The 41,475-nt window shown below is 38.0% G+C and carries 40 protein-coding genes, 4 tRNA genes and 1 pseudogene (1 of these 45 cut by a window edge); 7 read left to right on the forward strand and 38 right to left on the reverse strand.

Going from position 1 to position 41,475, the window contains the following annotated elements:
* The 3 genes in view from LCM23_RS10930 to LCM23_RS10940 are tightly spaced (each overlapping or abutting the next) and all read left to right on the forward strand, a layout consistent with a single transcriptional unit that may run on beyond the window.
* Positions 1–456, forward strand: the 3' portion of a protein-coding gene (locus LCM23_RS10930; protein ID WP_224936990.1) for an RNA polymerase sigma factor. 90 nt of this gene lie to the left of the window's left edge; only the last 456 of its 546 coding nucleotides appear in the window; its start codon lies off the left edge, out of view; its stop codon occupies positions 454–456.
* Positions 453–755: a hypothetical protein gene (locus LCM23_RS10935; protein WP_224936991.1), complete on the forward strand. Its 303-nt coding sequence runs from the start codon at positions 453–455 to the stop codon at positions 753–755. Before LCM23_RS10930 ends, LCM23_RS10935 begins: the two co-directional genes overlap by 4 nt.
* Positions 745–2,391, forward strand: coding sequence for a carboxypeptidase-like regulatory domain-containing protein (locus tag LCM23_RS10940; RefSeq protein WP_224936992.1), 1,647 nt, complete (start codon positions 745–747; stop codon positions 2,389–2,391). The genes LCM23_RS10935 and LCM23_RS10940 overlap by 11 nt, the downstream gene beginning before the upstream one ends.
* Before the next feature lie 135 nt (positions 2,392–2,526).
* Here LCM23_RS10940 and LCM23_RS10945 read toward each other — a convergent pair whose 3' ends face one another.
* From LCM23_RS10945 to LCM23_RS11050, 22 genes and pseudogenes are all read right to left on the reverse strand, one after another.
* Positions 2,527–2,688 (reverse strand): CxxH/CxxC protein, encoded by a 162-nt coding sequence (locus tag LCM23_RS10945; protein ID WP_224936993.1) that lies wholly within the window; start codon positions 2,686–2,688, stop codon positions 2,527–2,529.
* A gap of 103 nt (positions 2,689–2,791) precedes the next feature.
* Entirely contained in the window at positions 2,792–4,009 is a 1,218-nt protein-coding gene (locus LCM23_RS10950) for a S1C family serine protease (protein WP_224936994.1), read from the reverse strand.
* A gap of 330 nt (positions 4,010–4,339) precedes the next feature.
* On the reverse strand, positions 4,340–5,134 hold the full coding sequence (locus tag LCM23_RS10955) for an MBL fold metallo-hydrolase (RefSeq protein WP_095371360.1): 795 nt from the start codon (positions 5,132–5,134) through the stop codon (positions 4,340–4,342).
* Positions 5,135–5,143: 9 nt separating this feature from the next.
* A complete protein-coding gene (locus tag LCM23_RS10960) occupies positions 5,144–5,950 on the reverse strand; it encodes a two-component system regulatory protein YycI (protein ID WP_095371359.1) in 807 nt (268 codons plus the stop codon).
* An 18-nt stretch (positions 5,951–5,968) separates the two neighbouring features.
* Positions 5,969–7,300 (reverse strand): YycH family regulatory protein, encoded by a 1,332-nt coding sequence (locus tag LCM23_RS10965; protein ID WP_224936995.1) that lies wholly within the window; start codon positions 7,298–7,300, stop codon positions 5,969–5,971.
* Positions 7,297–9,123: a cell wall metabolism sensor histidine kinase WalK gene (gene walK / locus LCM23_RS10970; protein ID WP_095371357.1), complete on the reverse strand. Its 1,827-nt coding sequence runs from the start codon at positions 9,121–9,123 to the stop codon at positions 7,297–7,299. The genes LCM23_RS10965 and walK overlap by 4 nt, the downstream gene beginning before the upstream one ends.
* Before the next feature lie 7 nt (positions 9,124–9,130).
* Entirely contained in the window at positions 9,131–9,841 is a 711-nt protein-coding gene (yycF, locus tag LCM23_RS10975) for a response regulator YycF (RefSeq protein ID WP_095371356.1), read from the reverse strand.
* Between the two features lie 345 nt (positions 9,842–10,186).
* A complete protein-coding gene (locus tag LCM23_RS10980) occupies positions 10,187–11,656 on the reverse strand; it encodes a M23 family metallopeptidase (RefSeq protein WP_224936996.1) in 1,470 nt (489 codons plus the stop codon).
* A gap of 270 nt (positions 11,657–11,926) precedes the next feature.
* Positions 11,927–11,999, reverse strand: a tRNA-Phe gene (locus LCM23_RS10985).
* A 47-nt stretch (positions 12,000–12,046) separates the two neighbouring features.
* Positions 12,047–12,123: transfer RNA gene (locus LCM23_RS10990), tRNA-Asp, on the reverse strand.
* Positions 12,124–12,196: 73 nt separating this feature from the next.
* Positions 12,197–12,268: transfer RNA gene (locus LCM23_RS10995), tRNA-Glu, on the reverse strand.
* Positions 12,269–12,283: 15 nt separating this feature from the next.
* A tRNA-Lys gene (locus tag LCM23_RS11000) sits at positions 12,284–12,359 on the reverse strand.
* A 168-nt stretch (positions 12,360–12,527) separates the two neighbouring features.
* A complete protein-coding gene (locus LCM23_RS11005; protein WP_224936997.1) occupies positions 12,528–12,911 on the reverse strand; it encodes a DoxX family protein in 384 nt (127 codons plus the stop codon).
* A 366-nt stretch (positions 12,912–13,277) separates the two neighbouring features.
* Positions 13,278–13,421, reverse strand: a pseudogene (locus LCM23_RS11010) (peptidase G2 autoproteolytic cleavage domain-containing protein); the annotation flags it as partial.
* A 107-nt stretch (positions 13,422–13,528) separates the two neighbouring features.
* A complete protein-coding gene (locus tag LCM23_RS11015; protein ID WP_224936998.1) occupies positions 13,529–14,821 on the reverse strand; it encodes an adenylosuccinate synthase in 1,293 nt (430 codons plus the stop codon).
* Between the two features lie 339 nt (positions 14,822–15,160).
* Positions 15,161–15,322 (reverse strand): hypothetical protein, encoded by a 162-nt coding sequence (locus tag LCM23_RS11020; RefSeq protein ID WP_224936999.1) that lies wholly within the window; start codon positions 15,320–15,322, stop codon positions 15,161–15,163.
* Positions 15,323–15,427: 105 nt separating this feature from the next.
* Positions 15,428–16,792, reverse strand: a complete 1,365-nt coding sequence (gene dnaB / locus LCM23_RS11025) for a replicative DNA helicase (RefSeq protein WP_224937000.1) — start codon at positions 16,790–16,792, stop codon at positions 15,428–15,430.
* 131 nt (positions 16,793–16,923) lie between these two features.
* Entirely contained in the window at positions 16,924–17,373 is a 450-nt protein-coding gene (rplI, locus tag LCM23_RS11030; protein WP_095371350.1) for a 50S ribosomal protein L9, read from the reverse strand.
* A complete protein-coding gene (locus LCM23_RS11035; RefSeq protein ID WP_224937001.1) occupies positions 17,370–19,343 on the reverse strand; it encodes a DHH family phosphoesterase in 1,974 nt (657 codons plus the stop codon). Before LCM23_RS11035 ends, rplI begins: the two co-directional genes overlap by 4 nt.
* Before the next feature lie 24 nt (positions 19,344–19,367).
* Positions 19,368–20,312: a YybS family protein gene (locus LCM23_RS11040; protein WP_224937002.1), complete on the reverse strand. Its 945-nt coding sequence runs from the start codon at positions 20,310–20,312 to the stop codon at positions 19,368–19,370.
* A gap of 214 nt (positions 20,313–20,526) precedes the next feature.
* Complete coding sequence (locus LCM23_RS11045) at positions 20,527–21,798, reverse strand: MFS transporter (protein WP_224937003.1); 1,272 nt, start codon at positions 21,796–21,798, stop codon at positions 20,527–20,529.
* Positions 21,799–22,287 (reverse strand): ArsR/SmtB family transcription factor, encoded by a 489-nt coding sequence (locus LCM23_RS11050; protein WP_224937004.1) that lies wholly within the window; start codon positions 22,285–22,287, stop codon positions 21,799–21,801.
* Positions 22,288–22,583: 296 nt separating this feature from the next.
* Between LCM23_RS11050 and LCM23_RS11055 the strand changes: the two genes are divergently transcribed.
* Positions 22,584–23,129, forward strand: a complete 546-nt coding sequence (locus tag LCM23_RS11055; protein WP_224937005.1) for a hypothetical protein — start codon at positions 22,584–22,586, stop codon at positions 23,127–23,129.
* 57 nt (positions 23,130–23,186) lie between these two features.
* On the opposite strand, the gene rpsR is transcribed toward LCM23_RS11055, so the two are convergent.
* The 5 genes from rpsR to LCM23_RS11080 all read right to left on the reverse strand — a co-directional run bounded on the left by rpsR (position 23,187) and on the right by LCM23_RS11080 (position 26,168).
* Positions 23,187–23,426 (reverse strand): 30S ribosomal protein S18, encoded by a 240-nt coding sequence (gene rpsR, locus LCM23_RS11060; protein WP_095371345.1) that lies wholly within the window; start codon positions 23,424–23,426, stop codon positions 23,187–23,189.
* 45 nt (positions 23,427–23,471) lie between these two features.
* Positions 23,472–23,984 (reverse strand): single-stranded DNA-binding protein, encoded by a 513-nt coding sequence (gene ssb / locus LCM23_RS11065; protein ID WP_095371344.1) that lies wholly within the window; start codon positions 23,982–23,984, stop codon positions 23,472–23,474.
* Between the two features lie 37 nt (positions 23,985–24,021).
* Complete coding sequence (gene rpsF / locus LCM23_RS11070; RefSeq protein WP_095371343.1) at positions 24,022–24,309, reverse strand: 30S ribosomal protein S6; 288 nt, start codon at positions 24,307–24,309, stop codon at positions 24,022–24,024.
* A 260-nt stretch (positions 24,310–24,569) separates the two neighbouring features.
* The gene (gene ychF / locus LCM23_RS11075) at positions 24,570–25,670 is read right to left on the reverse strand and encodes a redox-regulated ATPase YchF (RefSeq protein WP_095371342.1); all 1,101 of its coding nucleotides are present in this window, start codon (positions 25,668–25,670) and stop codon (positions 24,570–24,572) included.
* 306 nt (positions 25,671–25,976) lie between these two features.
* Positions 25,977–26,168, reverse strand: coding sequence for a DUF951 domain-containing protein (locus LCM23_RS11080; RefSeq protein WP_180317033.1), 192 nt, complete (start codon positions 26,166–26,168; stop codon positions 25,977–25,979).
* Between the two features lie 207 nt (positions 26,169–26,375).
* On the opposite strand from LCM23_RS11080, the gene yyaC reads away from it, so the two are divergent.
* Positions 26,376–26,993, forward strand: coding sequence for a spore protease YyaC (gene yyaC, locus LCM23_RS11085; protein WP_224937006.1), 618 nt, complete (start codon positions 26,376–26,378; stop codon positions 26,991–26,993).
* 318 nt (positions 26,994–27,311) lie between these two features.
* On the opposite strand, the gene LCM23_RS11090 is transcribed toward yyaC, so the two are convergent.
* The 11 genes from LCM23_RS11090 to rpmH all read right to left on the reverse strand — a co-directional run bounded on the left by LCM23_RS11090 (position 27,312) and on the right by rpmH (position 37,655).
* Positions 27,312–28,013, reverse strand: a complete 702-nt coding sequence (locus tag LCM23_RS11090) for a DUF554 domain-containing protein (protein ID WP_095371339.1) — start codon at positions 28,011–28,013, stop codon at positions 27,312–27,314.
* A gap of 62 nt (positions 28,014–28,075) precedes the next feature.
* Entirely contained in the window at positions 28,076–28,930 is an 855-nt protein-coding gene (locus LCM23_RS11095; RefSeq protein WP_095371338.1) for a ParB/RepB/Spo0J family partition protein, read from the reverse strand.
* Entirely contained in the window at positions 28,923–29,684 is a 762-nt protein-coding gene (locus LCM23_RS11100) for a ParA family protein (RefSeq protein ID WP_095371337.1), read from the reverse strand. The genes LCM23_RS11095 and LCM23_RS11100 overlap by 8 nt, the downstream gene beginning before the upstream one ends.
* Before the next feature lie 243 nt (positions 29,685–29,927).
* Positions 29,928–30,821, reverse strand: coding sequence for a nucleoid occlusion protein (gene noc, locus LCM23_RS11105; RefSeq protein WP_224937007.1), 894 nt, complete (start codon positions 30,819–30,821; stop codon positions 29,928–29,930).
* Between the two features lie 111 nt (positions 30,822–30,932).
* Positions 30,933–31,652, reverse strand: a complete 720-nt coding sequence (gene rsmG / locus LCM23_RS11110) for a 16S rRNA (guanine(527)-N(7))-methyltransferase RsmG (RefSeq protein ID WP_224937008.1) — start codon at positions 31,650–31,652, stop codon at positions 30,933–30,935.
* Positions 31,653–31,667: 15 nt separating this feature from the next.
* Positions 31,668–33,557 (reverse strand): tRNA uridine-5-carboxymethylaminomethyl(34) synthesis enzyme MnmG, encoded by a 1,890-nt coding sequence (mnmG, locus tag LCM23_RS11115; RefSeq protein ID WP_224937009.1) that lies wholly within the window; start codon positions 33,555–33,557, stop codon positions 31,668–31,670.
* A gap of 51 nt (positions 33,558–33,608) precedes the next feature.
* Complete coding sequence (gene mnmE / locus LCM23_RS11120; RefSeq protein WP_224937010.1) at positions 33,609–34,994, reverse strand: tRNA uridine-5-carboxymethylaminomethyl(34) synthesis GTPase MnmE; 1,386 nt, start codon at positions 34,992–34,994, stop codon at positions 33,609–33,611.
* A 413-nt stretch (positions 34,995–35,407) separates the two neighbouring features.
* The gene (gene jag, locus LCM23_RS11125; RefSeq protein ID WP_224937011.1) at positions 35,408–36,031 is read right to left on the reverse strand and encodes an RNA-binding cell elongation regulator Jag/EloR; all 624 of its coding nucleotides are present in this window, start codon (positions 36,029–36,031) and stop codon (positions 35,408–35,410) included.
* Complete coding sequence (gene spoIIIJ, locus LCM23_RS11130) at positions 36,028–36,822, reverse strand: YidC family membrane integrase SpoIIIJ (protein ID WP_095371331.1); 795 nt, start codon at positions 36,820–36,822, stop codon at positions 36,028–36,030. The genes jag and spoIIIJ overlap by 4 nt, the downstream gene beginning before the upstream one ends.
* A 184-nt stretch (positions 36,823–37,006) precedes the next feature.
* A complete protein-coding gene (gene rnpA / locus LCM23_RS11135) occupies positions 37,007–37,372 on the reverse strand; it encodes a ribonuclease P protein component (protein WP_224937012.1) in 366 nt (121 codons plus the stop codon).
* Positions 37,373–37,520: 148 nt separating this feature from the next.
* The gene (gene rpmH, locus LCM23_RS11140; RefSeq protein WP_016201470.1) at positions 37,521–37,655 is read right to left on the reverse strand and encodes a 50S ribosomal protein L34; all 135 of its coding nucleotides are present in this window, start codon (positions 37,653–37,655) and stop codon (positions 37,521–37,523) included.
* A gap of 1,029 nt (positions 37,656–38,684) precedes the next feature.
* Here rpmH and dnaA point away from each other — a divergent pair.
* The gene (dnaA, locus tag LCM23_RS11145; RefSeq protein WP_095371329.1) at positions 38,685–40,031 is read left to right on the forward strand and encodes a chromosomal replication initiator protein DnaA; all 1,347 of its coding nucleotides are present in this window, start codon (positions 38,685–38,687) and stop codon (positions 40,029–40,031) included.
* A 156-nt stretch (positions 40,032–40,187) separates the two neighbouring features.
* Positions 40,188–41,324: a DNA polymerase III subunit beta gene (gene dnaN / locus LCM23_RS11150; RefSeq protein WP_095371328.1), complete on the forward strand. Its 1,137-nt coding sequence runs from the start codon at positions 40,188–40,190 to the stop codon at positions 41,322–41,324.
* Positions 41,325–41,475 lie beyond the last annotated feature (151 nt).

The raw sequence follows: 41,475 nt of genomic DNA on the forward strand, positions 1-41,475 counted from the left end.
TTCTTGCTTTTGAAGGATTATCAGTTGGCAGAAGAGGCGGTTCAGGATACGTTTGTGATCGCTTTTCAAAAGATAGATCAGCTTGAGGATGAGGAGAAATTGAAAAGTTGGTTAACGACCATTCTTCTTAATCGCTGCCGCTCCCAGATGAGGAAATCGCGTTGGAAAGTGCTGCTTGCCCCTCTTGATTTGATTGAGAGAACAAAAGCAGACAGTCAGACATTGAATCCTGAAAATGCTCTGCTATTTTCTGAATTGCATGAGAGCATCAGCACTAGCATTCAACAATTAGACTATAAATATCGTGAAGTCATTACATTATTTTACTTTAACGAAATGAAGATTAAAGACATCGCCTTATTTACGAAAACCAATGAGAACACAGTCAAATCCAAGTTAAAGCGAGCACGACTGCTTTTAAAAGAAATTCTTCCTGAAGGGAGTATCGGCATATGAAAAAACAACTCGATAAGGAGTTAGAACACCTTCGTTTCACCAAGCAAAGAAATGTAATGGACCGAATGGGCAAACCAACGTGGAAACAAAGATTGAACTCCCTTTGGCATAAGGAGATTGAGATTCCCCTCCTTCCGGTTGCAGCTTTTGGGATGATGATTGTATTGCTGTCTGGTTTAACTTTTGCCGGCAACGAGATTAGTTACACGACGAGGGAAAACAATGAGACGATTAAAATCGGTGGCAACGTGTATTGGAAAGAAGATTTTGAAAAGCTGGTTAAGAAATATGAAAATTAAACTACAAGTGAAGCAGCTCGTCTATCTGGTTGTTGCCTTTCTTCTACTTATTGCTACGATGATTTTTTTGATTATCCCACAATGGAATATTTATAATGCGAAAAAACAAGCTGACCAAGGATATTCTGAGGCTAAGGTTGCCTTACTGCAAATACTTGAAGATGATACAGTTTTTGAGACGCAAAAATGGAACATCATTCAAGAATATATGCTCATACAACCAGTTGAGCGGTTTAATGTCTTTGCTGGTGCTTCTTTTTCACAGGTGCAATTAGATCATTCAAAAATCATAAACTTTACTTGGAAAGAAAAATTACCTTATCTGAAGCAATATGTAAAAGAAGGACCTCTTGATGATTACTTCGTTCTAGCCGTCAAACAGCTTACGTCCTATTATGAAGGGATGAATCAGTCCGATCTTGCTAAACAGACTTTGGATCAAGCGTCAGAACGTGCCGCTAGCTCCTATAGTCTCTATTATAATGATCTACAACTAGAACGGGTCGACTTTGCGATTAACCACAAAGAATATACAGAAGCAAACCAACTGTTAGAGACATTTGATGAAAAACTGGAGAAAGGCGATTATTATTGGCACGCTAAAATCGGGCAAAGACAAGTAGAAATCGCGATGAAACAGGGGAAGTTGCAAGAAGCTCGTGAACAAGTGAATGTCATTTTAAATGAATATAAACAAGCTGAAGAGAATGATGACACAATAGAATCGGAGTATACTACTGACGTATACGAGTCATTGGTATCACTTAAGGATCGAATAGAAAGTAGCATCAATAACCCGACTACTAGTACCGTAAAAGGTAGAATTATGTATAGTGACGGCAAACCTGCGGCCAATGTTGGGGTTATTTTGCGAAATGAATCAGACATTCATTATGGCGCTCTTGGGGACGAACGTTATTTTACGACGACAGATAAAGATGGCTTTTATGAATGGAACTTTGTTGAATCAGGACGTTATCAAGTGATTCTTGGGTTTTCTTTCGATCAGATTGATGGATGGACGTATCCTTCTACGATGGATGATTGGCTAACAGCTGGCGATCAGCTTGAAGTCACGAAGGATATCACGCTTCGTCCGTTAATTGAGATTAATTCACCTGTTAATCAGAAAAAAATCACAACGGACACGGTGCATTTTTCTTGGGAACCGGTAAAGGGGGCTGCCTATTATCAACTACATCTCGCTGTCGATATAGATAATGGATCTGGTTCGATAAGTAGCCCCTTTCGCTCTCATATTGGAACTAACAAAATAGATGTACCGATTGAAGACTTATATGACCATAGCGTGGGACTCTCTATGTCAGGTGATGAGCCAAATTCAGTTGATCCTATTACATTACTCGCTTTCACCAACCCAAACAACCGCTTTTCTTGGTCTGTTGACGCTTTCGATGAAAATGATGAATTACTGACGAGAAGCAACGGCTACCGCTTAGGTAATGATACGATCGGTCATCTTCCCTTTTTTTACTTAAAAACGAGAACACTAACTGAAGCCGACCAACTTTTGTTAGATAAGAAATTTACTGAGGCATTAGAGGCATATAAGGTAAATCCCGAGGATAAACATAGCGAACGAATGATCAAACGATTAGAGGAATTAAATGAATGAATAACAAAAGCACCTGTTAGAAGGTGCTTTTATCTGCTTCTTAAAAGATATACACAGCTCATCCTCACACCATAAACAGAATATCCACAGAAGTTATCCACATATCCACATTTTCTATCCACATCTTGTATGGGATTATTTGTTCGCCACCATATATATGGCTGGGTTGGGGCAAAATTCACAGGTTGTTGATAAGTTTTCTTCTGGTGCACATTTTGTTAACACTGGGAAGGTTTCGTGTTCGTCTACAATGGTATCGATGGCGATATCAATATGTTCTTCGCAGCTATAAATCATCTTCGGTGCCTCCTCATTTATCTATTTATAATTTATCCACAACTCATCTTATCAAAACTTAAAAAAACAGGAAAGTGATGCCTTCACTTTCCTGTGGATGAATTTAGAATGTATTCTCGGTTTTTAATGCCATGGTTGTTTCTGCTAATTTACCTTCGCGATAATACTTCACCTTCATCTCATCTCCTACGTCCTGACCATATAAATGGTGGCGTAAATCTAAGACATCGGTAATTTCTTCGCCATCTAGCTCAACAATGACATCCATTTCTTTCAGTCCTGCTTCTGCAGCTGGACCATTTGGCTCGACTCCGCTCACAACTACACCATTTTCTACATCTTTCGGAAGTTTTAACGCTTCTTCTTGATAATAGGCAGGGATATCACTTACTGAAGCGATTTGTACGCCCATATATGGTCTTCTCACTTCACCATGCTGTTCTAAGTCACTGATGACCGTTTGCGCAAAATTAATCGGAATGGCAAGCCCAATGCCTTCCACAGAGGATTCAGCAATTTTCATCGAGTTAATGCCGATGACTTGTCCGCTAATATTGACGAGTGCCCCACCGCTATTTCCTGGGTTAATGGCTGCATCTGTTTGTAGGACTTCAGCATTCCAATCGACTGTACCGTTTTGATCGATATCGACTGGTACGGTCCGATTTAAGCCGGAAATAATCCCTTTAGTGACTGAGCCTTCAAATTGACCGAGTGGATTTCCGATAGCAATCGCAGGCTCACCAATTGATAGAGCGTCGGAATCACCAAATTCTGCGACATCCTCTACAATCGAGCCATCTATTTCAAGTACAGCTAGGTCTGTCCATACGTCGGATCCTACGAGCTCAGCAGCAATTTTCTCACCATTGAAGAGATTGACTTCAAGCCTCTCCGCACCGTCGACGACATGGTGATTCGTCACGATAAAGGCATGGTCCCCCTCTTTCTTATAAATGACACCAGAGCCAGAGCCTGCTTCTACTCCTTGTGTGCTTTCACCATTTTGACCATTCGACCACATGCCTGCCGATTGGATGTTGGAGATGCTAACAACCGCTCCTCTTGCCTTTTCGACTGCTGATGTGATTTCTGTTTCCACATCTACCGATACTTTTTTCGTTTCTACTTGGCTGTTTTCATCTGTGTTTGATAAGCCTAATGTTTCTCCCCCATTAGAGCCCCCGTTCATTTGGGGAACAACGAATAAAACGAGCAATGCACCGATAATGACACCGACAAGACTAGAGAATATGTAACCTGCTTTACTTCCCTTTTTGGTGCGTCCCTCACGATTATAATGATCATCATAATAGCCCATTACACAACCAACCCTTTCATACCATTTTCTTTTTTTAAGATATATCCTTCTATTTTTATAAAAAATGAGGTCTCTTTTTTCCCTAGTGTTATCATAACTCTTCTTCATTAGAAACATACTAGGAATGAGAAAGATTACCTGATGAAACGTGTAGAGGCTTACTCCGCTACTATTATTATACGCATAGATGAAAAAAGACAAATACTAAAATGCATAAGACAAGAAAATCTTACGAATTTGTTCATACTTTCTTTCTCATTTGGTAAAAAGCGCAAAAAAGGAAGGGGTAGCATCTAAGCCTCCCCTTCCTTCTACCCATTATTTCTTGCCTTAAACAGCTGTTAAAGCTGTAGGTTTTTTCGGATCTGTATCAAAGAGCTGGAATCGCTCTCCGACGCGTATGCCTTTTGTTTCAAGTGTTTGGGCGACAGCCATGCGTGCCAAGTCCTTCATATTATTATCTTGACTTAGGTGGGCAAGATAAAAGCCTTTCGTGCGATCACCGGCCACTTCGCTCATCGCAATCGCCGCGTCTTCATTGGAGACATGGCCGACATCGCTTAAAATCCGACGTTTAATATTCCATGGGTAACGTCCCATTCTTAACATTTGCACGTCATGATTACTTTCAAATACATAGGCATCGGCGTTTGAAATAAGTCCCTTCATGCGATCACTTACATACCCCGTATCTGTGATGAGCACAAGTTTCTTCTCGCCTTGATGAAAAACGTAAAACATCGGTTCGGCTGCATCATGTGAGACGCCGAATGATTGAATATCGAGGTCGCCGAAGGTTTTTACGGTTTCCATATCAAAGGTGAATTTCTGCTCTGTTGGGACTTGTCCAATTAACGGAGACATCGCCTGCCATGTTTTTTCATTGGCATAGATCGGGAGCCCATATTTCCTTGCCACAATACCGACACCTTTTATATGGTCACTATGCTCGTGTGTCACAAGTATCCCGTCTAAACGACTCATATCACGATCAATTTCTTTAAATAATGCTTCCATTTGCTTGCCACTGAGGCCAGCATCCACTAAAAAGGAGTGGGTGTTGGTCTCTACAAAAATGGCATTCCCCGTACTGCCGCTCGCGAGAACGCTAAATTGAAAAGACATAGGTTTCTCTCACTCCATTGTTTTATTCTCATTTTTATTTAGTTCGAGTACATTTAGCTCGAATCCGTGTACATATAGACTGTATTCACCATCAATGACGAAGCGCCAAGCTGGTGTTAATACTTGAAGATTACTCATATCGACATACGTATGAAGCCCAAGCTCTGGTTCTGATACTTTACTGCCAGACGGGATCTTGCCACTATTGTATAAAGAAGATAATGCTTCAGATGGCGGCTTGATCAATTTTTGATCATCCTCAATTGGTTCAATTGTTTCCAAGTATGTTTGTGTATAAGAGACAATTTCATTATTTTCATTTAAGAAGAAGGTTAATTCAGCATTTTTATTTTGGTAGATGATTTTCTCTTGGTATGTTTGATAATACGTAATGGTATTGCCTTTCTTCTCCCAAAAACGATACTCATTACCGTATAAGACTTGACTCTGAATAAAGGACTCTAATTCCTTTGGATCAAAGTCTTCACTTACTTTCATCAATGGCTTATTGACATCAAATATATACTCGACACCGCCATCAACCTTAATGTCTTCTCCATTCAGGCTCTTCAATTCATCTTTTTCAAACTCTTTAGGAGTTGCCCGTAACAACTGGCCACTGACTTCTTCTGTCGTAAAAATATTTGCGTCATATGAAATGTCATCATCCTTTAATTTTTCTTCTAACGTGCTTGATAAAGGAAATTCCGTTTCTTGTTCTTTTGCTTGGACGACAGTAAAGTACTCATACAATAAATAGACATTGAGCACAAGAAAGGTCAGTATAAAAATGGTTTTTATTTTGCTCCAATCCATCTACTTTCCCCTCCTGCCTCAATTTGGTATAAACTCATCCTTGGTAAACTTCTTCCACTCATTATTATAACGATAATACCAAGCTGGCTGCAAATTGATGATTTCCGAATTAGTTGTAGCCACATTCTTTTCTACCTTCATCTCGTAAGCCACCGTTACATCTTGCAGCAAGTCACGCTCAAAATTAGGTAGCTGCTCGATCTCTTCGATGACTTCTTTACCGGATAGTAAACGGCTTTCCTCCCCACCACTCACAATCGTTCCGAGTGCGAAGTTGCTACGCGTATATTCATTAATGTCTGTATCACCAAGCTCTACTTCTATCTTCGCTCGATGATAATCACTAAAGATGGGAATTCCTTGTTGGTTATGAAATAATCGGAAGACAACCTTATTACTCTCTGGTACCTCTTCAAAGTAACGATAATTGCCTGTCCAGCCCTTATGTGCATTCATAAAATCAATGCTTCGTCGCAGTAGATTCATCCCAACAAACTCATCACCAACAACAGAAGAGATGTTTTTATAAGAAATCATATTGCGATCTTCATAGACACGCATAATACTCGTACTATCGGTATATTCAATCATGGATGGTTGAGTTGTACTCTCTTGTACAACAGATGGATCACTAAATAATGACTCCATCAATGTACGTGGTTTGATTTTATCCATTAAATAGATGCGTTGTGTCGATACAGGAATATGCTCATCCGGTACATAAATCACGCGATCATTCTGGCCCTTATAACCAAGAAGCGAATAGAAATCTTCATCTTCACTGGCCGTCTCGTAATACTTCGTACGGAAATCAGCCATCGATGGACCTTGCACTTCTCCACGGTAGACCGTCCCTTGATCTCTCGATATAAAATAGGCTAAACCGACATCATCCTCTATAGAAGTCGTGTCAATCATCATTGTGTCAAATGAAAAATCGGTAGCGTTCTTATCAATATTGGGCATGACTTCGCGAAAAGCATTAAGTGAAACGTCATCTGGGTAGACCATTATAGAATGTCCTGACTCTTCTATCCATTCATGTAATGAACCGATATCGTTGGAGACATTAGCTAGATTTAATAGTTCCCATTTGTTCATATCATTAGTGATTTGGTCGATTTCCGCAGATAGGGTTGTTCCAATTTTCTTATCATCGTAGAAATGAATAAGCTGACTAGGTCTAATGACTTCACTATACTCTTTGTCATCTCCTATCGGTTCAATCGCTTGTCCTGGGTTCTCGACAGGCGTTAAATTAGGTCGATACGTCCATAAATTAAACGTCAATAAGATACTACAACCTACTAAGATAATTAATAGGATATTCTTTATCTTCTCATAGGTCATTCCCAATCATCCTCTTCGGAACGGATATACGGCAAGCTAAAGGAGATCGTTGTTCCTTTTCCTTCAATACTTTCCGCCCAAATTTCTCCACCGTGCGCTTCTACCATTTCCTTGGCAATCGCTAGTCCTAATCCCGTTCCTCCTAATTTTCTTGTTCTTGCTTTATCTACACGATAAAAACGATTAAAGATTTTTGATACATTTTCTTTCGGTATACCCATGCCTTCATCAGCTACGCTTATGATTAAATACCCCTCTTGTTCTTCAATACTGAAGGTAATCTTTCCTCCTTCAGGTGAGTATTTCATCGCATTGGAGATGATATTATCAAGTACCTGAGTGAGTTTATCTGTATCAATCTCAACAAAATCAGCCGTTGTTGGCACCCTACGTTCGAAAGTGACATTTTGTTGTTTCGTGAACTCAAAGCGATCAATAATTCGGTTATAGAATTGTGTGAAATCAACCCACTCTTTATTTAATTGATAATCGCTACTGTCCATTTTCGATAGCTGCAATAAATCATTGACCAAGCGAATCATTCGCTCCGTCTCATTTTGAGTGACATCAAGGAAATTCGGAGCAATCTCTTTATCCTGCCACGCACCATCTGTTAATGCTTCTAAATAACTGCGCATCGTCGTTAGTGGTGTTCTTAGCTCATGTGAAACGTTAGCCACAAATTCGCGGCGCTCTTCTTCAATTTTTTCTTGCTCGGTAATATCATGTAAAACGGTTATAAGTCCATTAATAAAGCCTGTTTCCTTTTGAATAACTGAAAAATTGGCCCTTAAAATAAGATTGCTCTTTTCATCACTATAATCTAAGATAACCGATTCTCTCTCTTCAAGTAGCTCTTCAAATGTGTAGTCTTCTTCCAACCCTAATAATGAAACAATTGAATTAGATAAGACTGTTTCACGTGAAACATGCAACATTTCTGCAGCAGGTTCGTTGATGAGAATGACACGCCCTTTGCGGTCAGTGGCAATAACGCCATCTGTCATAAAGGTGAGGACCGATGATAGTTTCCTTCTTTCCCCTTCAGTGGTAGCTTGTGCTTCCTGCAGCTTTCTAGTCAAACTATTAAAGGTCATAGCTAATTGACCAATTTCATCTTGGCCATAGATTTTTACTTTTCTAGAATAATTTCCTTTTGCCATTGCTAACGCTTGTTTTCTCATATCGGTGATAGGTCTTGTAATGGTTTGCGCAAGTAACACACTGAGCACAGCGGTTAAAATAAGAGCAATTGCTGTACCTGTTGAGAAGATTTTGATAATCTCCCTCATCTGTGTATAGACATTCTCAATTTTAGACGTGACATAAATCACACCTTTTACGTCATTATCAATAATAATTGGTTTAATGTAGATCCATACTCGCTTGCCATTAATGACACTATCCTGTTCATTCGGTTGACCATTTTTAATTGACGTACGAATAAGCGCATTAGACATCTTCTGACCAACCTTTGATTGATCAGAAACATTCGATGTCCCTAGCACTCTCATAGACGTGCCCTCAATAACGGCGACTTCACTAATATCATCAGTGTTGTAGTCCTGCAATAGTCTGCGCAGGTCCACCTCCAATGTGGCATCACCGTCTTCCGGCACTCGTTCTTTCACAAATTGTTCTTCTAAATAATAAGATAGCAGCTTCATCTGGTTTTCAATCGTTGTTTTAAAGTTAGCGTTTAACGTATCCTCTAATTGCCTGACGAAATAAGCACTGACAATTTGCATGGCAATGAGGATGAGCAACACATATATAATGACGAATTTCAGATGAATTGATCGAAAAAATCCTACCTTGTTCATGTTCTACTTACTCCTGTTCTGGATTTCGCAAGTAGTATCCGACACCTCTTCTTGTAACGATCCATGTCGGATGACTTGGATTGTCTTCGATTTTTTCACGCAAACGTCTAACGGTTACGTCAACTGTTCTAACATCTCCGTAATAATCGTAGCCCCAAACAGTTTGAAGTAAATGTTCACGCGTCATTACTTGTCCAATATGCTTAGCTAAATAATGAAGTAATTCGAATTCTCTATGCGTTAGTTCGATCGTTTCACCGCGTTTAGACACGATGTATGCGTCCGGGTGAATCGTGAGTGAGCCGACCTCAATTTCATTACTTTCATCTTCTTCATCCACTTTTGATGCAATTTGTTGATGACGACGAAGATTGGCTTTTACTCTGGCAATTAATTCCCTTGTGCTGAATGGTTTTGTTACATAGTCATCTGCTCCTAGCTCTAGCCCTAATACTTTATCAATTTCAGAGTCCTTTGCTGTGAGCATAATAATCGGCATATCATATTTCTTTCTTACTTCTCGGCAAACTTCAATGCCGTCTTTCTGTGGAAGCATAATATCTAATAGAATCATATCAGGCTTTACTTCTTCTACTTTTTCCAATGCGGAGACACCGTCATATACACAAGTTACATCGAAGCCTTCTTTATTTAAGTTAAACTGTAATATATCTGCAATTGGTTTTTCATCATCTACTACAAGAATTTTCTTATCCATCGTTGTTCTCCTTTATCCAATTATTATCTACTATCGTCACAATCATGTATCTTTTTCAAGATTATCATATCTAAGCTTATTGGGCTTGTAAAAGCATTTTGTAAAATTTCGTCAGCATGTATCCTACTCTACTTTATCACGTTACATACAAGTACGCATCATTTGTAATGTATCATATATGTACAAGTTATGGAAAAGCAAGATAGAAGGGGCTTTTTGTTTTGCGAGCGCTCTTAGATGGAACCTTGTCATACACACAAAAAAGCACGATAACTTCTGTTTATCAAAGCAGAGTTATTCGTGCTTAATGTTAGCTAAAACACTCATGTCCCAGCGCTTTTTTGATCATTGACTAATATAGTCTAATGGGTTTTTCAACTGACCATCTTTGTATAGTTCAAAATGAAGGTGAACACCTGTTGAGTTACCAGTAGAGCCCATCACACCTAACTTAGAGCCTTTCGTAACTGTCTCTCCTGTACTCACTGAGAGAGAATCTAAATGAGCATACAAGGTACGGTAGCCATTTTGATGGTCTATTTCTACTTTATAGCCATAGCTGCTACTAAAGCCAGCTGAAATGACCTTTCCATTATCGGCTGCTTTAATGGTTCGATCACTTGGTCTGGCAATATCGATCCCTTTGTGGAGCTTCCCCCAACGATGACCAAGCTCGCTTGACACATATCCACCAACTGCTGGCCAAGCAAAGTCACCATCGCCAACATCTGGATTTTTTGTTCCTTTAATAATGATTTCCTCTACAGGCTCATCAATGATTTCCTCTTTTAGTTCACTTTTATCGACTTCTTCACCATTTGATTCTTTCATATGGTATAACACGTTACGTTTTCCTTTTTTCCCTTCTTGCTTTACTTTCTCTTCCCCTTTCAACCTATCATCATCTTCTATTACTTTTGTGTGAAAGGGAATGTCTTCTTCTATATATGCTGATCTATTCGTAATCACATCAACGTACGGTTCGATTGTTTCAACAACAAGTTCTTGACCAACCTTTAGTACATCTTCTTGACCTATATCATTCAGGTCTTCAAGTTCTTCTGTAGATAAATGATATTCGTCAGCAATCGTACTAATAGAGTCGCCTTCTTCAACTCTATATTTCTCTTGTTCTACTGTTCCTTTATTTAAGAAATTGATGACCTCATCAACAGACTGCACCTTGTTCGGATCTACTTTTTCTTTCTTCCATTCTATTTCCTCGGAAAATTTTGCATTCAACAGTCGGGTATCACCAATGGCTAATTCTGGTAGTGGTTCTTCTTCTTCTGAGCGCTCTTTTAACTCTTTATAGTCTTTTTCAGAAATGTACTGTAACTGTAGTTGCTGAAGCACTTCATTCGCTTCTTCTTGATTCTTTACATAAGCAACTGTTTCACCATCAATTTCTAGTGCGAAAGCATCTGCTTTAATAGAGATCCCTCTCAGCGCGTTTTCTGACGTTAACTCTTTGTCAGTTGCTTCATTAAAGGCTTTCTCTTCATCTTCAGGTAGATAGGAGAGCTCATGGTCTAACGCCTTTTGTATGCCCTCATAGGACTTCCCTTGGTTTTCAAGTTCATCCTCTACTATATTTTCAATCACTTGGGGATTATCAACTGTCCCCACATATTGATCACCGATATATACATAATACAAATCCGACTCTTCTGCTTCTGCTAATACTGATGTGGATCCGCTCCACGCTAAACAACCACCAATCATAACGATTGCGGCCGCTTTTTTCCATTTATGTGTAACACGCTTAGATGTATGTTCTGTATATGTAGTCAGTCTTTGCTTCCATTGCTTCATGGTTCTTCCCCCTATACTACTTTACACCTTCTGATTCTTATTAGTGCTATCAGACTAATCACTATTGCACCTAACTAATGTACCATATCGTCATTTTTACGAGTTTGATGTCTCTGTAATGTAATTAAACTGTATTTATGGTGACATAGTTTGACGTAATATAGGAAAAAACTACATAGAAAAGGGGGCATTTTGTCATATGATTGTAATAGAGGAAGGAGAAAAACATAAAAAAAGAGAGCACGAATTAAATTCATACTCCCTTTTTGATGGCTCAGGACGGAATCGAACCGCCGACACAAGGATTTTCAGTCCTTTGCTCTACCGACTGAGCTACTGAGCCATAAAAACAGCTTATCCAATTTTCATAATCACTATACAAGTGAATCATGGCGGTCCGGACGGGACTCGAACCCGCGACCTCCTGCGTGACAGGCAGGCATTCTAACCAACTGAACTACCGGACCAAATCTATATAAAATTCGTAATCAATGAAAGAATGAGCGCTTGCATCCCTATGATTACTACTATTAAAAAAGATGACCCCTACGGGATTCGAACCCGTGTTACCGCCGTGAAAGGGCGGTGTCTTAACCGCTTGACCAAGGGGCCATACGAATATAAAAATGGTGAGCCATGAAGGACTCGAACCTTCGACCCTCTGATTAAAAGTCAGATGCTCTACCAACTGAGCTAATGGCTCGCTTTTTTAAAATTTGAAGCGTTTTCTTTTCTTGACGACGCTTTTTATATTATCATAGGGTGATAGCTTTGTACACTCCTTTTTTAATATTTTTTCAGAAAAACTTTTTCTAGTTAAAATCCTCTCATCACTTATCTAATAAAAAAGAAAAAAACTAAATAACATGGGTCATTTAGTCTTTTTTTCAGTAGATGGATGTGTGAGTTTAATTGCCCCTAAAATAAGTGGGATTTGTAGCGGTAAACGCATCCATAAAAATAACGGATGAACCTTTTTACCATTATAGAAAGTATTATTTTTTACTGCCATATTGATATTCGCTGGGAAAACAAGCACCATGAAGAATGAAAGCAGCTTACCTACTAGGCTTTGACCTCTTTTCGCCCAAAGTAACATCGCAAATGCGACCTCCAGCACACCTGTAATGAGGACAATCCCTTTTTTAAACGGTAAAGATTCCGGCACAATCTTACGAAAATTTCGTTCTCGGACAAAATGAAGGACTCCTGCTACAAACAAGATCAATGAATAAATGCCTTTTAATATTTTCAAATTCTCCCACCACCTTTGTACGTTCAATGCCCTAATTTTTTGCTTTCTAAACCATTCTACTATCCTCAACATCACTCTATGTAAAAGTGACGACTCCACCTTTTCATCTTTATAGTGAAGTCGTTTATTTAGATTTTTAAGGATGATTATTTCCATCCAATCTACTCATTAGAGAAGCTAATTGATTTTTCAAATCTTTTATTTCACGACTAATTGTTGCATTTTCCAGTTGTAAAGCCCTGCATCTTTACGTCACTCTCTTCTTTTTTGCGTATGATATTCCTGCATCGTCACAACGCTTTGCTTTTGCAGCTCTTCTATCACTGCTATGTCTCTTTTTAACTTTCGGTTTTCATCATCATTCGGCTTGATCAAAACTAATACTTGGTTCTCCCCTGTCCGTTTAATGACGCGGAACCCATCCGTTGCTCTCGTAGCAATTCCTTCATCATTTGGCTGACAATACTCATTGACTTCACATGTACCATTATCTGTTACAAGAATTGGCCCACTAGATGAAAATAGATAAAAACGGCTTGTACAAACACCTATACAATGTTGAAGGTAGAAAAAAAAGACCGTACCTTCTAAAGGTACGATCTTAAAAAGCTTATTTTTTAGTTTTGTCTCCAAGGGCTTAAGACCACATTTGTTTGCGTACGGTCAGGGCCAACAGAGAATACTGACAATGGAATGCCTGTTAATTGAGAGACACGCTCTAAGTAGTGACGTGCATTTGCTGGCAACTCATCTAAAGATTTGCAAGCTGTAATATCTTCTGTCCAGCCTGGCAGCTCTTCATATACTGGTTCGCAATCAGCAAGGACTTTTAGGCTCGCTGGGAATTCTTCAATGATTTCGCCTTTGTAGCTATAAGCTGTACAGATTTTCAAAGTATCAATACCTGTAAGAACATCAATAGAATTAAGTGAAAGGTCTGTAATTCCACTTACACGACGAGCATGTCGAACAACGACACTATCAAACCAACCAACACGACGAGGACGACCTGTTGTTGTACCATATTCACGACCAACCTCGCGGATTTGATCACCAATCTCATTATTTAATTCAGTTGGGAAAGGTCCATCTCCTACACGAGTTGTGTATGCTTTGGAAACCCCAACAACATGTTTAATTTTTGTTGGTCCAACACCAGAACCGATTGCTACACCGCCAGCTACTGGGTTAGAAGAGGTAACGAATGGATATGTTCCTTGATCAATATCAAGCATAACCCCTTGTGCACCTTCAAATAATACTCTACGGCCATCATCAAGTGAATCATTCAATACAACGGATGTATCACATACATATTTCTTCACTTGTTGACCGTACTCATAATATTCGTCAAGAATGTCTTCCATTTTGAAGCCTTCAGTTTCATAAATTCTTTCAAGTAAACGGTTTTTATCCGCTAAGTTACGAGCTAGCTTCTCTTCAAATACTTCTTTATCTAATAAATCTGCGATACGGATTCCAACACGAGCGGCTTTATCCATATAAGCAGGTCCGATTCCTTTTTTCGTTGTACCAATTTTGTTATCGCCTTTGCTGTTTTCTTCTACCTCATCTAATTTTAAATGGTAAGGTAAAATGACATGGGCGCGGTTACTTATACGTAAATTATCTGTTGTCACGCCTTTTTCATGTAAGTAAGCCAATTCTTGTACCAATGCTTTTGGATCAACGACCATCCCGTTACCAATGACACAAATTTTATCACTATAAAAAATACCTGATGGAATTAAATGCAATTTATACGTTTCACCGTTAAATTTAATTGTATGTCCAGCGTTATTACCGCCTTGATATCTTGCGATCACTTCCGCATTCTCTGATAGAAAATCCGTGATTTTCCCTTTACCTTCGTCTCCCCATTGTGTTCCTACAACAACTACTGATGACATTACGAATGCACCTCCGAGGTTTCTTTTTCCCTTATCAAACAAACTAATTCTACAATTTTATTATGATAAAGTCAACAAAACACGAACATTTTATTCATACAACGAAAAATACGTTCGTGAAACAATTTGTGTAATCTTCCATCAAGGGTTGGATGACACCTGTTTTTACTGCTTCTCAGTTATTTGAACTCCATTAGTAAATATACGAAAATAAAAAAAAGGTTAGGTGGTTTTTGTACTATTATCTTATATCGTATTGATTTTTATTAAATATATGGGGGATTATTTTTGCTCGGATATGTTTGTGCTTTTTCTTCCTGATGTAAAAGCTAACCATTTTTATTCCGCTAACTTTTCAATTTTCTCCACTGATGAACGAGCAATCCACTCTTGCTCCGCTATCTTTCCCATCTCTCCACTGATGTACAAGCAATTCACTTCTGCCCCTTTATCTTTATAATTTTCGCCCCTAAACCACTCCTTCTCCACCATTTTCACCAATATCTATCTCACAACACATGCAAATCTCACCCCTCCTTTTATATTTACCCATTTGTCGCGACTTCCATTAAAAAAGAGGGAACCAGCCAAATGCTGTTTCCCTCTTTATGCCCCAGGCGGAGCAAATGAATCGTCAAATCTTTTTTCTAGGTTGACGAATTTATTATATTCTTTGACGAAGGCGAGCTGGACGGTACCAACCGGGCCGTTACGTTGTTTTGCGATGATGATTTCGATGATATTTTTGTCTTCGGACTCTTTGTCATAATAATCATCACGATATAAGAAGGCAACGATATCAGCATCCTGCTCAATACTTCCTGATTCACGTATATCAGACATCATTGGACGTTTATCTTGTCGTTGCTCAACGCCACGGGATAGCTGAGATAAGGCAATAACAGGTACTTGCAGCTCCCTCGCAAGTGCTTTTAGGGAACGAGAAATTTCAGAGACTTCTTGCTGACGGTTTTCACCAGAACGTCCGCTACCTAAAATAAGCTGCAAATAGTCGATGAGGATCATGCCTAAGCCATGTTCCTGCTTCAAGCGACGACATTTTGAACGAATTTCAGTGATTCTAACACCAGGTGTATCATCAATAAAAATGCCCGCATTCGATAGGCTCCCCATCGCCATCGTCAGCTTGCCCCAATCATCATCGGTTAAAGAACCTGTTCTGAGACGTTGTGCATCGATATTTCCTTCCGCACAAAGCATACGCATAACGAGCTGTTCAGCACCCATCTCCAAACTAAATATCGCAACATTTTCCTGTGTTTTTACGGCAACATTTTGCGCGATATTTAAGGCAAAAGCTGTTTTACCAACGGAAGGTCTAGCGCCAACGATAATTAAATCATTGCGTTGAAAGCCTGCTGTCATATGATCAAGCTCAGCAAACCCAGTCGCTATTCCAGTGATATCACCTTTACGGTTATGCATGACCTCGATATTATCATACGTACGCACAAGCACATCTTTAATATTGTGGAAAGCTCCTGCATTTTTACGTTGCGATACTTCTAATATATTTTTTTCTGCTTCGCCAAGTAGTGATTCAACTTCATCTTCTCTCGCATATCCATCTTGGGCAATGTCTGTTGCCGTACGGATGAGTCTACGTAAGATCGATTTTTCTTCTACTATCTTAGCATAATATTCTATATTTGCTGCTGTTGGAACAGATGCAGCTAATTCACTTAAATAAGTTACTCCGCCTGTATCCTCTAACATTTTGGCTGCGTTTAATTCTTCTGTTACTGTTACTAAATCAACGGCTTCTCCCTTGTCATTTAGTTTCAGCATGACATTAAAAATTCTTTGATGAGCCGCTCTATAGAAATCTTCAGGAATTAATAGTTCTGAAGCCATTGTTAACGAGGAAGGCTCCAGAAAGATTGCGCCTAGAACAGCTTGTTCAGCCTCTATGTTTTGCGGAGGGAGACGATCAGCAAATAATTCACTCAAAACAAATAGAACCCCCTCATACTGACACATTTTAAACACGTTAGATGACAAAAATGTGATCAGCCTTCACCGATCACATTTTTTCACTCTATTATTTTACCATGAATTCTTTTGATGCGTTGTTAAATTCTTTAATTGGCTTCTTTTACATGTACATTTAACGTAGCTGATACTTCTGTGTGCAGTTTAACCGGTACTTTTGTGTATCCTAAAGTACGAATGGCGTCACTTAATTCGATTTTGCGCTTGTCGATTTTAATATCATGCGCCTTCTTTAATTCTTCGGCAATTTGCTTGCTTGTAATCGAACCGAATAGACGACCGCCCTCTCCAGCTTTTGTTGAAAATTCGAGTGTCAACTTCTCCAATGTTTCTTTTAATTGTTTCGCTTCTTCTAACTCAGCTGCTGCTTCTTTTTCTTCTTTCTTTTTTTGTGCATTCAATGAACTCACATTTGAGTTATTTGCTTCTACAGCGAGTCCTTGTTTAATTAAAAAGTTATGTGCATAGCCGTCTGCTACGTTCTTCACTTCACCTTTTTTCCCTTTTCCTTTAACATCTTTTAAGAAAATGACTTTCATTCTTCTTTTCTCCCTTCTAAATACTCATCAATTGCTTCTTTTAATTTACCTTCCACATCATTGATTGAGACATCATCTAATTGAGTAGCAGCATTTGTCAAATGGCCGCCCCCTTCTAGCGCCTCCATAATGACCTGTACGTTAATATCACCTAATGAGCGAGCACTCACACCAATCATTTCATCAGCACGATAAGAAATGACGAATGAAGCTGTCACACCGTCCATTGCCAGTAATGTATCGGCTGCTTGCGCAATTAACACTTGGTCGTATATATCGTCCTCAGCACCTTTAGCAATGGCAAGGCCATTTCGGTAAAATTCTACCGTTTCAATGATTTTCGCCCGTTTAATATACGTGTCGACATCTTCTTTCAAGAATCGTTGCACAAGGACTGTATCCGCTCCTAGTCCTCTTAAATAAGATGCTGCATCAAAGGTTCTGGCGCCGGTTCTTAACGTAAAGCTCTTCGTATCAACGATAATACCTGCGAGTAGTGCAGTCGCCTCAAGCATATCAATTTTACGATTCTTCGGTTGATATTCTAGCAATTCCGTCACTAATTCTGCTGTTGAAGAGGCATAAGGCTCCATATAAACGAGCAGCGGATTTTTTATAAAATCTTCGCCGCGACGATGATGATCAATCACAACTACATCTTCTATTTTAGCAAGCAATCGCTCTTCTATCACCATAGAAGGCTTATGGGTATCAACAACAACAAGTAAAGTATCGTCAGTTGCCAGCTCTAACGCTTGATCTGGCGTGATGAATTTCGCATAAAGCTCTTCTTTTTTCTCTATCTCACCCATTAAACGATTTACGCTTTGATCAAATTCGTCTTTATTAACGACAATATAGCCATCACGATGGTTCATCTCTGCTACCTTCTGAATACCAATGGCAGCACCAATTGCGTCCATATCCGGTCGTTTATGACCCATGACGATGACTTTATCACTTTCTGAGACTAATTCCTTTAAAGCGTGCGAAATAACGCGTGCCCGCACCCTCGTGCGTTTCTCAACGGGGTTCGTCTTCCCTCCGAAAAATTTCACTTTCCCATTTGGCTGTTTAATTGCTACTTGGTCACCACCTCTACCGAGAGCAAGGTCTAAACTAGACTGAGCTAAGACACCTAGTTCTGGCAAATCGGAAACCCCTGCTCCGACACCTATACTTAATGTGAGTGGCACATTTTGTTTTGCCGTCGTTTCTCTGACAAAATCAAGAATGGTGAATTTACTTTTCTCAAATTGGTCCAAAATACTTTCGTTAAAGACGGCGATAAACCGCTCTGAAGATACGCGCTTAAAGAAAACGCCATTTTCCATGGCCCATTTATTCAGAATAGAGGTGACAAGATTATTCAAACTACTTCTTGTCTGGTCATCCATTCCTTGTGTTAAATCATCATAATTATCTAAAAAGATAATAGCAATAACGGTACGTTCATCTTCGTATAATTTTTCAATCTGCGTTTGCTCTGTTACATCAAAGAAATAAAGCAGACGTTCATCAGGCTTATGTACCACACGAAATTTGCGATCTGTTAGCGTAATGGTTTCTGATTCAATCTCTTTCTTAATGATAGGGATTAAGGCATCTGCCACATCATAAAGTGATCTCCCTACCAATGTATCTTCCCCAAAGCATGATGCCATATAAGGATTCGTCCAATCGATATAATACTCATCATTAATCAGCATAATTCCAATTGGCATCTCCATTAATGCTTCTTCCCCTACCTTTTTCACACGGTAAGATAAGGTCGATATGTACTCCTCTGTTTCCTTCCTCTGCTCATAATCAAACTTAAATAATAGGTAGAAAGGAATGCCGAAAAGGAGGAGCGCAACGAGACTCAATATCCAATTGTACAACGCCATAATCGCTAGAAGAACGACGGTTATACCAATTAAAGCAAACAGGCAATAACGCATCGTTTTCTTTTCTAAATACGAGGGCATGTTTTCAACTCCTAAACAGTAGTGTTATGCATCCCTATTATCTAATCGTTTTCTTAAATCAAATCCTATATCAATTATACCTAATATCCTCACAATATAAAGGAAGATTGGCATTAAAAAGGTAAATATGAGGATGGCAATAGGCACAATCTTTGGCCAATTCTTTAATCTGCTATAGAAGAAGATAAAGGCGAGCCCTTGAATCACCATAATTAACTGTAAAACGAAAAGGAGATTCATAATGGCCATCGTTGTAAAAGAACCTTCCTCTGGTCTCATGACAATTTGGGCAAGGATGGTTAATAAATAATACCATAAAATACTTTTCGGGAAACTGATATCGGCAAATGAGCGCCATTTTTTCACTTCAATACCAAATCTCCTGACAATGGGTACGCCAATCAGCTGAATAATAAATACATACATTGCAGAAGAAAGCACAAGGAGACTTGGAAGTAATGTCTCTAATGCAGTAATTGTCGCTTCTAACTGCTTGATAATTTGTTCTGCTTCATTATTATCTATCGTAGATAACATGTTTTTTGTCATATCCATTGATTGCTCAAGAACTACTTTTAGTTCCTCAACAAAATTGATATTCAATAGCACGTTCATGCCAGCAAAAACGAGTAAAAACATCGCTAAAAACGCTAAAGAACCACCGAGCAACATCGCTGTCCGTTCTTTCTTCAGCTTAATTAACTCTCCTATCACTAAACCTGTTAAGCCAAAGATAAGGGTTAATGGAATGGCTGTAATGGTTCCAACAATGAATGAAATCAAAATAGCCGCAACAAAAAAGATAGCCGCATCACTACGCTTATTTTTAGCGGCAAATAACATAAATGGAACCGGTAAGCCGAAAGTGACAATCGTTCCGATAATCGGCAAATAAAGGGACATCAATAGTAACACAGCAAAAGCAGCTAATAAAACTGCCCCTTCAGTAAGTTTATGTACATTTTTCAAATAGATTCACCTCTCAAATTGGGCACAAGCCCGCATCTATTATTGTATACACTCATGGATAGGTATTCAACTGAATGAATGCTTCATTTCGTGTAAATATATTCTTTCATAACCAAATCATCCTTATCTATCATAGAAAACAGGCAATCATGCAAAAAACCTCCAAGAATGAAGGTTCAATCATTCTAGAAGGTTCTCATTACGATTTTCCCTTTTATGCTTCGGTTGAAACGACCTTGGTTTGGTCAGTTTGTTGTAATAGGTTAAAAAACTGTTTATTTCTTGTATGATAAAGAATCATACAAATAATACTGCCTCCTGAAACGAGCATGATCACCCATATTGGCCACCATTCAAGAAATAAACCAAATAGGATATACCCTAAAGGTGTTGCTGCACTCGCACCTGTTTCGAGTATGGCCATCACTCTTCCCCGATATTCATCTTTTGTACTTTTTTGAATGAGTACCATCACCGGAATATTAATAATCATGATTGCTGCCGCTAGGAGTAGCACAATCCCTATTAAATAAACGAAGACCACTTGATTAGAAATCTCTATCAGTTGTGGCATCCCTATTAACATTAACAATATTCCCAAGCACACCATACCAATTCCAATACTTAATGATTTATTTTTCATCTCTGCTTTTAACGACAGAATCGTACTCATGACTAACATGCCCACAGCAAAGCTACCCTCAATCAGACCAAATTGATAAGTTGGCATTTGGCGAATCGTAAGAACGAGATAAGGTAGTGCTACGGGAAAAACTGCAAACCAAAAATTCACCCATATAGACATAAAGATTAATTGCCGAAGCAAGGTTTGTTTTTTTACATAGGATAGACCATCTCTCAACTCGGTCTGAATCGTTCCTGCTTGTTGTTTTTCTGTTTTTTCGACAAATAAGTAATAGTTAATAAAAAGACTGGCTATACCGGAAAGGAAAAATCCACAAATGTTGATCATCATGAAGCTTGAGAGAGGTAATAGTCCGAAAAGGATGCCTCCAAGTATTGGCCCTAATATAACGGAGAAGGAGGCCACGGCCTGGTTGAGAGACATTGCTTTTTGTAGGAAATCTGGACCGACCATATTGTATATGGAGGACATCACTGCTGAAGAATAGAAGGTATTGATGATACTGAGTACGCATGTCGCTAAATAAAGTAGCCAAATGTCCTGTGTGACAAAAATAAACAAACCACAAATAACGGCAATCCAAAGGGCACAAGCAAAATTGGTTGTAATAATGATTCTTTTACGGTTCCATCGGTCGCTCAATGTCCCAGCAAGTGGGGCGAGTATAATACGAGGTAGAATAGTAAGTAAGAGGGTAATCGAAAAGTTGACGGCCGAACCGGTAACCGCAAGAACATATAATCCTATCGCGAAACTATAAATAGAGGACCCAAACACAATCACTACTTTCGCTAAGAGAAACAGCACCAAATTCTTTTTTATGGCTGCTGACGATGGCATTTAACTTTCCCCCTCTTTCGGTAGTTTCTTAAACGAGCAATTCACTTCATAAGTATCACGATTTTTTGTCTGCTCATCAGGTTTAACCGTCTTTTTAAAATACTTCAAAAACAGCTCATCTACCTCATTTTGAAATAATTGCAGCTCTCCTTTGGTTAAAGATAAAGTCGTTCCCCTTGTGCTTTTTCCTTTATCCTCAACATTCGCACCTGTTTGATTAAGATGAAATTGATTCGCCTTCGCTCGGTAATACTTTTCGATAATGCCTTTGTACTCCTTCGTTGATTCAATCTCTAAAATGTTTCCCTTATAAAGTTGCTGAATATGGTAATGGATACTACCTGCTGATTTCCCCAACTCATCTGCTACTTGCTTCGCTGTGAGCGCACGTTCCGACAGTAAAAAGATAATTTTCATTCGCAACGGATTAGAGATTAGTTTTTGTTGATGTATATCAATATTCATGGACTTCCATTCAAAAGATGTCATTTTCACCTCTCCTATCTAATTGTATTGTATGTTCTAGATTAATAATACGTTCTAACTTTTTAGAATGCAAGGTATATTTTTAAATATTCTAATTATTAAAAATGTGGATAATCTCAACTCAGGGAATGTCGACCATCGGATTGATTCATATGAGACTCTATATGAGCACAAGGAGCGGAAATAAAAAGCTTTGTGTTTCTAACCGCTACAAATAATGAGTGCTAACTGGGTTTACTCAGCTATCTTCCAATTGTTTTCGCTCTAACCCAATCAGATTTTTTACTTTGGGGCAATTTTTGACTCGTTTCTGTCCGAATCCTATCAAATTTTTAACCTTGGTCAGGTTTTTGACGCGTTTCCACCCGAATCCTATCAAATTTTTACTCTTGGCCAGGTTTTTGATGGATTTTCCACCTGAACCCTATCAAATTTCTACCTTTACCCAGGTTTTTGACGCGTTTCCACCCAAATCCTATCAAATCTCTACTCTTGGCCAGGTTTTTGATGAGTTTCCACCTGAATCCTACCAAATTTCTACTCTGCGCCCATTTCTTGATGCGTTTTCACCTGAATCCTATCAATTTTCTACCCTTCCCCCATTTTTTGACGCGTTTCCACCTAAATCCTATCAAATTTCTACTCTTGGTCAGGTTTTTGACGCATTTTCACCTGAATCCTATCAATTTTCTACCCTTCCCCCATTTTTTGACGCGTTTTCACCTGAATCCTATCAAATTTCTACCTTTACCCAGGTTTTTGACGCGTTTCCACCCGAACCCTATCAAGTTTCTACTCATCGCCAGGTTTCCGACTCGTTTGAAACATGTGTTCAAACAAACTAAATTAAACCTAAAAAAACACAGTAGGCACGAAGCCTACTGTGTTTGAACTTTTACTTATTATTCACCTGAAACGAATGGAAGTAAAGCCATTTGGCGAGAACGCTTAATAGCAATCGTTAATTTACGTTGGTATTTAGCGTTTGTGCCTGTTACACGACGAGGTAAAATTTTACCACGTTCAGAGATGAATTTTTTTAGAAGATCTACATCTTTATAATCGATGTGAGTGATTCCGTTTGCAGTAAAATAGCAAACTTTACGACGTTTCGCACGTCCTCCTCTGCGTCCACCAGCCATGTTTTGTCACTCCTTTTCCTATTATTTTTTCAAAGCCTTATTGGTTTAGAACGGAAGATCGTCATCGGAAATATCGATTTGACCGTTATTAGCGAATGGATCTTGATCTACACGAGTTTGGCCTTGGTTGCTGCGGTTATTATCATATGGTCGTTGATTCTGATTATTGTTGCCACCATAAGAATAATCATCTCTCTGGCCACCATATTGATTCGAGCCACCTTGTGAGCCTGCAGCATTTCTTGGTTCAAGAAACTGTACGCTTTCTGCCTGAACTTCAGTCACATATACACGTTTGCCATCTTGTCCTTCGTAATTACGTGTTTGCAAGCGCCCATCGACACCAGCTAGGCTTCCTTTTTTAAGGAAGTTCGCTACGTTTTCAGCAGGCTTTCTCCAAACAACGCAATTAATGAAATCCGCTTCTCTATCTCCATTTTGATTCGTAAATGTACGATTCACAGCAAGAGTAAAAGTAGCCACTGCTACTCCATTCGGTGTATAACGTAATTCTGGGTCTTTCGTTAAACGCCCCACTAGAACTACACGATTCATCATCAGAATCAACTCCTTTCGATAAAATTAAGCATATTTATTATTTCTCGTCTTTAACAACGATGTATCTGATAATATCTTCACTGATTTTTGCAAGACGAGTGAACTCATCAACTGCTTTAGAATCAGCATTAATGTTTACTAATTGGTAGTATCCATCACGGAAATCATTGATTTCGTAAGCTAAACGACGCTTACCCCAGTCTTTTGACTCGTTGATTTCAGCACCGTTATCAGTAAGGATTGCGTCGAAACGCTCAACTACAGATTTCTTTGCCTCATCTTCAATGTTTGGACGGATGATGTACATAACTTCGTACTTTTTCATCACTTTCACCTCCTTTTGGTCTAAACGGCCCGTGTGAGGGCAAGGAGCAATTATTCATTACTCACAAGGTAAAAGTATATCATACGTTTGGTCAATATGCAATTGCCTCAAAAGGAAAAACAGAGAGACGAAACATAAATAGAAAAAAACGAATACGATGAAACATTTTTTGCGGTTAAAGCATTATGACGATACGCCTCTGCAACTCTATAGAAAAACCCCAATAAATTCTTTGTTACAAGAATTCATTGGGGATTTTATCAAACGTTAAATCGGAAGTGCATAACATCTCCGTCTTGAACGATGTATTCTTTTCCTTCTAAGCGAACTTTTCCAGCTTCTTTCGCTGCATTCATATTACCAGCAACAACTAGGTCGTCGTAGGAAACCGTTTCAGCACGTATGAAGCCTTTTTCGAAGTCACTATGGATGACACCGGCACATTGTGGTGCTTTCATTCCTTTACGGAAAGTCCAAGCACGTACTTCTTGTACGCCAGCTGTAAAGTAAGTAGCTAAGCCAAGTAAGCTGTACGATGCTTTAATCAATTGATCTAAACCTGATTCTTCAATACCAAGCTCTTCAAGGAACATTTCCTTCTCTTCTCCTTCAAGCTCAGCAATTTCTGATTCGATTTTTGCACAAATGACAATCACTTCTGCATTATCTGCGGATGCAAATTCTTTTACTTTTTGAACGTATTCATTAGTAGAAGGATCAGCCACATCATCTTCACCAACATTCGCTACATAAAGCATTGGCTTAATCGTTAGTAAGTGTAACCCTTTAACCAATTTCATTTGTTCTTCTGTAAATTCTACTGTTCTTGCAGGTTGATCTGCTTCGAAAGCTTCTTTTAATTTTTCAAGAATTTCTAATTCAAAAACAGATTCCTTATCTTTTTGTTTCGCAAGCTTACTTACACGTACAATGCGTTTTTCAACGGATTCTAAGTCAGCTAAAATCAGTTCCAAGTTGATTGTTTCGATATCATCAATCGGATTCACTTTTCCTGATACGTGAGTAATATTATCGTCAGCAAAACAACGAACCACTTGGCAAATCGCGTCCACTTCACGGATATGTGAAAGAAACTTATTACCAAGTCCTTCACCTTTACTTGCCCCTTTAACAATTCCAGCAATGTCTGTAAATTCAAAAGCGGTAGGTACCGTTTTCTTTGGTTGAACAAGTTCAGTTAACTTCGCTAATCTTTCATCCGGTACTTCAACAATACCGACATTAGGATCTATCGTACAAAACGGGTAGTTCGCTGATTCAGCACCCGCTTGAGTTATTGCATTAAATAAGGTGGATTTACCGACGTTCGGCAAACCGACAATTCCAGCTGTTAATGCCATTTAGGTCACTCCTAATCATTTAATCTATCTAAGAAAAATTATTAATCGATTTTTATACAAGCCTTTAACAATTATAGAGATTTGTATAAAAATAAGCAAGTTCACTAAGCGTTCTAAGAAAAGCGCAAGGCGCCCGTCTATCGGCGACAAGCATAAGACGAGCCGGTGGAAAGGTTGTTCTTTAACCTTTTTGACGAATTGGCTTAGACCATAAAGCCGATAGCGCCTGGAGCTAGACATGAAAACTCATTGAAAAACACACTTTCTTATCTGCAAAAAAATGGTAAAGACAACCTTTACCATTGATTACGCCAATACTTTTTTTAGTTTTCTTGTAAATTCTCTTCTTGGAATCATTACACTATGACCGCAACCTTCACATTTAATGCGAATATCCGCGCCCATACGTATAATTTTCCATCGATTTGCTCCACATGGGTGAGCCTTTTTCATCTCAACAATATTATTAAGATCAAATTGTTTTTCTTCCAATTTCATCACCCTTTTCTTCAACTTCTATTTCACTATTATACCTTGTCCTACTAATATATTTCCAATAAACATCAGAGGAAAATATATTTCGTGACCTAATCACGTATAGAATGAGTGAATATTCCGTATACTATTACTACTATTCAATTCAATCGCTAAAAAAGAAAGTAAAGCGCTCTTTTCTATAGAGTGACATTGAAGGAGTGACGCTTGATGAATTTTTATCCACGTATTTTTGATAAGAAACCTAAATTAACCTCTCGGATTCCACACGATGAACAAAGTGCTACTAATAAACTTGCTCATGAAATCAAGCAGTTTCTCCCGAGTAATATACAAGAAAGACCATTCGTCCTTATTTGTATCGGTACGGACCGCTCTACCGGTGACTCGCTCGGTCCATTAGTTGGAACCTTATTAAAAGAACGATCTATTCCTAACCTTCATGTATTCGGCACATTAGAAGACCCTATTCATGCAGTAAATTTATCTGAAAAACTGTCATATATTGAAGAACAATTTCCTAATGCTTTTATTATCGGCATTGATGCCTGCTTAGGGCGTGTAAAAAGTGTGGGGATTATTCAAATTGCTGATGGTCCTGTCAAACCAGGTGCTGGAGTAAATAAGGATTTACCTGAAGTTGGTGATATACATATTGCTGGCATCGTTAATGTGAGCGGGTTTATGGAGTTTATGGTATTACAGAATACAAGACTGAGCTTAGTCATGAATATGGCCAAAACCATTGCCAATGGCATCCATGAAGTAACTTTGATGGAAAAAGCTAATTTTATCCCTATCGACTGGGGGAAAGAGCAGACTTTATAATATGACCCAAGAGTTTCCGACTGACAATAAATATGAGATCTACCGATACGTGACGATTTTCGTTTTTCTAGACGCAAATCGCCGCGTATTTTCTTTGGAATCGACATAAATAAAGACATTTTGGAAAGCTGATTTGATGAGGCTGGAATGCATAAAACCATGATGAAGAAAGGAAGCAGGTTGAGTAGTCTAACTGCTTTTGCCCATGAATCTTTCTACGCATTGGATCTCGAATATCTCATTCAACCCTATATTAAAGACTTGAAACCAAAGAAAAACGAACAATCCATGCCTATCAAGGATTGTTCGTTACTTAAATTAAAAGAAGTAATAGAAAGAAACGACAAGGGCTGTGACAAAAATACCCGGTAAAAGATTTGCTACCCTGATTTTTGTTAATCCCATTAAGTTTAAGCCGATAGCAAAAATCATTAAGCCGCCTGTAGCTGTCATTTCTAGAATAAAGCTGTCCATCCACGCTTGGGGAATCCATTTATCAATCTGTGTCGCAAATAACGCAATCAATCCTTGATAGATAAAGACAGGGATGGCTGAGAATATGACACCGATACCTAAAGTGGTCGTTAAGATTAGAGCCGTGAAGCCATCTATAATTGATTTTGTATATAAAACCGAATGATCTCCACGAATCCCACTATCTAACGCACCGATGACACCCATTGCACCAATAACAAAAATTAATGTTGCTGTGACAAATCCTTGAGAGATGCTACCTTGATGATTGGATCCAATTTTATTTTCTAATAGAATACCGACTTGATTGAGTCTATCTTCTAATTTTAACCATTCTCCAAGCATCGCCCCAAAAACGAGGCTAAGAATGACCACTAAGAAGTTTTCACTCTTAAGCCCCATCTGTAAACCAAGTACCATTACTGCCAAGCCAATAGCTTGCATCACTGTATCCTTCATTTTTTCAGGGATACGATTAAGGAACTTACCGATTAATGTACCTACAATAATTAATAGTGAATTGACTACTGTACCTAATAAAAACATTAGAGCTACCCAAATATACTTTCTATCTTTTCATGATGTCTATCTAGCAAACGACTAAGCGGCTAGATGGATTCTTTTTGCTGATCTAAAAGATCCAGTATTCGCTCCAAATCGTCGTTAGAAAAGAATTCGATTTCTATTTTCCCTTTCTTTTTTCCTTTTTTAATATGAACGTTCGTGCCGAACCTTTCTCTAAGCGAAGATTCATGTGATTGAATAAACACATCTTTATTTTCCTTCTTCTTTGTTTCACGTGGAACTTTTTCGTTTAATTGCCCGATCCATTGTTCTAACTGCCTTACATTTAAAGAGTCTTTTAACACTTTTTCTACTACCGTATCCATAAGGGATTTTTTCTTTAACCCTAAAAGTGTCCTACCGTGACCCATCGTTAATTTTCCATCAGCAATCATCTCTTGTACTTTAGCTGGCAGTGAAAGCAAGCGAATATGATTGGCAATATGCGGTCGGCTTTTTCCTAACCTCTTAGCCAATTCCTCTTGTGTGATTTTTAGTTTTTCAATTAATAATTGATAAGCTGCGCCTTCTTCAATCGGCGTTAAATCTTCTCTTTGAAGGTTTTCTAATATAGCTAATTCCATCATTTGTTGTTCTGATAGATCGCGAATAATGACTGGCATCGTCTGCATATTTGCCTCTTTTGCTGCCCGATACCTTCTTTCACCAACAACAATTTCATAACCCTTAATACTTTTACGAACAATAATTGGTTGGAGGATTCCGTGTGTGAGAATCGATTGTTTTAGCTCTTCTATACTCTCTTTTGTGAAGATTTTTCGCGGTTGATACGGATTAGGACGTATTTCCTTAAGTTTGATTTCTTCAATTATTTCTTCACTTTCTTTGTCCACATTCGTAAAGAAGGCATTAAGCCCTTTACCTAACCCCTTAGCCATTTGTTAACACTTCCTTTGCTAAGTCTAAGTATACTTCTGCTCCGCGAGACTTTGGATCGTATGTGATAATTGGCTCACCATGACTTGGTGCTTCACTTAAGCGTACATTTCTAGGAATCACCGTGCGATACACTTTATCTTGAAAGTACTTTTTCACTTCTTCAATGACTTGAATACCTAAATTCGTTCTTGCATCCAACATTGTTAACAAAACGCCCTCAATACGCAGATCTTGATTTAAATGTTTTTGCACAAGTCTCACCGTATTTAACAGCTGACTTAATCCTTCAAGCGCATAATATTCACATTGTACAGGAATTAATACGGCGTCAGATGCTGTTAAAGAATTGAGCGTTAGTAATCCTAGTGATGGGGGACAATCGATAATAATATAATCATAGTTTTCCTTCACGTCTTCTAAAGCTCTTTTTAAACGAACTTCTCTTGATATTGTTGGTACAAGTTCAATTTCCGCTCCTGCTAGTTGAATCGTAGCAGGTATAATATGCAGTTTCTCTACAATTGTTGGTTTGATGGCTTTACTTGCTTCTAAATCGTCCACTAATACATCATAAATGCAATAATCCACTTCTGCCTTCTCAATACCAATACCGCTCGTTGCATTTCCTTGTGGGTCTATATCTACAAGCAACACCTTTTTGCCCATAGAAGCTAGACATGCACCTAAGTTCACTGCTGTTGTTGTTTTTCCTACGCCACCCTTTTGGTTAGCTAAAGCAATCGTTTTCCCCACTTGAACTCACCTGCTTTCTTCACATGTTTGTTTTTCTACGTATGTAATCTATTAAAAACCCCTATTAAAGACATCATTGTTTTAGTGCGCATTCCCTTTTTCGAACGCACGAATCTATTTTATCATGAACGTGAGGGGAAGAATAATTATTTTAAGAAAAATAAGAAAATCTTCCAGATGCTATTTTCAGGATAAAAAAAGAGCCATATCTCGCAAAAGGTGATTTGAGATTGGCTAGGTCATTTATTTTTTCTTTTTTGGAATTTTGATTGTTATTTGATAGAATTCATCAAATTCTTCTTCTTGTGAATCTAAGTTTATGCCACTATCAGAGACCATTGAGAGCGATTGGCGAATCGTGTTGACAGCAATACGCATATCTTTACTAAATGCTTTTCTTCTTGGTTTTGCCTTTGGTTGATCTTTTTCTAATAGCTTTACCACTCGGTCCTCTGTTTGCTTTACATTTAGCTGTTTTTCAACGACTTCAGCTAATAAGCTAACTTGCTTCTCGTGGCTTTTTAATGGAATAAGTGCCCTTGCATGTCGTTCTGTTATTTCTTTTCTTAAAAGGGATTCTTGTACTTCTTCTGGTAATTTCAACAACCTTAATTTATTGGCAACTGTTGATTGCCCTTTTCCTAGACGTTGTGCCAATGCTTCTTGTGTTAAGTTATGTAACTCTAGTAGCTTTCCATAAGCAACCGCTTCTTCAATAGGCGAAAGCTCTTCACGCTGCAAGTTTTCAATAAGCGCAATTGAGGCCGTTTCTGTATCACTCATATTCTTGACAATGGCTGGTACTTCTTCCCAACCCAATTTATTCATTGCACGCCAGCGACGCTCACCTGCAATAATTTCAAATTGATTGTCACCGTATTCTCTAACGACAATTGGCTGAATAATACCGTGAATATGAATTGTACGAGAAAGCTCTTCTATTTTCTCATCATCAAATATTGTCCGAGGCTGAAAACGGTTAGGAACGATTTGATCGATAGGGATCTTCTTTACCTCTTCCTTGCTTGCTAATGTCTCTGCCTCTTCCATTTCCATATCTGCTTGTTCGTCTAGCTTGTCTTCATTTGTTTTTTCCTTTTCGCCTAGGCCAAAAAGGCGTGAGAAAGAATGCTTCATCACCCTGCACCACCTTTACGAAACTCCCTATAACCTATTCTCTACAAAGTAGACAATTCCTGCGATTGTCTATCAATTTATAGTGATATAAAAAACCATATACGCTCAAACTCACGATTCAATCGGTGATTTATTAGGCGTTCCCGGCTTTCTTGGATATTTATTAGGGGTAGATTTTTCTTTCTTAATTACTAGAATGTTTCTTTCACTTTCTTCTTCCGGTAATGTGAAAGTGTGTGAATCTATCAGTTTACCACCAAAGGTTGTTATCGCTTTGTTTGCTTTATCTAGTTCTTGTTCAGCCCCTGCACCTTTCATAGCTAAAAAGGTACCACCGACTTTGACTAAGGGCAAGCATAATTCACTCAGTACTGACAATCTTGCTACCGCCCTAGCTGTGACAAGATCAAAGCTTTCGCGGTATTTTTTGTTTTTGCCAAACGTCTCCGCGCGATCATGTACAAATTCGACATGGTCTAATCCAAGTTCTTCAGCTAAATGATTTAAAAAACCAATCCGTTTGTTTAATGAATCAACGATGGTCACTTGTATTTGAGGAAAGGCAATTTTTAATGGGATACTTGGAAAACCAGCTCCAGCTCCAACGTCACATACCTTTAACGGCTGGTTGAAATCGTAATAAAAGGCAGCTGAGATGCTGTCATAAAAATGCTTTAAATATACTTCATCTTTTTCTGTAATGGCCGTTAAGTTCATTTTTTCATTCCATTCAACAAGCGTCGAATAGTACAATTCATACTGTTCCATTTGCTGCTTGGAGAGGGAAATTCCCTTCTCCTCAAGCAAATGAACAAATTGTTCTGTATTCATGCGTTCAATCCTCTCTTATTCATTAGCCACTTTCGCAATTCTTCCTTGTTCTAAATAAACGAGTAGAATAGAAATATCTGCTGGGTTTACACCAGAAATACGAGATGCTTGTGCTAAAGATAGAGGACGCACTGATTTCAATTTTTGACGTGCTTCAGACGCAAGCCCATTGATATCATCATAATCGATTTGATCTGGAATTTTTTTGTTTTCCATTTTTTTCAGTCTGTCTACTTGTTGTAGTGATTTTTCAATATAGCCCTCATACTTAATCTGTATTTCTACTTGTTCTTTTACATCATCATCTAACTCACTCGTTGCTTTAGCGAGTTGTTCAATATGAGCATAAGACATTTCTGGTCTTTTTAATAAATCACTTGCACGTATCCCATCTTTTAATTCACTTCCACCTAGGGATTGAATTAAACCTTGAACCTCAGCATTCGGTTTTAAAATAATCTTCTTTAAACGCATTTTTTCTTCTTCAATTTGCTGTTTTTTAGACAAGAATTTTTGATAACGTTCTTCACTAATCATGCCCACTTTATAACCTACTTCTGTTAAACGAAGATCCGCATTGTCATGGCGTAATAATAGACGGTACTCCGCTCTAGAAGTTAATAAACGATAAGGTTCGTTCGTCCCCTTTGTTACTAAATCATCAATAAGGACCCCGATATAGCCATCAGAGCGACTTAAGATTACTTGCTCTCTACCAAGTGAATGCAGCGCCGCATTCATCCCTGCCATTAGACCTTGACCGGCTGCTTCTTCATAACCGGATGTCCCATTTATCTGACCGGCAGTATAAAGGTTTTTCACTTTTTTCGTTTCCAATGTTGGCCATAATTGCGTCGGTACAATGGAATCATATTCAATTGCATAACCAGCTCTCATCATTTGCACATTTTCTAAACCTGGAATCGTCCGCAAAATGTCTTGTTGTACATCTTCAGGTAAACTAGTTGATAACCCCTGTACATAAACTTCTTGCGTGTTTCTTCCCTCTGGTTCAAGGAAGATTTGATGTCTTGGTTTGTCATTAAAACGAACTACCTTATCCTCAATTGACGGACAATAACGAGGACCTGTCCCTTTGATCATACCAGAATACATCGGAGAACGATGTAAGTTATTGTCGATGAGCGTATGCGTTTTTTCGTTCGTATATGTTAACCAACAAGGCAGTTGTTCAGTAATATATTTAGTCGTTTCATATGAGAATGCTCTCGGTACTTCATCACCTGGTTGTATTTCTGTTTTACTATAATCAATTGAGTGACTATTTACGCGCGGTGGCGTTCCCGTTTTAAAACGAACCATATCAAAACCTAAAGCTTCTAGGTGTTCGGATAACTTAATGGATGGTTGTTGATTATTCGGTCCGCTTGAATATTTTAGTTCTCCTAAGATAATTTCCCCACGGAGGAATGTACCGGTAGTAATAACAACAGATTTCGCATAATAAGTAGCGCCTGTTTGTGTAATAATACCTCTACATTCACCATCTTCAACAATTAAACTTTCTACCATACCTTGTAATAATGTTAAATTCTCTTGGTTTTCCAATGTTTTTTTCATTTCATGCTGATACGTAAATTTATCCGCTTGTGCTCTTAATGCTCTTACTGCGGGGCCTTTACCCGTATTAAGCATACGCATTTGGATATAGGTTTTATCAATATTTTTCCCCATTTCGCCGCCTAATGCGTCAATTTCCCGTACGACGATTCCTTTCGCCGGTCCACCAATTGAAGGGTTACATGGCATAAAGGCAACCATATCAAGATTGATTGTGACCATTAAAGTTTTTGCCCCGATTCGAGCTGAGGCAAGACCTGCTTCAACTCCTGCATGACCGGCACCGATAACAATAACGTCATATGAACCTGCTTCATAAGCCATTTCATTTTACCTCCCTTTTCTATTTTTATATTTATATCAACGGTTTTTTTCTTATTTTCCAAGACAGAACTGAGAGAATAACTGGTCAATTAAACTATCTTGTACACTATCTCCAATAATCTCCCCTAGAATTTCCCATGTTCTTGTCAAATCTATTTGTACGATGTCAATCGGTGTGCCCAGATCAACACCCTCTATTGCGTCATTAATTGAATTTATCGCTTGGTGTAAAAGAGCAATATGTCTTGAGTTAGAGACATATGTCATATCTTCTGCTTCAATGGAGCCAGTAAAGAATAATTCAGAAATCGCCTCTTCAAGCTCGTTAATTCCTTGTTCTTCTAATAAAGAGGTTGTCACGAGCTTCTGATTAGCTGCGAGCTGTCTCACTTTTTCCATATCAATCTTTTGTTCTAAATCGGTTTTATTCACGATGACAATAACATCCATGCCTTCGACCGCTTTAAACAAATTCATATCCTCATCCGTAAGCTCATCCGAATAGTTCACAACGAGTAAAATAAGATCCGCTTCTTTTAATACTTGTCGTGATCTCTCTACCCCTATACGTTCAACAATATCTTCTGTTTCCCGAATACCAGCCGTATCTACTAATTTTAATGGTACGCCTCTTACGTTCACATATTCTTCTATTACATCTCTTGTCGTACCTGGGATATCTGTCACAATCGCTTTATTTTCATGGACTAGACTATTTAATAACGAAGATTTACCAACATTTGGGCGTCCAACGATTACCGTTGATAAACCTTCACGTAAAATTTTCCCTTGTTGGGATGTACGTAGCAACTGCTCGATTTCCCTTTTAACGAAGCTGGCCTTCTCTAATAGTAACTGATGGGTCATTTCCTCGACATCATCATATTCAGGATAGTCAATATTCACTTCCACATGGGCAAGTACTTCTAGAATTTCCTGTCGTAACCTTTGAATTAAGTTTGACAATCTACCTTCCATTTGACCTAAGGCGACATTCATTGCCTTATCCGTTTTCGCTCGGATTAAATCCATCACTGCCTCCGCCTGCGATAAATCAATGCGCCCATTTAAAAAAGCACGCTTTGTAAATTCACCTGGTTCAGCTAAGCGAGCACCATTTGTCAACATCAATTGCAGGACGCGATTGACAGAAACGAGTCCACCGTGACAGTTAATCTCAATCACATCTTCTTTTGTAAACGTCTTTGGACCCTTCATGACCGAAACCATTACTTCTTCAGCAACTTGGTCAGTCTTCGGATCAATAATATGGCCATAATGAATTGTGTGAGATGGGACTTCTTTTAATCGTTTATCTCCCACACTTTTAAATAAATGATCCGCTATATCAAAAGCTTCAGGTCCGCTCAGCCGTACAATTGCAATTGCGCCTTCACCCATGGGAGTAGATATAGCAGCTATTGTATCAAGTTCCAAGCGGCTTCACCTCATTTCATTTTTATCTATAATTACTCATCCTTCAATCTATGAAAAAAATTATTTCCCAAAAAAACAGAATATCATATGCAAACAATTATTAAAAGCAGGATCATCCTCGTTAAGAATCCTCCAACTAAGGAAAATACCTGTTATCAACAGTATAGACAAATTTTTTTCATCTAAAAATTATCCACAGAAACCAAGTTGTATTATGCTCCATTTTAACTTATCCACATGTGAATAACAATCATACAATACTGAATTCATTATTTTCCTCTTTGACCAATTCTTTGTGAAAAAAGCTTCGAATGTTTTCTAAACTGTTTCGGAAGTTCCGAAAATGGTTCTGAAGAAATAGCGTGTTTATCCATAAAAAAAGAGCGTCCGCTTGGACACTCTCTATAGAAAAATTAATTTTTAACTGGTGAAATGACAATATGTCGATGAGGATCATTGCCATCCGAATACGTTTCTACTTTCTTATCATGAGACAAAGCAGAGTGGATCACTTTTCTCTCATAGGAAGGCATAGGCTCAAGCGAGACCTTTTTACCAGTTTTAATTGCCTGGCTTGCTAATCTTTCAGCAAGCTGCACCAACGTATCAATTCTTCTTTGGCGATAGTTTTCTGCATCTAATATAATATTAAAATATTGATCAGAATATCTGTTGACGACAAGCTGTGTAAGATACTGCAAAGAGTTTAATGTTTGACCTCGTTTACCTATTAATAAAGCAATTTTATTACCAGATAGAATAAATTCAACATTTTTACCGTCTCTAACAGTTTCAATTTCAACCGGCGCGCCCATTTTCTCACTGACCTCTAATAAAAATTTCTCCGCTTCTGCAATCGGATCCATTTTCATCGTTGCTTTTATCACTGCAGGACGGGATCCAACTATACCAAGGATCCCTTTCCTTCCTTCATCGAGAATCTCTATTTCTACACGATCCTCTGTTGTTTGTAATTGAGCTAAAGCCGAATGTACTGCTTCATTGACGGTTTGTCCTGTAGCAGTTATTTCTTTCACTTTTTCGCTCCTCCCGCAGGTTGTGTTTCTTTAGATTTTTTTAAATCTGGACCTTTAATGAAATAAGTTTGGACAATCATAAATAAGTTACCAACTACCCAGTATAAAGAAAGAGCCGCTGGGAAATTAATCGCAAAAATAACGATCATGATTGGCATTAACCATAACATCATTTTCATTTGCGTTGCCATCATTTCATTCGCACTAAAGTCTTGTCCAGCCATCATCATCTTCTGTTGAATGAACGTTGTAATACCTGCTACAACTGGCAAGATATAATATGGATCGGCATCGCCAAGATCAAACCATAAGAAGTTATGATTAGCAATTTCCCGCGTTCTTGAAATCGCATGATAGAATCCAATAAGAATCGGCATTTGTACTAACAATGGTAAACAGCCCGCCAATGGGTTTACACCATGTTTTTGCATTAATTCCATGGTTTCTTGTTGAAGCTTTTGTTGTGTCTTTTGATCTTTCGAACTATATTTTTCACGTAGCTTTTGCATCTCAGGCTGTACTGCCTGCATTGCTTTAGAACTCTTTGTTTGTTTAATCATCAATGGTAGAATTACTAGACGAATCAGAATTGTTACGACAATAATCGACAAACCATAGCTTCCGCCCATAAGGCCTGCAATTTTAATAATTAGCCATGATAGCGGATAAACGATGTATGAGTTCCAAAAGCCTTCACTCTCGGAAGTAATTGGCTCATTAAATTCCGTACACCCTGCTAAAAGTACGGTGACTAGAATTAGACCAACCAATAAAGGTATTCGCTTTTTCAACCGTTATTTCCTCCTTAATGCCTTGATAATATTGTTACAGTTTTTCTATCATCTCTTCATTTTCACTGAGAATCGAATAAACTGATTTTACTCATGGTATGTATTTTATCATCTTTTCCTCATATGTCATATGAATAAAAGATGTCTTTCCCAAATTTCATAAAAAAAAGCTCTTTTTATGACATTATGACTTATTATTTCCATGTTTATGTGTTTTAACAACCCGAGAAAGCTTCAAAACATGCATTAAGCTTTTCTTAATTTCAAAAAAGCTCATTTCAGCAGTTGGCTTTCGTGCAATAATAATAAAGTCATAATTTGGTTTTAACTCTTGATCCAGCTCATGGAAGGCTTGTCTAATATAACGTTTGATTTGGTTCCTTTTGACAGCGTTACCAAGCTTCTTACTAACAGATAATCCTATTCTAAAATGAGTCTGGTCATTTCTTTGTAAAGAATAAACAACAAATTGCCGGTTAGCAAATGACTTACCTTGTTTAAAGGCTTCTTGAAATTCTTTATTCTTCTTTACTCTAAATTCTTTCTTCATGTCATTTACACCTTCTTTTTCATACACGGTTCGTAACAGCTCATGTATAAATAAGTCTTATATTCTCTATTTGGGCAATCGATCAATCATGCGTTTACTCACTATTTTTACACTATTACGTGAAAAAAGACCACTGATTTTCAGTGGCCTAAGCAGATAATACTTTTCTTCCTTTACGACGGCGGCGTGCTAGAACGTTACGTCCGTTCGAGCTGCTCATACGGCTGCGGAATCCATGAACTTTACTTCTTTTACGTTTATTTGGTTGATAAGTTCTTTTCATTATATGACACCTCCCTGAGGAATAGCTGTTAAAGACAGTCTTATTAATTATATAGATGCTACCTAAAGATTGTCAACTATCCATCGGATGATTAACCCTTACGCGCAACTTTTTTCAAAAAACATCACTGTACTGTACTGAATTTTACTTTGTTTCGTCTCTAATGTCACCCTCATTTCAATAGTATTTTTTGGTTATTGGGGAAATCCCTTGATTACGAGCCTGTATAGCAATGATTGTAGGGATATTTTACTGATAACTTTTTTTAAGAGCTGATTTTAAATTATCTGTTTTGAGATTTAAACTGTTTCACAAGTTTTTTGGACTTAGACTTTAGACCTCTCCTCATTCTCACGTTTTTGGGTCAGACTTCACTTCTCGTTCCATGTCTGATTATGAGCATTTGCGATTTTTCCCATTCGAACAGGTTATACAAACTACCTTCATGATCATTCGATAGGTCACATGGTCGCAATCCATTTTTGTTGTACTCATGATTCTTTTTCCACATCCACTAGAATTTAGTTCCATATTGTTTGTCGTCCATTAATTAAAATGTTCCATTTTTATAAGAAGACTGACGTACATCCATTTATCCACGTATTTATCATTCAGCGTATAATTTTACTTGTGGATACTTTTTTCGACAAATTTATTTTATCCACACTACATATAGACAAGTTTTTCACAAAAACACTACCTGTGGACAATTGTTATAAACAGGTTGTTTCACTTGTGGATAAGCATTGAAAAAACGTTGCATGCTCTTGTTATTTCTGTTATCATATTTGTGTTTTCACACTTAATAACTGAACGGTATATATTTTATTATCCACAGATTGTGGATATCATGTGGACAGGTTATTCAGCCCCTTTGAAAAGGTTGTCCACAGGTGGTGGATATTGTCGAAATGTCGCCTTTTTTCCTTATTATATATTTTTCCACATCTTATTTTATTCATTTTTTCTATATAAACATTTTTGTGGGCATTTTCAGCCGTTATTTTCAAAGAAAAGGAGGGATCATCATTGGAAAATATATCTGACCTATGGCAGCAGGCTTTAGCAAAAATAGAAAAGAAAATTAGTAAACCAAGCTTTGAAACCTGGATGAAATCAACTAAAGCACATAATCTTCAAGGAGACACATTAGTGATCAAAGCACCTAATGAATTTGCTCGAGATTGGCTAGAAGAGCGCTATTCTCCTTTAATTTCCGAAACAATAAAAGAAGTTACTGGTGAACGACTCGAAGTTAAATTCATTATTCCGCAAAACCAGAACGAAGAAGAGCTTGAAGCCATCAGCCCGGCAAAAAAGAAGCCAGTTGAAGAGGAATCCCAAGACATTACCTTCAATATGCTAAATACGAAAAATACTTTTGATACATTTGTTATTGGTTCTGGGAATCGATTTGCCCATGCTGCTTCACTCGCAGTAGCAGAAGCACCTGCTAAGGCCTATAATCCACTGTTTATTTATGGTGGTGTTGGTTTAGGGAAAACACATTTAATGCATGCAATTGGTCACTATGTATTGGATCATAATCCAAATGCGAAAGTTGTCTATTTGTCTTCTGAGAAATTTACCAATGAATTTATTAACTCTATTAGAGATAATAAAACCATTGATTTCCGCAATAAATATAGAAAAGTAGACGTGCTATTAATAGATGATATTCAATTCCTTGCCGGAAAAGAATCAACCCAAGAGGAATTTTTCCATACGTTTAACACATTACATGAAGAATCAAAGCAGATTGTCATCTCGAGTGACCGACCTCCGAAAGAGATTCCGACACTTGAGGATCGCCTGCGTTCTCGTTTCGAATGGGGTCTGATTACAGATATTACCCCACCAGATTTAGAAACAAGAATTGCGATTTTACGTAAAAAAGCAAAAGCTGAAGGTTTAGACATTCCTAATGAAGTCATGTTATATATTGCCAATCAAATTGATTCTAATATTCGTGAATTAGAAGGAGCACTTATTCGTGTTGTTGCCTACTCATCACTCATAAATAAAGATATTAATGCAGATTTAGCTGCAGAAGCATTAAAAGATATTATTCCGAGTTCAAAACCTAAAGTTATTACTATTCATGAGATTCAAAAGGTTGTCGGAGGCTATTATAACGTTAAATTAGAAGATTTCAGTGCGAAGAAACGGACAAAGTCTATTGCTTTTCCTAGGCAAATTGCTATGTACCTATCTAGAGAATTAACCGATTTCTCCCTACCGAAAATTGGTGAGGAATTCGGGGGACGAGATCACACAACAGTGATTCATGCCCACGAAAAAATCTCTAAATTACTTCATGCAGACACACAATTTCAACAGCAATTAAAAGAAATTAATGAATTACTTAAAGTATAATTGTGAATAACTACCGAATGATTATGCACAGTCTGTCCACATGTGGATAGGCTGTGTTTCCATTCATTTTTCTAGTTATCCACATGTTAACAAGCCCTACTAATACTTCTATTATTTTAAAATAAAAAATATATGTATATACATTGGAGGTTAATCATGCGATTTACGATTCAGAGAGATCGGTTAGTTCAAAGCGTTCAAGATGTGATGAAGGCCGTTACTAGTAGAACAACAATTCCCATTTTAACTGGAATTAAAATTGTTGCATCTGACGAAGGTGTAGCTTTAACAGGTAGTGACTCTGATATTTCTATTGAGTCATTTATTCCTAAAACTGAAGAAGATGAAGTCATAGTTAACATTGAACAACCAGGTTCAATTGTATTGCAAGCAAAATTCTTTAGTGAAATCGTAAAGAAATTACCAACAGACCAAGTAGAAATTCATGTAGAAAATCATTTACAAACAGTTATTACTTCAGGTAAATCTCAATTCAATCTAAACGGTATTGATGCGGATGAATATCCTCATTTACCACAAATTGAAGAGGATAATGTTTTTTCTATTCCGACTGACCTTCTAAAAGCAATGGTTAGGCAGACAGTTTTCGCAGTGTCCACCTCAGAAACACGCCCAATCTTGACAGGTGTAAACTGGCAGATTGAAGGAAGTGCTTTAACCTGTATTGCAACAGATAGCCACCGCTTAGCATTGAGAAAAGCAACGATCGAAACAGCATCAGAAGCATCTTATAATGTGGTTATTCCTGGGAAAAGCTTGAGTGAACTAAGCAAAATTCTCGACGATCATAACGATACAATTCAAATTGTTATTACAGAGAACCAAGTTTTATTTAAAGCGAAAAATTTATTATTCTTCTCTAGATTACTAGAAGGAAATTACCCAGATACATCACGATTGATTCCAAATGAAAGTAAGACGGATGTCGTTGTTACTACGAAAGCATTTTTACAAGCCATTGATCGTGCTTCTTTACTTGCACGAGAAGGTAAAAATAATGTCGTTAAACTTTCTACTGTTGATGATCAAGTCATTGAGATCTCTTCTAATTCTCCAGAAATCGGTAAAGTTATTGAGGAGCTTCCGAGCATTTCGAAAGAAGGAGAAGACCTTAAAATTTCGTTTAGTGCGAAATTTATGATGGATGCTTTAAAAACATTAGAGGGTACAGAAATAAAAATTAGCTTTACGGGTGCAATGAGACCATTTATTATCACACCACTTAATGATGATTCAATCTTGCAATTGATTTTGCCAGTTAGAACATACTAAAGCTTTAGGTAAATAGAAATCCGAACAATCATTGATATGCTCCCCTCTAGGTAGACAGATAAAAAAATAAAATCTGGCTACTAAAAGGGGAGTATATTTATGTCTAAAAGAGCTCATCCACTCGAAGTTAGGATAGAAGTAATAAATACAT

This window comes from Cytobacillus kochii (genome assembly GCF_020171845.1).
Classification (GTDB): domain Bacteria; phylum Bacillota; class Bacilli; order Bacillales; family Cytobacillaceae; genus Cytobacillus; species Cytobacillus kochii.

Bases quoted from the DNA above. Each gene is read 5' to 3' on its own strand.
- LCM23_RS10935 (WP_224936991.1), top strand. From the start codon at position 453: ATGAAAAAACAACTCGATAAGGAGTTAGAACACCTTCGTTTCACCAAG.
- rnpA (WP_224937012.1), bottom strand. From the start codon at position 37,372: ATGAAGAAAGAATTTAGAGTAAAGAAGAATAAAGAATTTCAAGAAGCC.
- LCM23_RS11015 (WP_224936998.1), bottom strand. From the start codon at position 14,821: ATGTCATCAGTAGTTGTTGTAGGAACACAATGGGGAGACGAAGGTAAA.
- LCM23_RS11045 (WP_224937003.1), bottom strand. From the start codon at position 21,798: ATGCCATCGTCAGCAGCCATAAAAAAGAATTTGGTGCTGTTTCTCTTA.
- walK (WP_095371357.1), bottom strand. From the start codon at position 9,123: ATGAACAAGGTAGGATTTTTTCGATCAATTCATCTGAAATTCGTCATT.
- LCM23_RS11080 (WP_180317033.1), bottom strand. From the start codon at position 26,168: ATGAAATTGGAAGAAAAACAATTTGATCTTAATAATATTGTTGAGATG.
- dnaN (WP_095371328.1), top strand. From the start codon at position 40,188: ATGCGATTTACGATTCAGAGAGATCGGTTAGTTCAAAGCGTTCAAGAT.
- ssb (WP_095371344.1), bottom strand. From the start codon at position 23,984: ATGATGAATCGTGTAGTTCTAGTGGGGCGTTTAACGAAAGACCCAGAA.
- ychF (WP_095371342.1), bottom strand. From the start codon at position 25,670: ATGGCATTAACAGCTGGAATTGTCGGTTTGCCGAACGTCGGTAAATCC.
- rpmH (WP_016201470.1), bottom strand. From the start codon at position 37,655: ATGAAAAGAACTTATCAACCAAATAAACGTAAAAGAAGTAAAGTTCAT.
- LCM23_RS10940 (WP_224936992.1), top strand. From the start codon at position 745: ATGAAAATTAAACTACAAGTGAAGCAGCTCGTCTATCTGGTTGTTGCC.
- yycF (WP_095371356.1), bottom strand. From the start codon at position 9,841: ATGGATAAGAAAATTCTTGTAGTAGATGATGAAAAACCAATTGCAGAT.
- LCM23_RS10955 (WP_095371360.1), bottom strand. From the start codon at position 5,134: ATGTCTTTTCAATTTAGCGTTCTCGCGAGCGGCAGTACGGGGAATGCC.
- LCM23_RS10945 (WP_224936993.1), bottom strand. From the start codon at position 2,688: ATGATTTATAGCTGCGAAGAACATATTGATATCGCCATCGATACCATT.
- yyaC (WP_224937006.1), top strand. From the start codon at position 26,376: ATGAATTTTTATCCACGTATTTTTGATAAGAAACCTAAATTAACCTCT.
- noc (WP_224937007.1), bottom strand. From the start codon at position 30,821: ATGAAGCATTCTTTCTCACGCCTTTTTGGCCTAGGCGAAAAGGAAAAA.
- LCM23_RS10960 (WP_095371359.1), bottom strand. From the start codon at position 5,950: ATGGATTGGAGCAAAATAAAAACCATTTTTATACTGACCTTTCTTGTG.
- LCM23_RS10980 (WP_224936996.1), bottom strand. From the start codon at position 11,656: ATGAAGCAATGGAAGCAAAGACTGACTACATATACAGAACATACATCT.
- LCM23_RS10950 (WP_224936994.1), bottom strand. From the start codon at position 4,009: ATGGGCTATTATGATGATCATTATAATCGTGAGGGACGCACCAAAAAG.
- LCM23_RS11035 (WP_224937001.1), bottom strand. From the start codon at position 19,343: ATGCCCTCGTATTTAGAAAAGAAAACGATGCGTTATTGCCTGTTTGCT.
- rsmG (WP_224937008.1), bottom strand. From the start codon at position 31,652: ATGAATACAGAACAATTTGTTCATTTGCTTGAGGAGAAGGGAATTTCC.
- LCM23_RS11095 (WP_095371338.1), bottom strand. From the start codon at position 28,930: ATGGCTAAGGGGTTAGGTAAAGGGCTTAATGCCTTCTTTACGAATGTG.
- LCM23_RS11050 (WP_224937004.1), bottom strand. From the start codon at position 22,287: ATGACATCTTTTGAATGGAAGTCCATGAATATTGATATACATCAACAA.
- rpsF (WP_095371343.1), bottom strand. From the start codon at position 24,309: ATGAAAAAGTACGAAGTTATGTACATCATCCGTCCAAACATTGAAGAT.
- mnmG (WP_224937009.1), bottom strand. From the start codon at position 33,557: ATGGCTTATGAAGCAGGTTCATATGACGTTATTGTTATCGGTGCCGGT.
- rpsR (WP_095371345.1), bottom strand. From the start codon at position 23,426: ATGGCTGGTGGACGCAGAGGAGGACGTGCGAAACGTCGTAAAGTTTGC.
- LCM23_RS10965 (WP_224936995.1), bottom strand. From the start codon at position 7,300: ATGACCTATGAGAAGATAAAGAATATCCTATTAATTATCTTAGTAGGT.
- LCM23_RS11090 (WP_095371339.1), bottom strand. From the start codon at position 28,013: ATGTTTTTATTAGGTACAGTAGTCAATTCACTATTAATTATTGTAGGT.
- rplI (WP_095371350.1), bottom strand. From the start codon at position 17,373: ATGAAAGTCATTTTCTTAAAAGATGTTAAAGGAAAAGGGAAAAAAGGT.